Source organism: Methylobacterium nonmethylotrophicum, assembly GCF_004745635.1.
Lineage (GTDB): Bacteria > Pseudomonadota > Alphaproteobacteria > Rhizobiales > Beijerinckiaceae > Methylobacterium > Methylobacterium nonmethylotrophicum.
In genome coordinates this window covers 226,118-272,439 of the sequence record NZ_SRLB01000011.1, presented here as the reverse complement: position 1 = coordinate 272,439, position 46,322 = coordinate 226,118, and the positions used below count along the sequence as shown (strand labels likewise).

33 protein-coding genes and 2 pseudogenes (1 of these 35 cut by a window edge) are annotated in these 46,322 nt (G+C 69.8%); 15 read left to right on the top strand and 20 right to left on the bottom strand.

Features of this window, described 5'->3' with window-relative positions; translation table 11 throughout:
* Positions 1 to 197: 197 nt before the first annotated feature.
* From fusA to EU555_RS16945, 15 genes are all read right to left on the bottom strand, one after another.
* Positions 198 to 2,273 carry an elongation factor G gene (gene fusA / locus EU555_RS17010; protein ID WP_135416132.1) on the bottom strand — a complete coding sequence of 692 codons (2,076 nt, stop codon included), beginning with the start codon at positions 2,271 to 2,273 and terminating at the stop codon, positions 198 to 200.
* 53 nt (positions 2,274 to 2,326) lie between these two features.
* Positions 2,327 to 2,797, bottom strand: a complete 471-nt coding sequence (gene rpsG / locus EU555_RS17005) for a 30S ribosomal protein S7 (RefSeq protein WP_135416130.1) — start codon at positions 2,795 to 2,797, stop codon at positions 2,327 to 2,329.
* A gap of 120 nt (positions 2,798 to 2,917) precedes the next feature.
* Positions 2,918 to 3,289, bottom strand: a complete 372-nt coding sequence (gene rpsL, locus EU555_RS17000) for a 30S ribosomal protein S12 (protein WP_048429408.1) — start codon at positions 3,287 to 3,289, stop codon at positions 2,918 to 2,920.
* A 476-nt stretch (positions 3,290 to 3,765) separates the two neighbouring features.
* On the bottom strand, positions 3,766 to 7,971 hold the full coding sequence (gene rpoC / locus EU555_RS16995; protein WP_135416128.1) for a DNA-directed RNA polymerase subunit beta': 4,206 nt from the start codon (positions 7,969 to 7,971) through the stop codon (positions 3,766 to 3,768).
* Between the two features lie 133 nt (positions 7,972 to 8,104).
* Entirely contained in the window at positions 8,105 to 12,229 is a 4,125-nt protein-coding gene (rpoB, locus tag EU555_RS16990) for a DNA-directed RNA polymerase subunit beta (protein WP_135416126.1), read from the bottom strand.
* Between the two features lie 367 nt (positions 12,230 to 12,596).
* Positions 12,597 to 12,974: a 50S ribosomal protein L7/L12 gene (gene rplL / locus EU555_RS16985; RefSeq protein WP_135416124.1), complete on the bottom strand. Its 378-nt coding sequence runs from the start codon at positions 12,972 to 12,974 to the stop codon at positions 12,597 to 12,599.
* Positions 12,975 to 13,025: 51 nt separating this feature from the next.
* On the bottom strand, positions 13,026 to 13,559 hold the full coding sequence (rplJ, locus tag EU555_RS16980) for a 50S ribosomal protein L10 (protein ID WP_135416122.1): 534 nt from the start codon (positions 13,557 to 13,559) through the stop codon (positions 13,026 to 13,028).
* 511 nt (positions 13,560 to 14,070) lie between these two features.
* The gene (locus tag EU555_RS16975) at positions 14,071 to 16,155 is read right to left on the bottom strand and encodes a methyl-accepting chemotaxis protein (RefSeq protein WP_135416120.1); all 2,085 of its coding nucleotides are present in this window, start codon (positions 16,153 to 16,155) and stop codon (positions 14,071 to 14,073) included.
* A gap of 299 nt (positions 16,156 to 16,454) precedes the next feature.
* Positions 16,455 to 18,068: a B12-binding domain-containing radical SAM protein gene (locus tag EU555_RS16970; protein ID WP_135416118.1), complete on the bottom strand. Its 1,614-nt coding sequence runs from the start codon at positions 18,066 to 18,068 to the stop codon at positions 16,455 to 16,457.
* 110 nt (positions 18,069 to 18,178) lie between these two features.
* A complete protein-coding gene (locus tag EU555_RS16965; protein ID WP_135416115.1) occupies positions 18,179 to 18,544 on the bottom strand; it encodes a hypothetical protein in 366 nt (121 codons plus the stop codon).
* A gap of 8 nt (positions 18,545 to 18,552) precedes the next feature.
* Positions 18,553 to 18,954 carry a tetratricopeptide repeat protein gene (locus tag EU555_RS16960; protein WP_135416114.1) on the bottom strand — a complete coding sequence of 134 codons (402 nt, stop codon included), beginning with the start codon at positions 18,952 to 18,954 and terminating at the stop codon, positions 18,553 to 18,555.
* A gap of 12 nt (positions 18,955 to 18,966) precedes the next feature.
* Positions 18,967 to 19,104 (bottom strand): hypothetical protein, encoded by a 138-nt coding sequence (locus EU555_RS36215; RefSeq protein WP_167858572.1) that lies wholly within the window; start codon positions 19,102 to 19,104, stop codon positions 18,967 to 18,969.
* Positions 19,105 to 19,356: 252 nt separating this feature from the next.
* Positions 19,357 to 19,677 (bottom strand): thioredoxin, encoded by a 321-nt coding sequence (gene trxA, locus EU555_RS16955; RefSeq protein WP_135416112.1) that lies wholly within the window; start codon positions 19,675 to 19,677, stop codon positions 19,357 to 19,359.
* 140 nt (positions 19,678 to 19,817) lie between these two features.
* Positions 19,818 to 23,276: a double-strand break repair helicase AddA gene (addA, locus tag EU555_RS16950; protein ID WP_135416110.1), complete on the bottom strand. Its 3,459-nt coding sequence runs from the start codon at positions 23,274 to 23,276 to the stop codon at positions 19,818 to 19,820.
* Positions 23,277 to 23,423: 147 nt separating this feature from the next.
* Positions 23,424 to 24,707, bottom strand: a complete 1,284-nt coding sequence (locus EU555_RS16945; RefSeq protein ID WP_135416176.1) for an ArgE/DapE family deacylase — start codon at positions 24,705 to 24,707, stop codon at positions 23,424 to 23,426.
* Positions 24,708 to 25,162: 455 nt separating this feature from the next.
* Between EU555_RS16945 and EU555_RS37030 the strand changes: the two are divergent.
* Both EU555_RS37030 and EU555_RS16935 read left to right on the top strand, forming a co-directional pair.
* A pseudogene (locus tag EU555_RS37030) lies at positions 25,163 to 25,420 on the top strand (integrase core domain-containing protein); the annotation flags it as partial.
* Positions 25,421 to 25,807: 387 nt separating this feature from the next.
* The gene (locus EU555_RS16935) at positions 25,808 to 26,785 is read left to right on the top strand and encodes an ABC transporter substrate-binding protein (protein ID WP_167858571.1); all 978 of its coding nucleotides are present in this window, start codon (positions 25,808 to 25,810) and stop codon (positions 26,783 to 26,785) included.
* A 578-nt stretch (positions 26,786 to 27,363) separates the two neighbouring features.
* Here EU555_RS16935 and EU555_RS16930 read toward each other — a convergent pair.
* Complete coding sequence (locus tag EU555_RS16930) at positions 27,364 to 28,932, bottom strand: GMC oxidoreductase (protein WP_135416106.1); 1,569 nt, start codon at positions 28,930 to 28,932, stop codon at positions 27,364 to 27,366.
* Positions 28,933 to 29,162: 230 nt separating this feature from the next.
* Between EU555_RS16930 and EU555_RS16925 the strand changes: the two genes are divergently transcribed.
* The 4 genes from EU555_RS16925 to EU555_RS16910 are packed head-to-tail and all read left to right on the top strand — an operon-like array spanning position 29,163 to position 32,029.
* Entirely contained in the window at positions 29,163 to 29,633 is a 471-nt protein-coding gene (locus EU555_RS16925; RefSeq protein WP_135416104.1) for a DoxX family protein, read from the top strand.
* Positions 29,630 to 30,076 carry a cupin domain-containing protein gene (locus EU555_RS16920; RefSeq protein WP_135416102.1) on the top strand — a complete coding sequence of 149 codons (447 nt, stop codon included), beginning with the start codon at positions 29,630 to 29,632 and terminating at the stop codon, positions 30,074 to 30,076. The genes EU555_RS16925 and EU555_RS16920 overlap by 4 nt, the downstream gene beginning before the upstream one ends.
* Before the next feature lie 4 nt (positions 30,077 to 30,080).
* Positions 30,081 to 30,983: an SMP-30/gluconolactonase/LRE family protein gene (locus tag EU555_RS16915; protein ID WP_135416100.1), complete on the top strand. Its 903-nt coding sequence runs from the start codon at positions 30,081 to 30,083 to the stop codon at positions 30,981 to 30,983.
* Positions 30,980 to 32,029, top strand: a complete 1,050-nt coding sequence (locus tag EU555_RS16910; RefSeq protein WP_135416098.1) for a VOC family protein — start codon at positions 30,980 to 30,982, stop codon at positions 32,027 to 32,029. The genes EU555_RS16915 and EU555_RS16910 overlap by 4 nt, the downstream gene beginning before the upstream one ends.
* 212 nt (positions 32,030 to 32,241) lie before the next feature.
* Here EU555_RS16910 and EU555_RS16905 read toward each other — a convergent pair whose 3' ends face one another.
* Genes EU555_RS16905 through EU555_RS16890 form a run of 4 tightly spaced genes read right to left on the bottom strand, consistent with a single transcriptional unit; the run spans position 32,242 to position 37,112 of the window.
* Entirely contained in the window at positions 32,242 to 33,495 is a 1,254-nt protein-coding gene (locus EU555_RS16905) for a molybdopterin molybdotransferase MoeA (RefSeq protein ID WP_135416096.1), read from the bottom strand.
* Positions 33,479 to 34,042, bottom strand: coding sequence for a molybdopterin-guanine dinucleotide biosynthesis protein B (mobB, locus tag EU555_RS16900; protein WP_135416094.1), 564 nt, complete (start codon positions 34,040 to 34,042; stop codon positions 33,479 to 33,481). The genes EU555_RS16905 and mobB overlap by 17 nt, the downstream gene beginning before the upstream one ends.
* A gap of 2 nt (positions 34,043 to 34,044) precedes the next feature.
* Positions 34,045 to 36,018 carry a molybdopterin biosynthesis protein gene (locus tag EU555_RS16895; protein ID WP_245524337.1) on the bottom strand — a complete coding sequence of 658 codons (1,974 nt, stop codon included), beginning with the start codon at positions 36,016 to 36,018 and terminating at the stop codon, positions 34,045 to 34,047.
* Positions 36,015 to 37,112, bottom strand: coding sequence for a molybdopterin-binding protein (locus EU555_RS16890; RefSeq protein ID WP_245524336.1), 1,098 nt, complete (start codon positions 37,110 to 37,112; stop codon positions 36,015 to 36,017). The genes EU555_RS16895 and EU555_RS16890 overlap by 4 nt, the downstream gene beginning before the upstream one ends.
* A gap of 81 nt (positions 37,113 to 37,193) precedes the next feature.
* Here EU555_RS16890 and EU555_RS16885 point away from each other — a divergent pair, with 81 nt between their 5' ends.
* The 9 genes and pseudogenes from EU555_RS16885 to EU555_RS16845 all read left to right on the top strand — a co-directional run.
* Positions 37,194 to 37,553 carry a hypothetical protein gene (locus EU555_RS16885; protein ID WP_135416092.1) on the top strand — a complete coding sequence of 120 codons (360 nt, stop codon included), beginning with the start codon at positions 37,194 to 37,196 and terminating at the stop codon, positions 37,551 to 37,553.
* Positions 37,546 to 38,247 (top strand): annotated as a pseudogene (locus EU555_RS16880) (cache domain-containing protein). Before EU555_RS16885 ends, EU555_RS16880 begins: the two are co-directional and overlap by 8 nt.
* Before the next feature lie 437 nt (positions 38,248 to 38,684).
* Complete coding sequence (ccoN, locus tag EU555_RS16875) at positions 38,685 to 40,355, top strand: cytochrome-c oxidase, cbb3-type subunit I (protein WP_135416090.1); 1,671 nt, start codon at positions 38,685 to 38,687, stop codon at positions 40,353 to 40,355.
* Positions 40,356 to 40,427: 72 nt separating this feature from the next.
* Positions 40,428 to 41,174: a cytochrome-c oxidase, cbb3-type subunit II gene (gene ccoO, locus EU555_RS16870; protein WP_135416088.1), complete on the top strand. Its 747-nt coding sequence runs from the start codon at positions 40,428 to 40,430 to the stop codon at positions 41,172 to 41,174.
* 5 nt (positions 41,175 to 41,179) lie between these two features.
* Entirely contained in the window at positions 41,180 to 41,329 is a 150-nt protein-coding gene (locus tag EU555_RS16865) for a cbb3-type cytochrome c oxidase subunit 3 (protein WP_135416086.1), read from the top strand.
* A 3-nt stretch (positions 41,330 to 41,332) separates the two neighbouring features.
* Complete coding sequence (gene ccoP, locus EU555_RS16860; RefSeq protein ID WP_135416084.1) at positions 41,333 to 42,211, top strand: cytochrome-c oxidase, cbb3-type subunit III; 879 nt, start codon at positions 41,333 to 41,335, stop codon at positions 42,209 to 42,211.
* Between the two features lie 179 nt (positions 42,212 to 42,390).
* The gene (gene ccoG / locus EU555_RS16855) at positions 42,391 to 43,890 is read left to right on the top strand and encodes a cytochrome c oxidase accessory protein CcoG (protein WP_135416082.1); all 1,500 of its coding nucleotides are present in this window, start codon (positions 42,391 to 42,393) and stop codon (positions 43,888 to 43,890) included.
* A complete protein-coding gene (locus EU555_RS16850; RefSeq protein ID WP_135416080.1) occupies positions 43,887 to 44,408 on the top strand; it encodes a FixH family protein in 522 nt (173 codons plus the stop codon). Before ccoG ends, EU555_RS16850 begins: the two co-directional genes overlap by 4 nt.
* Positions 44,409 to 44,420: 12 nt before the next feature.
* Positions 44,421 to 46,322: the 5' portion of a heavy metal translocating P-type ATPase gene (locus EU555_RS16845; protein WP_135416078.1), read on the top strand. It continues 414 nt past the right edge of the window; 1,902 of the gene's 2,316 nt are visible here — the first part of the coding sequence; its start codon is at positions 44,421 to 44,423; its stop codon lies beyond the right edge, outside the window.

Here is a 46,322-nt window from a genome sequence, read left to right as displayed (position 1 = left end):
GTCTTGCCGTGGTCGACGTGACCGATCGTCCCGATGTTGCAGTGCGGCTTCGTCCGCGAAAACTTTTCCTTGGCCATTGCCAAAACTCCGTCGATCGAATGCGTGCGATTTGGTCTGAGGTGATGCCCGCCGTGGCGGGCACCGAAGCTGCGAGGTGGCCTTCCGATCGGGCCGACCTCGTCAGGCGTAGGTTCGCCTTAGGCGTACTTGGCGACCACCTTCTCGGCCTCGCCGCGCGGGACCTCTTCGTAGTGGTCGAACTGCATCGTGAAGTTCGCGCGCCCCTGGGTGAAGGAGCGCAGCTGGTTCACGTAGCCGAACATGTTGGCGAGCGGCACCATCGCGTTGATGACGTTGGCGTTGCCGCGCATGTCCTGGCCCTGGATCTGGCCGCGCCGGGAGTTCAGGTCGCCGATGACCGAACCGGTATAATCCTCCGGGGTCACGACCTCGACCTTCATCACCGGCTCGAGCAGGACCGAGCCGCCCTTCTGGAGCGCTTCCCGAAGCGCCGCCCGCGAGGCGATCTCGAAGGCCAGCGCCGAGGAGTCGACCTCGTGGTAGGCGCCGTCGACCAGCTCCACCTTGATGTCGACCACCGGGAAGCCCGCCAGGATGCCGGCGGTCAGCACGCTGTTGAGGCCCTTCTCGACGCCCGGGATGTATTCCTTGGGCACCGCACCGCCGACGATCTTCGACTCGAACGCGTAGCCGGCGCCAGGCTCGTTCGGCTCCACCACGAACTTCACCCGCGCGAACTGGCCGGTACCGCCGGTCTGCTTCTTGTGGGTGTAGTCGATCTCGGTCCGCTTGGTCAGCTTCTCCCGGTAGGCGACCTGCGGCTGGCCGATATTGGCCTCGACCTTGTAGGTGCGCTTCAGGATGTCGACCTTGATGTCGAGGTGGAGCTCGCCCATCCCCTTCAGGATGGTCTGGCCCGACTCCTGGTCCGTGGAGACCCGGAAGGACGGATCCTCGGCGGCGAGCTTCGAGAGCGCGATGCCGAGCTTCTCCTGGTCCGCCTTGGACTTCGGCTCGACGGCGATCTCGATGACCGGCTCCGGGAATTCCATCTTCTCGAGGATCACGGCCTTGTTCGGGTCGCACAGCGTGTCGCCGGTGCGGGTGTCCTTGAGACCCGCCAGCGCCACGATGTCACCGGCGAACGCCTCCTTGATGTCCTCGCGGTTGTTCGCGTGCATCAGGAGCATGCGGCCGACCCGCTCCTTCTTGTCGCGGGTCGAGTTGATGACGTTGGCGCCGGACTCCACCTTGCCCGAATACACGCGGCAGAAGGTGATCGTGCCGACATGGGGGTCGTCCATGATCTTGAAGGCGAGCATGGAGAAGGGGTCGGAGTCGGTCGGCTTGCGGACGACCTCTTCCTCGGTCTTGAAGTCGATGCCCTTGATCTCGCCGCGGTCGGCGGGAGACGGCAGGTAGTCGACGACCGCATCGAGCAGGGGCTGCACGCCCTTGTTCTTGAAGGCCGAGCCGCACAGCACGGGGTGGAAGGCGCGACGCTGCACCGCCGTGCGCACGAGCCTGCGCATGGTGTCCTCGTCGGGCTCGGCGCCCTCGAGGTAGGCGGTCATGGCGTCGTCGTCCATCTCGACGCAGGCCTCGACCAGCTTGGTGCGGTACTCCGCGGCCTGGTCGGCGAGGTCGGCCGGGATCTCCTCCTCGGAGAAGTTGGCGCCGAGCGCCTCGCCCGACCACACGATCGCCTTCATCTTGATCAGGTCGACGACGCCCTTGAACGAGCTCTCGGCGCCGATCGGCAGCTGCAGGCAGACCGGCTTGCCGGCGACGCGGTCGATGATGTCGGCCACGCACTTGAAGAAGTCGGCGCCGATCTTGTCCATCTTGTTGACGAACACGACGCGCGGCACGTCGTACTTGTCGGCCTGGCGCCACACCGTCTCGGTCTGCGGCTCGACGCCCTGGTTGCCGTCGAGCACGCACACGGCGCCGTCGAGCACGCGCAGGGAGCGCTCCACCTCGATGGTGAAGTCGACGTGGCCGGGGGTGTCGATGATGTTCAGGCGCTTGTCGCGCCAGAAGCAGGTCGTCGCAGCCGAGGTGATCGTGATGCCACGCTCCTGCTCCTGCTCCATCCAGTCCATGGTGGCGGCGCCCTCATGGACCTCGCCGATCTTGTGGGACTTGCCGGTGTAGTAGAGGATCCGCTCGGTCGTCGTGGTCTTGCCGGCGTCGATGTGGGCCATGATGCCGAAGTTGCGGTAGTCCTCGATCGCGTGCGTGCGGGGCATCGGGGGGCTCCTGAAGAGGGGGCCGCCGCGGCGAGGCGGCGGCGAAGCAGCGTTTACCAGCGATAGTGCGAGAACGCGCGGTTGGCCTCGGCCATCCGGTGGGTGTCCTCGCGCTTCTTCACGGCGTTGCCGCGGTTGTTGGCGGCGTCGAGCAGCTCGGCGGAGAGACGCTCGACCATCGTGCGGTCGTTGCGCGAGCGGGCGGCCTGGATCAGCCAGCGGATCGCCAGGGCCTGGCGGCGCTCGGTGCGGACCTCGACCGGGACCTGGTAGGTCGCGCCGCCGACGCGGCGGGAGCGGACCTCGATCGCCGGGGCGACGTTGTCGAGGGCGGCACGGAACACCTCGATCGGGTTCGCCTTCGCCCGGGCCTCGATGATGTCGAACGCACCGTACACGATGCTCTCGGCGACCGACTTCTTGCCCTCGTACATCACCGAGTTCATGAACTTGGTGAGGACGACGTCACCGAACTTTGGGTCCGGGATGATCTCACGCTTCTCGGCACTGTGGCGGCGGGACATCGCGCGCTCCGTTCTTAAGCTCTAAAAATCAACTGTTGTGCCCCGCGCAGGCCGCCTCGAGCATCTGAGCCGGCGACATCCTTGCGGGACAGGCGATCGTTTACCGGTCCGCGTCGGGCCTTACTTCGGCCGCTTGGCGCCGTACTTCGAGCGCCGCTGCTTGCGGTTCTTGACGCCCTGGGTGTCGAGCACGCCGCGCAGGATGTGGTAGCGCACGCCCGGAAGGTCCTTCACGCGGCCGCCGCGGATCATCACCACGGAATGCTCCTGAAGGTTGTGGCCCTCGCCCGGGATGTAGCCGATGACCTCGAAGCCGTTGGTCAGGCGGACCTTGGCGACCTTGCGGAGCGCCGAGTTCGGCTTCTTCGGGGTCGTGGTGTAGACGCGGGTGCAGACGCCGCGCTTCTGCGGGCAGGCGTCCAGGGCCGGCACCTTGTTGCGGGCCTTCTGCGCCTTCCGCGGATTGGCGATCAGCTGGTTGATCGTCGGCATGCCATTCCTCTCGCAACGCATCGCCGTCCTGGCGACCGTCGTTTCCCACAATCTCGTCTGAACGACCGTCACCCCCGTGATGAGGGCGCAACGCAAATCGCGCCCCAGGCTGAAAACCAGCCTTTGGCGCGCCATGCGAGCAGAGGACCACCGGAGGACGAGCCCCAGCGATCATGCCGGTCTGACACGTGTCAGTCGGTTTGAAGTTCGGTCGCGTTTAGGAGACTTGGATCGAGGCACGAGGGGCACGTCGATCAGCTGTCGCCTACGGCCAGCCGTTCAGTAGGTGGGCCTATTACGGGCTGAGGCCCCGGCCGTCAAGCGGAAACTTTCCCTTAAAGCTTGGCTGCTTACGCGAAAAAGGCCGGCGCCCCGAACGGGGGCGCCGGCCTCTCCAATGTGCTGCCGGGCGCAGGCCCGGTGTGCTCGGGAAGCCGGCGGGCGCGGGCGCCCGCCCTTGGCGAACTCCCCCTCGCCTACTCGGCGGCCGGGAGCTGCTCGGCGACAGCCGCGCCGCTCTCGGCCGACTTCTGGGCCATGATCAGGTTGTCGCGCCGGCGCGCGATCGACTTGATGTCGGCGATCATCGCGCCGGTGCCCGCCGGGATCAGCGAGCCCACGATGACGTTCTCCTTCAGGCCCTCAAGGTTGTCGACCTTGCCGTTGACCGCCGCCTCGGTGAGGACGCGGGTGGTCTCCTGGAACGAGGCCGCCGAGATGAACGAGCGGGTCTGCAGCGAGGCCTTCGTGATGCCGAGCAGGACGGGGACGCCCTGCACCGGCTTCTTGCCCTCGGCGATGAGCTGCTCGTTGATCTCCGCCAGCTCCGTCCGGTCGATCTGGTCGCCGGTCAGGATCTCGGAATCGCCGCCGTCGGTGATCTCCACCTTCTGCAGCATCTGGCGGACGATCACCTCGATGTGCTTGTCGTTGATCGACACGCCCTGCAGCCGGTAGACTTCCTGGATCTCGTTGACGAGGTAGGCGGCGAGCTCCTCCACGCCCTTGATCGCCAGGATGTCGTGCGGGGCCGGGTTGCCGTCGACGATGAAGTCGCCGATCTCGACCACGTCGCCGTCCTGCAGGTGGATGTGCTTGCCCTTCGGGATCAGGTACTCCACCGGCTCGGAGCCGTCATGCGGGGTCAGGCTCAGGCGGCGCTTGTTCTTGTAGTCGCGCCCGAACGAGATCGTGCCGGACTTCTCGGCGATGATCGCCGCGTCCTTCGGCCGGCGCGCCTCGAACAGCTCCGCCACGCGCGGCAGACCGCCGGTGATGTCGCGGGTCTTGGCGCTCTCGGTCGAGACGCGGGCGAGGATGTCGCCGGCCTTGACCCGGGTGCCCGGGTCGACGCCGATGATCGCCTCGACCGGCAGGAGCGAGCGCGCGTCCGAGCCGCGCGGCAGCTTCTGCACCCGGCCGTTCTGGTCGTGGATCGCGATCGCCGGACGCAGGTCCGCCGTCCGCGCCGAGCCGCGCCAGTCGATGACGACGCGCTTGGCGATGCCGGTCGACTCGTCGGTCGTCTCGGTGATCGACTGACCGTCGATCAGGTCCTCGTAGGCCACGATGCCGTCGATCTCGGTCAGGATCGGCCGGGTGTAGGGGTCCCACTCGGCGATGCGCTGGCCGCGCTTGATCGCGTCGCCCTCGTCGACGCGGACGCGGGCGCCGTATTGCAGGCGGTGGACCGCCCGCTCGGTGCCGTCCGGCCCGACGATCACCACCGCCACGTTGCGGCCGGTGGCGATCAGGTCGCCGTCCGAGTTGCGGGCGAGACCGCGGTTGCGGATCCTCACCGTGCCCTCGAAGCTCGACTCGATGAAGGACGAGTCGGCGATCTGGGCCGCGCCGCCGATGTGGAACGTGCGCATCGTGAGCTGGGTACCCGGCTCGCCGATCGACTGCGCGGCGATCACGCCGACGGCCTCGCCCATGTTGACGGGCGTGCCGCGGGCGAGGTCGCGCCCGTAGCAGGTGGCGCAGACGCCGTTCTTGGTCGCGCAGACCAGGACCGAGCGGATCTTCACCTCCTGGATGCCGGCCTTGGTGATCGGCTCGAGGTGCTTCTCCTCGATGGTCTGGCCCTTGGCGACGATGATCGAGCCGTCATTGGCGACCAGGTCCTCGGCCGTGGCACGGCCGAGGATGCGGGTCGCCAGCGACGCGACCACCTGGCCGGCATCGATGATCGCGCGCATCCGGATGCCGCTCTCGGTGCCGCAATCCGTCTCGCGGATCACCGCGTCCTGGGCCACGTCGACGAGGCGGCGGGTCAGGTAGCCGGAATTGGCGGTCTTGAGCGCGGTGTCGGCGAGGCCCTTGCGGGCGCCGTGCGTCGAGTTGAAGTACTCGAGCACGTCCAGGCCTTCCTTGAAGTTCGAGATGATCGGGGTCTCGATGATCTCGCCCGAGGGCTTGGCCATCAGGCCGCGCATCGCCGCGAGCTGCTTCATCTGGGCCGGCGAGCCGCGGGCGCCCGAGTGGCTCATCATGTAGATCGAGTTGACCTGCTTGTCGGCGCCGTGCTCGTCCTTCTGCACGGACGAGATGCGGTTCATCATCTCGCCAGCGAGCCGGTCCGAGCACTTGGCCCAGGCGTCCACGACCTTGTTGTACTTCTCGCCCTGGGTGATCAGGCCGTCCTGGTACTGCTGCTCGTAGTCCTTCACCAGCGAGCGGGTCTCGTCGACGATCGACCACTTGTTGTCCGGCACCACCATGTCGTCCTTGCCGAACGAAATGCCGGCCCGGAAGGCGTGGATGAAGCCGAGGCCCATGATGCGGTCGCAGAAGATCACCGACTCCTTCTGACCGCAATGGCGGTAGACGGTGTCGATCATCGCCGAGATCTCCTTCTTGGTCATCAGCTTGTTGACGACGTCGAAGGGGACCTTGGGGTGGCGCGGCAGCACGCTCGACAGGATCACGCGGCCGGGCGTGGTGTCGTAGATGCGCACGACCTCGTTGCCGTCGGGGCCGAGGCCCTTCCAGCGCCACTTGATCTTCGAGTGCAGCGTGACCGTGCGGGCCGCGAGCGCGTGCTCGAGCTCGCCGATATTGCCGAACACGCCGCGCATCGGGTTCTTCGGGTCGTTCGGCTTGTGCTCGCCGGGCGCGCCGTCGGCGACGATCGACAGGTAGTAGAGGCCGAGGACGATGTCCTGCGACGGCACGATGATCGGCGCGCCGTTCGCCGGGTGCAGGATGTTGTTCGTCGACATCATCAGGACGCGCGCTTCCAGCTGCGCCTCGAGCGACAGCGGGACGTGCACGGCCATCTGGTCGCCGTCGAAGTCGGCGTTGAACGCGGCGCAGACCAGCGGGTGCAGCTGGATCGCCTTGCCCTCGATCAGCTTCGGCTCGAAGGCCTGGATGCCGAGCCGGTGCAGCGTCGGCGCGCGGTTGAGCATCACCGGATGCTCGCGGATCACCTCGTCCAGGATGTCCCAGACCTCCGGCTTCTCCTTCTCGACGAGCTTCTTGGCCTGCTTGACCGTGGCCGAGAAGCCCTTGGCGTCGAGGCGCGCGTAGATGAACGGCTTGAACAGCTCGAGCGCCATCTTCTTGGGCAGCCCGCACTGGTGCAGCTTCAGCTCCGGGCCGACCACGATGACCGAGCGACCGGAATAGTCGACGCGCTTGCCGAGCAGGTTCTGGCGGAACCGGCCCTGCTTGCCCTTCAACATGTCGGCGAGCGACTTCAGCGGGCGCTTGTTGGCGCCCGTGATGACGCGGCCGCGCCGGCCGTTGTCGAACAGCGCGTCGACCGCCTCCTGCAGCATCCGCTTCTCGTTGCGGATGATGATGTCGGGCGCGCGCAGCTCGATCAGCCGCTTGAGGCGGTTGTTGCGGTTGATGACGCGGCGGTACAGGTCGTTGAGGTCGGACGTCGCGAAGCGGCCGCCGTCGAGGGGAACGAGCGGGCGCAGGTCCGGCGGGATCACCGGCACGACGGTCAGGATCATCCACTCGGGCCGGTTGCCCGAGAGCTGGAACGCCTCGATGATCTTGAGGCGCTTGAGCAGCTTCTTGGGCTTCAGCTCGGAGGTGGTGGTGGCGATCTCCTCGCGCAGGTCGGCCGCGATCTTGTCGAGGTCGAGCTCCTGCAGGATGCGCCGGATCGCCTCCGCGCCGATCATGGCGGTGAACGAGTCCTCGCCGTACTCCTCCTGAGCGCGCAGGTACTCCTCCTCCGACAGGAGCTGACGCTCCTTGAGGGGGGTGAGGCCCGGCTCGATCGTGACGTAGGACTCGAAGTACAGGATGCGCTCGAGATCCTTGAGCGCCATGTCGAGAAGCAGGCCGATGCGGCTCGGCAGCGACTTCAGGAACCAGATATGGGCGACGGGCGCGGCGAGCTCGATGTGGCCCATGCGGTCGCGCCGCACGCGGGCGAGGGTGACCTCGACGCCGCACTTCTCGCAGATCACGCCCTTGTACTTCATGCGCTTGTACTTGCCGCACAAGCACTCGTAATCCTTGATCGGCCCGAAGATCCGGGCGCAGAACAGGCCGTCACGCTCTGGCTTGAACGTGCGATAGTTGATGGTCTCGGGCTTCTTGATCTCGCCGTAGGACCAGGACAGGATCTTCTCAGGCGACGAGATCGAGATCTTGATCTGGTCGAAGCTCTGAGGCTGAGCCTGCTGGTTGAAAAGATTCATGACCTCTTGGTTCATGATCTGCTCCTTGGCTGACGGGGCGCCGCGAAGGGCGGGGTCGGCGGCCGCCGTCTGAGGGAAACGAGAATGGCGGCCGGGGCCCTCGGCATGAGGGCCCCGCCGCTGTCGCGAGGGATGTGGTCGGACGGGCCTACTCGGCCGCCTCCGGGGGAGCCTCGAGCTGGTCGTTGGCGGCGCGCTTGGAGGACAGGAGCTCGACGTTGAGGCCGAGCGACCGCATCTCCTTCACCAGCACGTTGAAGCTCTCCGGGATGCCCGCCTCGAAGGTGTCGTCGCCGCGCACGATGGCCTCGTAGACCTTGGTGCGGCCGGCGACGTCGTCGGACTTCACCGTCAGCATCTCCTGCAGCGTGTAGGCGGCGCCGTAGGCCTCGAGGGCCCACACCTCCATCTCGCCGAAGCGCTGGCCGCCGAACTGCGCCTTGCCGCCCAGCGGCTGCTGGGTGACGAGCGAGTACGGACCGATCGAGCGCGCGTGGATCTTGTCGTCCACCAGGTGGTGCAGCTTCAGCATGTAGATGTAGCCGACCGTGACCTTGCGGTCGAAGGGCTCGCCGGTGCGCCCGTCATAGAGCGTCGACTGGCCAGAGCGGTCGAGGCCCGCCATCTCGAGCATCGCCTCGATGTCGGCCTCCTTGGCGCCGTTGAACACCGGGGTGGCCATCGGCACGCCGCGCCGCAGGTTGTTGCCGACCTCGGCGAGCTCCTGGTCGGACAGGCCGGCCAGCTCGGTCTCGCTGTAGATCGCCTTCATCCGCTCGCGCAGGGGCTCGACGTCGTGGGTGCGCAGGTACGCGTCCACGGCCTGCGAGACCTGCCGGCCGAGGCCGGCGGCGGCCCAGCCCAGATGCGTCTCGAGGATCTGGCCGACATTCATCCGGCTCGGCACGCCGAGCGGGTTGAGCACGATGTCGGCATGCGTGCCGTCCTCCAGGAACGGCATGTCCTCGATCGGCACGATGCGCGAGACCACGCCCTTGTTGCCGTGGCGGCCCGCCATCTTGTCGCCGGGCTGGATCTTGCGCTTCACCGCCACGAAGACCTTGACCATCTTCATGACGCCCGGAGGCAGCTCGTCGCCGCGCTGCAGCTTCTCGACCTTGTCGAGGAAGCGCTGCTCGAGGCGCTTCTTCGACTCGTCGTACTGCTTCTGCATCGCCTCCATCTCGGTCATGAGACGGTCGTCGACGACGGCGAACTGCCACCACTGCGAGCGGGGATAATCCGCCAGGACCTCACGGGTGAGCGTGGTCTCCTTCTTGAAGCCCTTCGGGCCGGCGACGGGCGACTGCCCCACCAGCACGTCGGCGAGACGCGCGTAGGTGTTGCGGTCGAGGATCGCCTGCTCGTCGTCGCGGTCCTTGGCGAGGCGCTCGATCTCCTCGCGCTCAATGGCCTGGGCGCGCTCGTCCTTGTCGACGCCGTGGCGGTTGAACACCCGGACCTCGACGATCGTGCCGGTGACGCCCGGCGGCACCCTGAGCGAGGTGTCGCGCACGTCCGAGGCCTTCTCGCCGAAGATGGCGCGGAGCAGCTTCTCCTCCGGCGTCATCGGGCTCTCGCCCTTCGGGGTGATCTTGCCGACCAGGATGTCGCCCGCGTGGACCTCGGCGCCGATATAGACGATGCCGGCCTCGTCGAGATTCTTGAGCGCCTCCTCCGAGACGTTCGGGATGTCGCGGGTGATCTCCTCCGGCCCGAGCTTGGTGTCGCGGGCCATCACCTCGAACTCCTCGATGTGGATCGAGGTGAACACGTCATCCTTCACGATCCGCTCGGAGAGCAGGATCGAGTCCTCGAAGTTGTAGCCGTTCCACGGCATGAACGCGACGAGCACGTTGCGGCCGAGCGCCAGCTCGCCGAACTCGGTCGAGGGACCGTCGGCGATGATGTCGCCCTTCTTCACCACGTCGCCGACGCGCACGAGCGGCTTCTGGGTGATGCAGGTCGACTGGTTCGAGCGCTGGAACTTCTGCAGCCGGTAGATGTCGACGCCGGGCTTGGAGGCGTCGGCCTCGTCGGTGGCCCGGATGACGATGCGGGTGGCGTCGACCTGGTCGACGATGCCCGCGCGCCGGGCGCCGATCGCGGCACCCGAATCGCGCGCGACCACCGCCTCCATGCCGGTGCCGACGAAGGGCGCGTCGGCGCGGACGAGCGGCACCGCCTGGCGCTGCATGTTCGAGCCCATCAGCGCCCGGTTGGCGTCGTCGTTCTCGAGGAACGGGATCAGGGCCGCCGCGACCGACACGAGCTGCTTGGGGCTCACGTCCATCAAATCGACGCGCTCGGGACCCACCACGATGACCTCGCCCGCCCGCCGGCAGACCACCAGGTCCTCCGTGAGCTTGCGGTTCTCGTCCATCGCGGCGTTGGCCTGGGCGACGTAGTACTTCGCCTCCTCCATCGCCGACAGGTAGGCGACCTCGTCCGTGACCACGCCGTCGCGCACGCGCCGGAACGGGGTCTCGATGAAGCCGTACTTGTTCACCCGCGCGAAGGTGGCGAGCGAGTTGATCAGGCCGATATTGGGGCCTTCCGGCGTCTCGATCGGGCAGATCCGGCCGTAATGGGTCGGGTGCACGTCGCGCACCTCGAAGCCGGCGCGCTCGCGGGTCAGGCCGCCCGGGCCGAGCGCCGACAGGCGGCGCTTGTGCGTCACCTCGGAGAGCGGGTTGGTCTGGTCCATGAACTGCGACAGCTGCGACGAGCCGAAGAACTCGCGCACCGCCGCCGCCGCGGGCTTGGCGTTGATCAGGTCCTGCGGCATCACGGTGTCGATGTCGACCGACGACATCCGCTCCTTGATGGCGCGCTCCATGCGCAGGAGGCCCAGCCGGTACTGGTTCTCCATCAGCTCGCCGACCGAGCGCACCCGGCGGTTGCCGAGATGGTCGATGTCGTCGATCTCGCCCTTGCCGTCGCGCAGGTCGACCAGCGCCTTGACGACCGCCAGCATGTCCTCCTTGCGCAGGGTGCGCACGGTGTCGGCGGCGTCGAGGTCGAGGCGCATGTTCATCTTCACCCGGCCGACGGCCGAGAGGTCGTAGCGCTCCGCGTCGAAGAACAGCGAGTGGAACATCGCCTCGGCGGTCTCGAGGGTCGGCGGCTCGCCCGGGCGCATCACCCGGTAGATGTCGAACAGCGCGCCCTCGCGGGCCGAGTTCTTGTCGACCGCCAGGGTGTTGCGGATGTAGGGGCCGACATTGACGTGGTCGATGTCGAGGACCGGGATCTCCTCGATGCCGACGTCGGCGAGGCCCTTGAGCACCTTCTCGCTGATCTCGTCGCCGGCCTCGGCGTAGATCTCGCCGGTCTTGTAGTTGACCATGTCCTCGGCGATGTACTGGCCGACGAGGTCGTCGTCGGTCGCGCGCAGGGCCTTCACGCCCTTCTCGGCGATCTGGCGGGCGGCGCGGGCCGTCAGCTTCTTGCCGGCCTCGAGCACCACCTCGCCCGAATCGGCATCGATCAGGTCGGTCGAGGCCTTGAAGCCCTTCAGCCGCTCGGCGTCGTAGGGCACGCGCCAGTCCTGCCCGTCACGCACGTAGGTGACGCGGTTGTAGAAGGTCGACAGGATCTCCTCGCCGTCGAGGCCCAGCGCGAACAGCAGCGAGGTGACCGGGATCTTGCGCTTGCGGTCGATGCGCGCGTGCACGATGTCCTTGGCGTCGAACTCGACGTCGAGCCAGGAGCCGCGATACGGGATGATGCGCGCGGCGAACAGCAGCTTGCCCGAGGAGTGGGTCTTGCCCTTGTCGTGGTCGAAGAACACGCCCGGCGAGCGGTGCATCTGCGAGACGATGACGCGCTCGGTGCCGTTGACGATGAAGGTGCCGTTCTCCGTCATCAGGGGCATATCGCCCATGTAGACGTCCTGCTCCTTGATGTCCTTGACCGACTTGGCGCCGGTATCGGGATCGACGTCGAACACGATCAGCCGCAGCGTGACCTTCAGCGGGGCCGCGAAGGTGATGCCGCGCTGGCGGCACTCGTCGACGTCGTATTTCGGCTGCTCGAAGGTGTACTTGACGAACTCGAGCAGCGCGGTCGAGGAGAAGTCGGAGATCGGGAAGACGGACTTGAAGACGGATTGCAGGCCCTCGTCGGCGCGGCCGCCCTCGGGCTCGTCCACCATCAGGAACTGGTCGTAGGACGCCTTCTGGACCTCGATGAGGTTCGGCATCTCGGCGACTTCCCGGATCTTGCCGAAGAACTTGCGAATGCGCTTGCGACCGACCAGCGTGTTGGCCATGGGTTGACCTCGCTCCTCATCCACCGCTTATACGGCCCCGGTGGGACGCTCTAGGCGAACCGCCCGCATCAGACCTGCCGAGACCGTGCGGGCCGCCCGTGCGCCGGCCGCCCGCAAACCTTCGAATACGCCGATATGGGGATCCGTACCCCGGATCCCGAGGGGGTGCGCTGACGTGTTCCCACACAACTCCCGGTACTCCCGATCGCCGTCGTCGCTCGTGAGGGCCGCGTCGGCGCAGCGGGAATTGTGTGAGACGCACTGAAAGCGACCATAGCCCGCGAGCGCGAGGCCCGCGGGCTCGTGGCCCCGGACCGGCCGAGGCCGGATCCGGAGCGAGCGGCGGGCCGAAGGGCCCGCCACCGTCTTACTTGAGCTCGACCTTGGCGCCGGCCTTCTCGAGCTGGGCCTTGAGCTTGGCGGCGTCGTCCTTGGACACGCCCTCCTTGACCGGCTTCGGAGCGCCCTCGACCAGGTCCTTGGCCTCCTTGAGGCCGAGGCCGGTGATCGCGCGGACCTCCTTGATGACCTCGATCTTCTTGTCGCCGGCGGCGGCGAGCACGACCGTGAACTCGGTCTGCTCCTCGACCGGGGCGGCAGCGGCGCCGGCGGCCGGGCCGGCGGCGACGGCGACGGCGGCCGCCGCCGAGACGCCCCACTTCTCCTCGAGCATCTTCGCGAGCTCGGCCGCCTCGAGGACGGTCAGCGAGGACAGGTCGTCGACGAGCTTGGCAAGATCAGCCATTTTTCACTTCCTGATGTTGTCGGTTTGAACGGTTTGGTCTCGAACAGCCCGTCAGGCCGCTTCGTCGGTCTGGGCGTCGCCGGCCTTGGCATAGGCCCCGAACACGCGCGCGAGCTTGGCGGCCGGCGCGTTGACGACCTGCGCGACCTTGGTCGCGGGAGCCTGGATGAGGCCCACGAGCTTGGCGCGCAGTTCGTCGAGGGACGGCAGCGAGGCCAGGGCCTTCACGCCGTCCGGGTTCAGGGCGGTCGTCCCCATGGCTCCGCCGAGGATGACCAGCTTCTCGTTGGCCTTGGCGAAGTCCACCGCCACCTTGGCGGCCGCGACCGGGTCGCTCGAATAGGCGAGCAGGGTCGGGCCCTTCAGGAGGGGCTGGATGGAGGCGACGTCCGTGCCTTCGAGAGCGATGTTGGCGAGGCGGTTCTTCGCGACCTTCACGGTGGCGCCGGCCTGCTTCATCTGCGAGCGCAGCTTCTGCATGTCGGCGACCGTGAGGCCCTTGTAGTGGGCCACGACGACGACGGAGGTGTTGGCAAACACCCCGTTGAGCGTCGCGACGAGATCAGCTTTTGCTGCTCTGTCCACCTTGGCTCTCTCCGGTTGGCGGAACCCGGATGGGCCCCGCCGGTTGCAGTTGCCGCCCAGGATGAGCCGGGGCCTTCGATAAAGACCGCGACGTCCTGAACGACGCTTCACGGCCCTGCCCCCGACGCGCCGGCCTTGGCAGGCCTTCGCCTCGGGCGAGATGGTTCAAACCGACGCCCCGCCGGCCCGGGAGGGCCCTTGGGGCGGTGAAACTCGGTCTTCCCCGTCTGTGCAGGCTGGGGGTTTAAGCCGGCGGATGCCGGCGCCTGCAGTCTCGGACAGGACATGGCCGGACGGGGCGCGAGGGGTTGCCCCCTGAGCCCTTCCGGCCACTCAAGTCACCCGGTTGCCCGGGGACCTCTCTCGAGGACCGGCCGATGGGCCAGATCCTTTCGATCTCGGAAACGTGGAGCCGGGTCTATAGCGGCGTGCAAGCCGCCTGCCAAGTGGGCATGCGAGGATTTTCCGTCGCAGGCGCGGCGAGCAGGACCGATGTCCGGCCGCGTCCGGATCAGGCGGCCTGCACGGTATCCAGGAACCGGCGGACCTCGGCGGCGAGGTGATCCGATTGCTGCGAAAGGGCGGAGGCAGCTGACAGCACCTGGCTCGCAGCGGCGCCCGTCTCCTCGGCGGTTCCCGCCACGCTGGCCACGGTCTGCGTGACGGAGCCGGTCCCCGTCGCCGCCTGCGTGACGCCGCGGATGATCTCACGGGTCGCGGCGCCCTGCTCCTCGACGGCCGCCGCGACGCTGGTCGCCATCGCGCTGATCTCGTGGATGCGCGATCCGATGCCGCCGATGGCCCTCACCGCCTCGTGCGTCGAGGACTGGATCCGGGTGACCTGCGCGGCGATCTCGTCGGTCGCGCGCGCCGTCTGCCCGGCGAGCGCCTTGACCTCGGCGGCGACGACCGCGAAGCCGCGGCCGGCCTCGCCGGCCCGCGCAGCCTCGATGGTGGCGTTGAGCGCCAGCAGGTTCGTCTGTCCGGCGATCGTGCTGATCAGCGACACGACCTCGCCAATCTTGGCCGCGGCCCCGGAGAGGTCCTCGACGAGGCCCGAGGTCGCCGCGGCTTCCCCGACCGCCGTGCCGGCCAGCTGGGTCGAGCCTGCGGCCTGGCGGCCGATCTCGTGCACGGAGGCGCCGAGTTCCTCGGCGGCGGCCGCAACGGTGTTGACGTTGGTGGCGGCCTCCTCGGCGGCGACGGCAGCGGCCTGGGTCGCGGTCTGCGCGGCTGAGGCGGTCATCGTGCCGGCCGTCTCCTGCAGCTCGGCGGCCGAGCGCGACACGACCTGCACGATCCCGCTCACGGTCCGCTCGAACCGTTCGGCCATCTCGTGCAGGGCGACGCGACGCTGCGCCTCCAAGCCGTCCCGCGCCAGCGCCGCCTCGTGCTCCAGGGCCTGCGTGCGGGCCAGGTTGTCCCGGAATACCTGCACGGCTCCCGCGAGAGCCCCGATCTCGTCGCGCCGGCCGCGGCCCGGTATGGCGACGGCCGTGTCGCCCTGCGCGAGGCGCTGCGCGGCGTCGGTGATCGCCGAGAGTGGACGAATTACGCCCCGGCTCACGAAGGCGATGCCGCCGGCCGCCAGGATCAGGCTCGAGACCAGCAGCCCCGCGTAGAGCATGAGCTGCCGGGTCGCCGCCTGCGCCGAGCGCGCGGCCGCCTCGTCGAGCTCGACCACGAAGGCCGTGGCCGCGGCGGCGATCGGGTTGACGGCGGGCGTCGATCCCTTGCGCCACTCGACCACGGTCGGGCGGGGCTTGCCGGGGGTGGCCAGCACGTCGAGGACGTCGCGGACCGCCTGCGGGAACGCTCCCGTGTAGTAGGAGGCGTCGGCCGCCGCGATCGCGGCCCGAAGGTTCGGCGCATCGACCGTCCGGGCGCCGATCTCGCGGGCCGCCGCGAAGGCGAATTCCGAGACGCGTATCAGGGAGACGATGCTCTCCCGTTCGGCGGGGGTCATGGCCCGCTTCTGTCCGAGCAGGTCGTTGAGCTGGACGTTGGCGGTTCCGGCGACGCTCCGGGCCGACCACGCCATCACCCGGCCAAGGACCAGGTCGGACAGGGTCGGATCCTCCGTGCGGATCGTCGCCTCGATCGCCGCCATCAGGGCCTCGCCAGCCGAGACGAAGCGGTCGCGGCCGGCGACGATCCTGCCGATCAGCGCCTCGTCGCGCGCCGCGACCGGCTGCGCGATGGCCGCTTCGACCTCGTCGCGCAGGCGCTGCCATGCCGCCGCCGCCGAGGACAGCGCCTCGGCGGAGGACCGGATCGCCGGATGATCCGCCATGGCGGAGGCCTGGGCGATGGCCGGTGGCAGCACCGCGTCCAGCATCGTCTTGCGCTCCGCCGCCTCCCGCCGCATCGGCGCGGTCTGGTCCGGCTCGACGCGCATCGCACCGACGATCACCCCGCCCTCCAGGCGCATGTTCGGGAGCGCCTCCAGCAGGGCACGATCCAGGCTCGCGAGGCGCGAGACCATGTCGGTTGAGACCCAGCGGCGCCAGGACTCGTGCAGGCTGCGACCGCAGAGCGCGATCACCACGAGGGCGAAACCGGCCAGGATGACGGTAAGGAGGGATTTGATCTTCATGACGGCGTTCCCGAGTGCCGTAGCGGATCGGGCACTACGGCGCCACACTTCCTCTGCGTCGACGCGGCAATTGGTGACATGCCTCTTTTGAGAAAGTCTTAAGCAACGGAAGCGCGCGTGATCGTTCCGCCGGGACGGGACGCGGGCGGTCGAGCCCCTCCGCAGCCGCCGGTTCCCGGGCGTATCGCGAGGTGTCCGGGTGTCGCCGGAATTCGGCGGCGGGACGTCGGGCCGCCTCGGCTCCTGCCGCCTCGCGCTCCGAGCGGTTGCGGTGCAAACAGCCCCTTCGTGCCTCCCACTCACGCCGCCTGCCGGGCCCCTCCCCTTGCGGCGGCCTCCGCCTTCGCCTTGTCCTGCGCGGCGTAGAACGAGGCGTTGTGCTCGCCGCGCAGGGCCTCGCGGGTGAAGCGGATCAGGTGGTGGGCGACGAAGCCCATGTTGAACACCGCCTCGATCTGCCCGCGCTTCAGCGCGTAGGCGGCCGCCCGCCAGAACGGCCGGCGGTAGTCGGAGAACAGGCCGACCCGGGTCAGGATGTTGAAGCCGAGGATCAGGCCGCGGCGCAGGTTCGTCAGCGTCAGCTTGGCCGATGTCGGCGTGGCGATCCGGTGCGGGTAGGTGACGTCGCACTGGCGCTTGAAGCGCTCGAACAGGTGCTCGGGCGCGTAGGCATGGGCGATGGCCCGGCGCCAGGAGCCGACCACGTCGTCGTGCGGGCGCTTGAACAGCACGTTCGATTCGAGGCTGGCATCATGGACGAGCCGCCCCTCCCGCTCGAGCCGGTCCCAGAGCGGGGTTTTTGGGAGGGCCTGAAGCAGGTTGATGGTGAGGACGGGGATCGCCGACTTGTCGATGAAGTCGATCAGGTTCTGCTCGGAGCGGTCCGAGTCGGTGTCGAGGCCCAGGATGATGCCGGAGGTGACCTCGAGCCCGTAGGCATTCAGCGTCTCGATCGCCTCGTACATCGGCACGGCGGCGTTGTGGGTCTTGTCGATGCCTTTGAGCGCGTCGGCCTCCGGCGTCTCGATGCCGACGAAGACGGTCATGAAGTTCGCCTGGCGCATCAGCTCGAGAATCTCGGGCTGCTTGGCCATGTTAAGCGTCGCCTCGCAGGCGAACTGGAGGGGATAGTTTCTTCGCTTCTGCCACTCCACGAGGTGCGGCAGCATCTCCCGCGTCGCCTTGCGGTTGCCGATGAAGTTGTCGTCGACGAAGTAGACCACCGCCGGGTGGGCGGGCTGCGCCACGATGGCATCGAGCTCGGCGCAGAGCTGCTCGGGCGTCTTGAGCCGCGGCTGGCGCCCGTAGAGCTGCGGGATGTCGCAGAACTCGCAGCGATAGGGGCAGCCGGAGGAGAATTGCAGCGAGCCGATCAGGTAGCGCTTGAGCGGTACCCGCTCATAGGCCGGGGCCGGGAAGTCGGACAGGCCGAGGCGGTCCTTCGTCTCGAACCGCACCGGCGCGTCGGGCACCGCGACCGTCGCGTCAAGGTGCCGGATCAGCGCGTCGGTGGCGTCGCCGATCTCGCCGATATGGAGGTAGTCGAAATCCGGGTACTTCTCCGGCGCGCCGGAGACGGAGGGCCCGCCCAGAACCGCGACCTTGCCGGCGGCATGCGCCCGCCGGCCGATCTCGTGGATCTGCCCCTCCTGGATGTGCATCCCCGACACGAACACCGCATCGGCCCAGGCGAAATCCTCGGGGCTCGCCCGAGCGATGTTCTCGTCAACGAACCGCACCGGCCAGGATTCCGGCAGGTAGGCGGCGATCACGAGCAGCCCTTGAGGCGGCATGAAGGCCTTCACGCCGCCCATCAGCGGATAGGCGTGCGAGAAGGTGCCGAAGGACGGCGTGTAGGCGGGGAAGACGCAGAGGATGCGTCGCGAGGAGGAGACCGGGACGGTGCTGCGCATGGCACCGTATCTAGCACAGCGTTGCCGGAAGGCTGCCCCCGGGGCCGCGGCTTTCTCGCGCCGGCGTGCGCCGTCCGCCGGGTCAGGGCGTCTTGTCAGGGCGGCTCGGATCAGGACGCCTTGGATCCGGGTTCCTTGCCATCCTCCTTGCCGGCCTCCTCGACCACGACGGCGATCACCCGGTCGCGCTGCGCCTCCGTCACGCCCTCGATCCTGAGGCTCAGCCGCAGCTGCCGGGCGACCGAGTCGGGGGTGGGCGGCGCTCCGTCCTTCCGGCGATCGCGGTGGATGTCCCAGGCGAACTTCGCCGCGTTGAGCACCAGGGCCGCCAGGGCGATCGCCGTGGCGGCATCGTAGCGCGCGGGCGGCGCGCCGCCCTGGAGGCGGGCCTCGACCAGGGCCGGCAGGGCGGGGCCGAGATCGGGAGCGAGCCGGGCGGCGGCCCGGCGGGCGAGGTCGTCGGGGGAGGTGGTCATCGAGGCTCCTATTCGGCGGGAGGGGATGGCGGCGGCTTCCGGATCGCCGCCTCCTTCCTGAGCCACGCCTCGGCGGCCTCGGCGTCGCCCCGGGCCTGGGCCAACCTTCCAAGAGTGCGGTAGCTGATCGCCATGCCGGGCCGGTTGTCGAGTGCTTCCTCGATCTCCAGGCTCTTGCGATACCAGTCCTCCGCAGCGTCAAGGGCGCCGCGATCCTGCGCCACCATGCCGAGCTGGTGGTAGGTCATGGCCAGCCTGGGCCCGTCGCCCAACGCCTCCAGGATCTCCAGGCTCTTGTGGTACCAGCCCTCCGCCGCGTCGAGGGCGCCGCGATCCTGCGCCACCCTGCCGAGTTGGTGGTAGCTCCTGGCCAGCCCAGGCCTGTCGCCGAGCGCCTCCAGGATCTCCAGGCTCTTACGATATCAGACCTCCGCCGCGCCGAGGGGCGAGGAGAAGTCGATCGGTGCGGCCGGATCCTCCGGAAAATCCTGTCCGGAGCGGCGCAGGGACACGGCGACGCGGCCGCCGGCAAGTTCGGTGATCGTCAGGCGATTGACCATCGGTCCTCCGCGCCGCGCGGGCCCCGAGGATCGGATCCCGGTTTACGACGCGGGAGTAGCCCTCATCTGGGGAAGAGGCCAGCCGCGCGATGGCCTCGTCTCGCCGATCGGTCGCGCAAGCGGGCCTGCACCGTTGCAGACTTCTGACACGACGACGCCCGGCCGCGAGGCCGAGCCTCCGCCGGAAGGGCGCGCCACGAAAAAAGCCCGGCCTCTCGGCCGGGCTGCTGCGCATCGAACCCTCGGATCCGGTCAGGCGCTGGCCTGGATCCAGCGGAAGAGGTCGCCCTTCGGGGCGGCGCCGACCTTCTGGCCGGCGAGTTCGCCGCCCTTGAAGATCATCAGGGTCGGGATCGAGCGGATGCCGTACTGGGAGGCGATGCCCGGGTTCTCGTCCACGTTGACCTTGGCGATCTTCACCCGGCCGTTCAGCTCGCTGGAGATCTCTTCCAAGGCCGGGCCGATCGCCCGACAGGGGCCGCACCACTCGGCCCAGAAATCCACCACCACGGGCTCGGCCGATTGCAGCACGTCCTGCGCGAAGCTCGCGTCGGTCACCTTCACGGTTGCCATCGCAACGATTCCTTTCGTCATGAAGCCGGCCGACATCGCGGACCGGCCCGCGTGAGGGTGAAGTTAAGAACCCCGCGGGGGCCGATCAAGCGCAACGGCCAAGCCATCCCCGCTCCGTCCGTGTGCGGGCGCACACCGGATCACGCCAGCGTGCGGAGGGCGGCGGCGCACTCCTCCGCCGTGAGGCGGCGCATCACCGGCCCGGCGGTCCAGACCAGGAGCGGGTGCACGGCGCGGTCGGGATAGATCGTCGCCAGGAGGCGCGCATAGAGGGCGACCTGCGCCGCCTGGCCGCGCGGAGTCGGCGCGCCGTCGGCCGGCGGGCGGCCGGTCTTGAAGTCGACGAGCCAGACCGCCGCCTCCGTCACCGCGATCCGGTCGACCCGGCCATGCACCGGGCGCAGGGCGCCGGCGACCGTGATGCTGCCGGCGAGCGTCACCTCGGCCCGGGCGTCGGGTCCGAACAGCACCGCGAGGTCGGGATTCTCCAGGAGCCGCAGGGCCTCCGCGGCGATGGCTTCGCGCCGGGCCGGATCGAGGCCAGGCGCGCGGGCGGCGACGAAGGCCGCGGCCGCCGCCGGGCGCCGTTCGGGCGCCAGCGCCGGCAGGTGCTCGAGCAGGGCGTGGACCAGCACGCCGCGGCGGCGCGCGGCGGGATCGCTGGAGCGGGCCTCCGAGCGGCGCGGCTCGTCGGCGGCGCCGAGGCCGGAGGGGCGCAGAGGGGGCAGCGGCTCGGCCTCGATGGCCACCGGGCGGTGGAGCCAGTCCGGCAAAGCCTCGGGCGCCGGCGCCGGCACGGGGGTGGCGGGGGCCTCCGGCAGGGCCGCGCCCTCGCGCCAGCTCTCCGCCGGGCCGTAGGGCATCTCCGTCATCGCGACCCCGCCGAAGGCGTGCACCAGGCCGCGGCGGATCATCTCGCACCAGGCCTGGGCCGGGGTCTCCTTGTCGTTGCCGGCGTAAGGGGCGATCACCAGCCGGTCCTTGGCCCGGGTCATGGCGACGTAGAGCAGGCGGTTGTGCTCCTCGCCGGCCCTGGCGTGGAGCGCATCGCGGGCGGCCGCGATTGCGGGGCTGTCATGGGCCTTGGAGCTCGACCAGACCGGCACGGTGCTGCCGTCCTTGAGCCGCACCGGGATCAGGGCCGGGTCGCGGCCCAACGCCTCGCAGCCGTCGAGCACCAGCACCAGCGGCGCCTCGAGGCCCTTGGCGCCATGGACCGTCATCACCCGCACCTCGTCGCGGGCGGCATCGAGGTCGCGCTTCACCGTGTGGCCGCCGGCGTCGCGCCCGCCGCTCGGTTCGTAGCGGGCGAGGTACCCGGTGAGCGAGGGCGCGTCGGGCCCGGCCTCGGCCTGGGCGGCGGCGGTGAGGAAGACGTCGATGGCGTCCCCCGCCTCGCCGCCGAGGCGCTGCACCAGGAGCGCCCGGCCGCCGAGCGGCCCGAGCAGCTCGGCGTAGAAGCCGAACGGCCCGTGCGCCCGGGCGAGCGCCGCCCAGCCGTCGAGGGCCGCGACGCCCCGGAGGGCGGCGGGGTCGCCGGCCTCCGCGCGGCGCCGCAGGGCCGCCACCAGCGATTCGGCCGGGTCGCGCCCGGCCGCGATGCCGACGAGGTCGTCGTCGGTGAGGCCGACGAGGGGCGTCTTGAGGGCCGTCGCGAGGGTCAGGTCGTCCTGCGGCAGCAGGGCGGCGCGCCCCGCCGCCACGAGGTCGAGGACCGCGATGTGGGCGGCGATGTCGAGGCGGTCCTGGCCCGCCACCGGCACGCCCTCGGCCTTGAGCGCCCGGATCACCCCCTCGAAGGCGGCGGAGCGCTTGCGCACCAGGATCAGGACCTCGCCGGGGCGCCAGACCCGGCCGGATTCGTCGCCGGTCGTGGTCCAGAGCCGGACCGCCTTCGCGACCCGGCGGGCGGTGACCAGGGCCGGGGCGCCGGCCTCGATCGCGTCGACCGGGTGGGTCCAGGCGTCGGGCTCCTCCTCGGCGCTCGGCCGCGCCACCGGCCACAGCTCGACCTGGCCGGGCGCCCGCACCCGGGCGGTGGAGTGCACGGTGCCGATGGCGGCGTCGCCGAAGGACAGGCCGCGATAGTGATCCTCGAGCGCGAAGGTGGCGTCGACCGCCCGCAGCACCCCGATCGCCGAGCGGAACGACAAGGTGAGGCCGACATCGGCAAAGGGCAGGCCGGCGCCCTCCGCCTCCCGGCGCCAGGCCCGGCGCGTCGTCTCGAACTCCTCCGGCGCCGCTCCTTGAAAGCTGTAGATCGACTGCTTGGGGTCGCCGACGGCGAAGCGGGTGCGGGCCAGCCCGGTCCCGGCCTCCCGGGCCCCCTCCCCGGCGCAGAAATCCTCGGTGATGCGGCGCAGGATCTCCCATTGCTGCGGGTTGGTGTCCTGCGCCTCGTCGATCAGCACGTGGTCGACGCCGCGGTCGAGCCGGTAGAGCACCCAGGCCGAATCGACCCGGGTCAGCAGGTCGAGGGTCTTGTGGATCAGGTCGTCGAAGTCGAGGGCGCCAAGGCGCGCCTTCTGGGCCTCGACCCGGCGGTGGATCTCGGCGGCGAGGGTGAACAGGGCCTCGGTGCGGGCGAGCGCGCGGGCGGCTTTCAGCCGGTCGCGAAGGCCGGCGAGCCGGGCCTGCTCGGCGAGCAAGACCTCCTTCGCGGGGGCCGGCACCGCCTTGGTGCCGAGGGTCGAGGCAGCGTAGGCGTCGCCCTCGCCCTCCTCCTTGAAGAACACCGCCAGGTAGAGCGGCAGCCGCGCCGGCCCCGTCGCCGCAGCGGCGAGCGCCAGGGCGTCGGCGCGCTTCTCGTCGGTGGCCTTGCCGGTGCGCAGGGCCGCGACCAGGCCCGCGAGGTCGGCCGGGGCCCCGTCCAGCATCCGCGCGTCGATCGCGGCCGCGGTCTCGCCGGGCGCGAGCCCGAGGGCGGCCCGGAGCGCGTCGAGGCGGGACGCGATGCCGTCCGGGTGGCCGATCAGGCTTCGGTTCTGCACCGCCGCCACCATCGCCCGGCGCAGGGCCTCGCCCGCCGCCTCCGGGGCGACGAGGCCGAGTGCTCCGGCCAGCGCCGGGTGGCGGGCATCGACCGCGTCGGCCAGCACGTTGTCGATCGTCCGGTCGATCGCCTCGCGGGTCTGGGCCTCGTCCAGCACCACGAAGCGGGCCGGCACGTTGGCCTCGAACGGCACGAGGTGCAGCAGGCGCTCGCAGAGCGCGTGCAGGGTCTCGATCTTGAGCCCGCCCGGCGTCTCGACCGCCCGGGCGAACAGGCGGCGGGCGCGCCGCAGGGTGGCGCCGTCCGGGGCCTCGCCCTCGAGGGCGGTCAGCTCGGCGCTCAGCGCCGCCTCGTCGAGGGTGACCCAGCGTCCGAGGCGCTCGAACACCCGGATCGCCATGTTGGCGGCGGCCGCCTTGGTGAAGGTGAGGCAGAGGATCTTGGACGGGGCCGCGCCGTGGAGCAGCAGGCGCACCACCCGGTCGGTGAGCACCTTGGTCTTGCCCGCCCCGGCATTGGCCGACACCCAGGCCGAGGCCCGCGGATCCGCCGCCCGCTGCTGCGCCGCCTGCGTCAGGCCGTCGACGACGAACCCCTCGATGCCCATCCGCGCTCCCGCTCCGGCGACGACCCACTCTGCCGCGGTCGCACCGAAGACGGCGTTGCCTCAAGCGGGATCGGGCGGTGCTGCACAGGGATTTCGGGAAGCGTGGCGGCGGGGGCACAGGCCGATCGACGGCCTGCGCCTTGCGCGTCAGGCGCTCTCCGTGCCGCACCACTCGGCGACGAAGAGGGCCATGGCGGTGGTGATGCGCTGGAGCGAGGCGAGGCTGACCCGCTCGTCGAAGCCGTGGATGTTCTCGCTCTTCGGGCCGTAGCAGAGCGCCGGCACCCGGTCGTAGAGGGCGTGGACCCGGGTATCGAGGTAGCCGGCGGTCATGAAGCTTCTCAGCGCGGCCCCGGTCGCCGCCTGATGCGCCCGGTCGAGCACCGCTTCCGCCTCCGAGCCCTCGTCGAGCACGTAACCCTCGGCGAAGAAGCCGTGGAAGGTGACGCTCGGCGGGCTGTTCGACAGGAAGGCGTCGTCGCGGGCAAAGGCCGCCACCGCCGCCTCGATCTCGCGGGCGGCCTCCGCCGCGCTCGTCCCCGGATAGATCGCGATGCGGCAGTCGATCCGGCACCAGGCCGGCACCGAGGAGGCCCAGTCGCCGCCCTCGATCCGGCCGATATTGAGGTTGATCGGGTGCGCCTCGCCCTCGAAATGCGGGCGCCCGGCCTTGTCGGCGTTCCAGCGCTCCTCCAGCTGCCGCAGGGCGCCGATCACCCGGTAGGCGGCGTCGATGGCGTTCGCCCCCGTGCCCATCTCGCGCACGTGGACCGGCCGGCCCCGGACCTCGACCCGGAACCACAGCACGCCGGTATTGGCGCGCACCAGCATCTCCTCCTCGGGCTCCGGAATCAGCACAGCGTCGGCCCGGTAGCCGCGCAGGTGGGTCATCAGGGCGCCGTTGCCGGTCGATTCCTCTTCGACCACCGATTGCAGCGTCACGGTGGCGGCGGGCTGGAGCCCGATGCGGTGCAGGGCATCGAGGGCGAACAGGTTGGCGGCGTGCCCGGCCTTCATGTCGGCCCCGCCGCGGCCATAGAGCCAGTCGCCCTCCACCACCGGGTCGAAGGGCGGGTGGGTCCAGAGGTCGGCGGGCCCCGCCGGCACCACGTCGACATGGGCCTGGAGGATCAGCGAGCGCCCCCGCTCCTCCCGCGGCCGGTGGATGCCGACGACGATCGGCGCCTCGGAATGCTCGGGCGCGAACCTCGCCCCGCCCGGATGCGCCTCGATCTGCACGCGGTCCATGGCGAAACGGTCCATGGCGTAGCCGCGGTCGCGGAAGCTGCGAAACACGAAGTCCTGGATCGCCTGCTCCTCGCCGCGGGTCGAGGGGAAGCGGATCAGCGCCTGGGTGTGGGCGATCTGGTCGGCGAAACCGTCCGCGACGGCGGTGACGATGCGGTCGCGGAGGGCGGGGTCCAGGGGCATCGGGAGATCCTTGGGCATCGGGAGATCCTTCGGAGACTGGGCCGCCCTTCCATAGCGGGGAAGCGACGACAGGGCGACGCGCCCGGGCGTGCAAGTGGCGGTCCGGGATCGCGTGGTCAGCCCCCGGCGGAGTGGTCCTCCCTGAAGTATGGCTCTGAGCCGCCGTGACCCTGATCCGGCGGTTTGGGTGTGCCGGAGATCCGGCGGTTGAAGCAGCCGGAGGAGGAGAGCGGCAAGCTCAATCGGCTGGTCGCCCACTCACGCTGGATCGCTCGATGTTGCAGGACGTGCTCAAGGATCAGGGATGAGGCAAAGCCGTTCGCCGCGAGGTCGCCGGTCCCCTGCAGGTGGCCTGCGGATCAGCCAATGGCGGGCCTGTCAGGCCACCGGCTTCGGCCGCTCGTCCCAGCGCCACCGTGAGCGCTCCGACCCGCAGTTGGCGCTGCGCTTGCGGCTGGGCTTACCTGAACGGGGTCGAGCTCGACGTCTCTCGGCCCGGTAAACCGACCGCCAATGCGTCCATCGAGGCCTTCAACGGCCGCCTGCGGGCGGAATGCCTGAATGCTTCATGGTTCCGGTCCCTGGCCGATGCCCGCGACCGCATCGAGGAATGGAGGTGCCACGATAGCGAAGACCGGCCGCCTATGGCGCTCGGTGGCTTGACGCCCCGAGCCTTCGCCAGCCAAGCTGTCACAGCCCGAGACCTTGCATAGGCCTCGGACCGCAAACCGGGGCAGGACCACGTCGGCTCAGAGCCATACGTCAGGGCTGACCACTCCGCCGAGGGCCGACCAGTCGCTCAACACGCGACAGCAGACCCTCGAGACTGACCATTGCACAGCATCTTTGCCACTTGCGCAGGACGAACGTACGGGAACCAGTCCTGTATTCTTTCTTGATATAAATCGGCTCAGCAGCCGATTACTGTCCACCCTCTCGGGCTTTAACGAGAGCACGTGCGCAATTCAGGAGAAGAGCTGAGCTTCGGTGCGAGAGATGCCTTTCGAGGGCAACATCGCAGCAGACCTCACATTGCAACTTTTCAGTGGTGCCGAATGTGGGCAGGCTGTTCCTCCCTTAGTGCCGAATCGGGGGCATCAATGGACCGGCGAACGTTCTGCGTCGCAGGAGCATGGCTGGCGGTCTTCGGAGCCAGTCGGGCCTCGGCGGCCCCTCGCAGAGTGGTTCTCGTCGGCGGAGGTAGAAGCACCGATCGATCAAGCCTTCTGCTTATAAAATTCATCAGAGAGGGGCTTGCCGATCACGGTATCGTTGAAGGTCGCGACATCGAGATCGAAGAAATATGGGCAGATGGCGATTATAAGAATATGCCGAAAATATCGTCGAACGCCTTGTCTAGAAATCCTGAGGCCATACTTGTCAATACGATATCTGGAGCTAGTGCTGTTAAATCTCTCACGAATACTATTCCGATCGTTATGTTGTCATTGAATGATCCGATACGAGCTGGACTCGCGGAAAGTCTCGCCAATCCAGGTGGCAACATCACAGGCGTTGCTACGAGCGGGGAGGAATCTCTGCTAAAATTATTAGATATTGGATTTGAGGCATTTCCTAAAATTGGGACTATTGCGGCCATCAGCAATCCATTAAATCCTTCAAATATTACCCTCGAAAAGGCTTTTTCGAATCAATGCGAAAAGCGTGGAGCAACGGCCCGCATCCATCGTTGGGATCCTTCAAAATCTTTTCCAAATTTTTCGGATGAAATCTTCGCAAGCAGGCCAGATACTTTGATAATCATGCCAGACAGCGCATTGAACGCCAATGCAAAAGCATTTTGCCTTCTGGCCATCGAGAAAAAGGTCGGATTGCTTGCGAGTGTTCGTCAGTTTGCCGAAGAGGGCGCTCTCATAAGCTATGGATATGTACATCGCGACAATGTCAAACGAGCTATATATTTCCTTAAACGAGTCTTAGAGGGCGAAAAAGCCGCAAAACTGCCAATCGAGCAACCTTCAAGATTTGAACTTGTGATAAATATGCGCACGGCGCGTGCTCTCGACGTCGATCTGCCGCCTTATCTTTTGGGGCGCGCGGATGAAATCATGGAGTGACGCTCGTACCTGCTCCGGACCGGGCCGAAGCCAGTCGACTTCATGGTAGCAACGACGAGTAGGCAAAAGCCTCTGGCCGAGCACGAGGGTTACCCACTTACATGCACAGGGCCCACTTGCCGCTGCGAAGCGGCTCTTCGGATCGGTATATCGGAACATATTTGATCCAGCAATATAAGCTGCGCAAACATTGCTCGAATGTCCGAGCAGAATGGAGAACGATCAACGGATGTGGCTTACTAATTTACCGGATAGGCCGCGCTAAAATTGGAACGGAGGGGCCTTGACTTCGTCTTCGCTTGCGTCTGCACGAGGGATGCCAACCCCGCGACTGCATTAAGGGGCAAGGAAGTGGCCGCGTTCATCAATGGTCACGACGACCTTCATCGCACCATCAGGAACGGATAGGCGTGAAGCGTCCAACCCCGTCGCTGTCGCTGCGGCTGGCACTCAGTGCCCGTAAGCCCAGTGTGCCAGCACCGTAGGCCGCACCGGCGGTTCGCCGGACACCGTCACACACATCCTGATGTCGGCTTGGGGCCTCAAGCACCCCCTCGCACGGCCAAGCCGATCGGGCTTTACCCGAGCCGCCCGATGATGTGATCCGCCACGCGCAGCGAGTTCGCGATGATCGTCAGCGTCGGGTTCACCGCACCAATCGACGGGAAGAAGCTCGCGTCGGTGACGTAGAGGTTGTCGAGCTCGTGCGCCCTGCAGTCGAGGTCGAGGACCGAGGTCGCCGGGTCGGGGCCGAAGCGCAGCGTGCCGGCCTGATGGGCGGTGCCGCCGATCGGCACGTCCTTGCCGAGGTAGAGCGAGCGGTCGAAGAGCTGCGGGTGGATCTCGAGCTTCGCGCAGAGGTCGCGCAGCTTCGCCTTCAGGCGATGCAGGGCCTCCTCGTTGGTCTGCTTGAGGTCGAGCCGGACCTTGCCCCCGTCATAGAAGATGCGGTTGTCCGGGATCGGCAGGTCCTCGGTGGTGAGCCAGAAATCCAGCGAGTGTTTGGCGAGCCAGTCGAATGGCTTCTCCGGGAACCATTGCAGGAAGCCCGGCAGGCCCTCGCCGTGGATCTGCACCCCGTCCGACTTGCCGACCATCTGGATGTGGCCGAGGGGATAGTCCCAGTCGTCGGCGCCGAAGTAGAAGTCGTTGAGGCCGAGCGTCTTCTGGAACTTGGTCGGGTTCGGGGTGCGGGAGATGGCGAGCACCGTCGAATTGTTGTGCCGCATGTAGTTGCGGCCCACTTGCCCCGAGCGGTTGGCGAGCCCCTGCGGATGGGCGTCGCTGGCGGAGCGCAGCATCAGGAGCGCCGAGGACAGGGCGCCGCAGGCCACCACCACGATGTCGCCGGTGAACACCTCCGTGAGGTCGCCGCGCTTCACCGCGACGCCGGTGATCGTCCGCCCGGCCGGGTCGGTGAGCAGCCGGTCGACGTAAGAGTTGGTCATCAGGGTGAGGTTCGGGTGCGCCGCGAGCGCCGGGTCGACGCAGGCGATCTGCGCGTCGGCCTTGCCGTTGGTGATGCACGGATAGCCGTCGAAGGCGTCGCAGCGGATGCAGGCCGAGTGCGGCAGCGGCTTGCCGTCCCGCTCCTCGAGCCGCACACCGACCGGCAGGTGGAACGGGTGGTGGCCCTCGCGCTTGAGGCCGTCGAACAGCTCCTGGATCCGCTTCTCGTGGCTGATCGGCGGGTAGGCGTAGGGTTTCGTCGAGGGCGGCTCGGTCGGGTCCTCGCCGCGCAGGCCGTGGACATAGTAGAGTTCTTCCGCCGCCTGGTAATAGGGCTCGAACACGTCGTACTTCACCGGCCATTCCGGCGAGAGGCCGTCCGGATGGCGGATCTGATAAAAATCCTTCTCGCGCAGGCGGAGCAGGACCGAGCCGTAGACCTTGCTGTTGCCGCCGACGAAGTAATGCAGGCCGGGATGGAAGCTCGAGCCGTCGGCGCCGTACCAGGTCTCGGGCGCCTGGTAGCGGGCATCGACGAAGACCGCCTGGCTGTCCCAGTTCTCGCGCTCGCGCGGCAGGTAGTCGCCGCGCTCGAGGAGCAGGATGCGCTTGCCGGTCTGGGCGAGCCGCCACGCCATGGTGCCGCCGCCGGGCCCGGAGCCGATGATGACGACGTCGTAGTGCCGGTTCTCGCTCATCGGCTCCTCCTCGCGACAGAGGCGGGACTATGCATCATTCGCCGAAGTGGGCACCGGTTCGGCGGCAAAAATGATGCGAAACCAGAAACTAAGCAGAATTGCGTGACGCAATTCTGCTTAGGCAGGGCCTGACGGCCGTGCCGTGGGGCATATGGCGGGGCTGGCGCGAACGTCGATCCGCCCCAGTTAGCTTTTCGCAGGTGCACACAGGGCAGCGGGGTTTGCGACGGATGGCCTCCCTCAGCATCGCGGTCGCCTTCGGCGTCAGGCTCCTCCTGGTGCTGCTGTTCCTGCCGTTCAGCGCGCTGGACAAGATCCTGAACTTTCGCGGTGCGGTAGGCCAGGCCAGGCAGGCGGTGCACGCCACGGGTCCCGCCACGCTGCTGATCCTGATCGGCCTGTTCGTCGAGATCGTGATGTCGCTCGGCATCCTCACCGGCATCGCCGACCGCTTCGCCGCTTTCGTGCTCGCCGGCTATTGCGGCGTCACGGCGCTCCTGTGGAAGCAGTTCTGGAAGCCGGGGGATTTCTGGTCCGGCGGCAAGGGGCGCGAGCTTTTCTGGGATTTCTGGAAGAACCTCGCGCTCGCCGGCGGGTTTCTGCTCGTCACCTTCGGCACGGGGGCGGCGACGGTGGAGACGTTCTTCTCCGACCCCTTCGCCTCGTCGAGGCCCTACAGCGTCAGCGAGACCGCCCGATGAGCGATCAGACCCCCACCGTTCCCTACTGGCACCTCTGGGCCGACGCGGACGGGATCAGCCACCAGACCCGGTGCGCCTTCACCGAGTTCGAGGAGAAGTCGATGTCGCCGCCGGCCCCGCCGCAATGGCAGGGGCAGAAGACCCATGACGGCGCCACCGTCTTCGTCACCGTGCAGCCGGTCGGCTGGACCGGCGACTGGCACCCCAACCCGAAGCCGCAATGGATCATCCCGCTCTCGGGCCGCTGGTTCGTCGAATCGATGGACGGCACCCGGGTCGAGATGGGCCCGGGCGAGATCTCGTTCGGCGAGGACCAGAACGTCCGCGAGGTCGACGGCAGGAAGGGCCACCGCTCCGGCACGGTCGGGGACGCGCCGGCGGTGCTGATGATCGTGCAGTATGACAAGCCCCCGACGACGGGGGCGGCCTGCCGGTTCCGGTGACGCCATGGACGGGTTCGAGATCCACGACGCGCGCTTCACGCACTACATCCTCGGCAACGCGCCGCTCGAGGAACTCGGCTCCGGCTTCCGCTGGATCGAGGGGCCGGTCTGGATGGGCGATGCCGATTGCCTGCTGTTCCAGGACCTGCCGCGCAACCGGACCATGCGGTGGATCGAGGGGGCCGGCTTCTCGGTCTATCGCCAGCCCTCGAACTACGCCAACGGCCAGACCCGCGACCGCCAGGGCCGGCTGATCGCCTGCTCGCATCGCGGCCGCTGCCTGTATCGCACGGAGCACGACGGGACGGTCACGACCCTCGTCACCCACCACGCCGGCAAGCGGCTGAATTCGCCGAACGACGTGGTGGTGAAGTCCGACGGCACGATCTGGTTCAGCGATCCGGTCTACGGCATCGCGAACGACTACGAGGGCGGACGTCAGAAATCGGAGCAGCCCCCGGCCCTGTACCGCTTCGATCCGGCGACGAGCGAGATCACGGTGATGGCGGGCGATTTCGACGGGCCGAACGGCCTCGCCTTCTCGCCCGACGAGCGCCGGCTCTACGTCGCCGAGACCGGCGACCAGTCGAAGCCGAACCCGCGCCAGCACATCCGGGTGTTCGACGTCGCGCCCGACGGTGCGCTCTCCGGCGGCGAGATCTTCCACACGATCTCGCCGGGCTATTGCGACGGGATGCGAATCGACGAGGACGGCAATATCTGGTCGAGCGCAGGCGACGGGGTCCACTGCCTCAGCCCGGAGGGCAAGCTGATGGGCAAGATCCTGGTGCCGCACCGGGTCTCGAACATCACCTTCGGCGGATCGGCCAAGAACCGCCTGTTCATCGGCGGCTCGCACACGCTCTACGCGATCTTCCTCGACCGGCGCGGGGTGCAGATCCCGTGAGCGCCGCTCCCGTGAGTGCCAGTCCAGCAGGTGCCCTGCGCCTCGCCCGCGTCGTCCTGGTGGCGGCCGAGCCGGACCGGCTCGCGGGCTTCTACCGCGACGCCCTCGGCTTCGCGGACGCGGAGGCGCCACCGGACCCGGCTTCTGCCGGCCTGCCGGTGACGCGGACCGTGCCGCTGCGCCTCGGCGACCAGCGCCTCGACCTCGTGGCGGTCTCGCCCGCGGGGCGACCCTATCCGGGCGACGTGCCGGGCTTCATCCCGCTGTTTCAGCACTGCGCGATCATCGTGTCGGACATGGCGGCGGCCCATGCCCGCCTGTCGGCCCGTCCGGGCTGGCGCCCGATCTCGACCGACGGCCCGGTGCGACTGCCGGACTCCTCGGGCGGCGTGACGGCGTTCAAGTTCCGCGACCCCGAAGGGCATCCCCTCGAATTCCTGGCCTTCCCGCCGGACGCGACCCCCACGGCCTGGCGGCGGCCCGATGCCGGCACCCCGTGCCTCGGCCTCGACCACTCGGCGATCTCGGTGGCGGACACCGCCCGCAGCGTCGCGTTCTACGAATCGCTCGGGCTGCGGGTGGCGTCGCGTTCGCTCAATACCGGCCCCGAGCAGGCCCGCCTCGACGCCGTCGCCGATCCGACCGTCGAGGTGACCGGCCTCGGCTTCCCGGACGGACATCCGCCTCATGTCGAGCTGCTGTGCTATCGCGGCGATTACCCGCGCGCGGCCTCCGACCTCGCGGCCAACGACGTGGCGGCGACCCGGCTGGTCTTGGAGATGGCGGATGGCGCGGCGCTGCGGGCGGCCTGCGCGGCCCATGCCGGGCGGATCGTCTCTCGCCCGGTCCCGCGGCCGGACGGGGGTGCGGACGCGCTGCTGCGCGATCCCGACGGACATCTGGTTTGGCTGACGGCGGGGTATCGGGTGGGAGCGCGACAGGCTGCCGGAGGAATGACGATGCGCGGGTTTCCACCTCTCCCCGCGGGCGGGGAGAGGGCCGCATCACCGTCCAGGTGGTGCGGCAAGCCCGCAGGGCGGGGGTGAGGGGGTGTCTCCGGAAGAGGCTCCTCCGGCACCTCCCCCTCACCCTCGCTCCGGCTGCGCCTGCGCTTGCCGTGTTCCCTGAACGGCAACACGGCCCTCTCCCCGCCCGCGGGGAGAGGAGAGACCTCCGCCTCATCCTTTGTCCGGACAGGACTACTTGCACGGAGGACGGGAAGGACACTTACCGCGGCACGCCCCCGCGAACCCCACCCTCACCACAACAGCGGGTGCCGGTACACCTCCACCCACTCCCCCTCCTCAACCCCGGTCACCGCCTCCGGCAGCTCCGCGAGCCCGTCGCTGCCGGTGAGCGAGGACAGCACCCCGGCCCCGTCGCGAGGGAACTTCACCGCCTCGACCACCCCGTCCGCCCCCCGCCGCAGCGAGACGCGGACGTATTCCCGCCGGCCGGCCTTCTTGCGGTAGCGGAAGGCGGCGCGGGCGGGCTGGCTCGGGGGCGGGTCGAGCGTGGCGCCGCCGAGGCGGGCGAGGAGCGGGCGGACCACGAAGAGCAGCGTGACGTAGACTGCGACCGGGTTGCCCGGCAGGCCGACGAAGGCGGTGTCGCCGATGAGCCCCATCGCCACCGGCCGGCCCGGCTTGATGGCGAGGCGCCAGAACACCAGCCGCCCGGCCGCCTCGACCGCCGCCTTGACGTGGTCCTCCTCGCCGGTCGAGACGCCGCCCGAGGTGAGGATCAGGTCGTGGCCGGCCGCCGCCGCCCGCAGCCGCTCCGGCAGGAGGGCGGGGTCGTCGCGCAGGATGCCGAGGTCGCTCACCTCGGCGCCGAGGCGGCGCAGGAGCGCCACGAGGAGAACCCGGTTCGAATCGTGGATCGCGCCGGGCCGCAAGGCGGCGCCCGGCTCGGCCAGTTCGTCGCCGGTGGAGAAGACCGCGACCCGCAGGCGCCGGCGCACGGCAAGCCCGGCGTGGCCGGTCGCGGCGGCGAGCGCGAGATCCGGCGGGGTCAGGCGCCGGCCGGCCGGGATCACGACGCTGCCGCGGGCGACGTCCTCGCCGGCGAGCCGGCGGTTTGCGCCCGCCTTGAGGCCGGCCGGCAGCGCGACCGCGTCGCCCGCGCGCCGCACGTCCTCCTGCATGAACACCGTGTCGGCCCCCGGCGGCATCGGCGCGCCGGTGAAGATCCGCGCGGCCGTGCCGGCGAGGGCCGCACCCTCCGGCACCGCGCCGGCGGGCAGGCGGCCGCGCACCGGCAGCACCGTCTCGGCGCCCGGCGCGAGGTCGGCGAAGCGCACGGCGTAGCCGTCGACGGCGGAATTGTCGAAGGGCGGCAGGTCGAGGCCCGCCACGACGTCCGTGGCGGCGATGCGCCCGTCGGCCTGCATCAAGGACACGGTCTCGGTCCCGGCCAGGACCGGCACCCGCGCGGCGACGAGGGCGGCCGCCTCCTCGACCGTGAGCAGCGGGCCGCCGAAGGCGAAGCAATCGTCAGTCAGCTGCGCCATGATCTTCGAGCCTATGACCGTCGAGCCTGTGAGGATCCAGCCTTTCCAGCAAAGCCGCGAGGGGCTCCGACCGCGCCAGCACGATATCGGCGACCGTCTCCACCGCGTCGAGGGGCACGACCGGCCGGCCGGCCTCCGGGAAGGGATGGTCGCTCGCCACCGCGACGATGCGGGGATCGTCCGGGTGGAGCGGCGGGCGGCCGTTGGCGTGGCGGTACACCTCGAGCTTCGGATGCGCCTCGCGCTTGAAGCCCTCGACCACCACGAGGTCGCAAGGAGAGAGCCGGCGCAGGAGGTCGGGCAGGCGCGCCTCCTCCTCGACCTCGCGGATCTGCACGGTGCGGCGGCGCGACGAGACGATCACCTCGCTCGCCCCGGCCTCGCGGTGGCGCCACGAGTCCTTGCCGGGCTGGTCGACGTCGAAGGCGTGGTGGGCGTGCTTGAGCGTCGCGACGCGCAACGAGCGCGCCCGCAAGACCGGGATCAGCCGCACGAGGAGCGTCGTCTTGCCCGCACCCGACCAGCCGGCAAGGCCGATGACCCGCATGGTCAGCCCCCCGCCCGCGTGAAGCCGAGGCCGGCGAGGTCGGCGGCCAGGGCCGGGTCGTCCAGGAGGGAGAGGAACGCCGCGAGCGCCGGCTCGTCCCGGCGCTCTTCCCCGTAGGCGAAGTCGTAATGCTCCTCGGTCAGCGGCAGGAAGCCGAGGCCGTAAGCGTCCGCCACGGTCCGGATCGCCACGCCCCAATCGGCCCGCCCCTGCGCCACCGCCGCCGCGACGGCGTTGTGCGAGCGCGGCTGGTTCCAGTAGCCGGGGGGGCGGGCGCCGTTCAGAAGCCCCTCGATCAGCGTCCGGGTGCCGGCGCCGGTGTTGCGGTTGACCATGACGGCCGCCGCGTCGTCGAGGAGGCCGGCCAAAGCGGCCTGCGGGTCGCGGCCCTCGAAGCGGGCATCGCTTGTGCGAAAGACCACGCCCTGCAGCCGGCGCCAGCCCGGCGCGAGGGCGAGGCCGGGGGTGAGGTAGGGCGCGTTGTAGCGCCCGGTCGCGGGATCGAGGAGGTGCAGGGCGGCGAGGTCGCATTCGCCCCGGCGCAGGGCCGCGAGCCCTCCGGCCGAGCCGACCCAGAGGGTGCGGGCGGAGACGCCCCGCTCCGCGAGGTGCCCGACCAGCCGGTCGAGGCCGAGGCAGTGGCTGCCGACGATCGTCAGGTCCGGCGGCCGCGCCGCCCGGCCGATCCGGGACACGCGCACGGTCTCGCCGGCCTCGATCCCGCCCCGGTTCGCCGGCACCGCGAAGAAACCGTCCGCCTGCGAGAACGCCGTGACGGCGCCCGAGCCCTTGGCGAGCGGCAGGGCCACGAACCCGTCCGCCCCCCGGGAGAGGGCCGCCATCACGTACTCGGTGCGGCCGAGCTCGGAGCCGAGGCGCTGCGGCAGCCGCGCCGCGACGCTCTCCTCCTCCCGGGCTGGCAGGCCGGCGAGAGCCCGGATCAGCGGCACCACGAATTCGTGGAAGGTGAACATCGCCGAGGTCGGGAAGCCCGGCAGCACCACCACCGGCACGTCGCCGGCCTTTGCCAGGCAGAGCGGCTTGCCGGGCTTGAGCGCCACGCCGTGGACCAGGATGCCGGGTTCCCCGAGCCGCGACAGGATGCGGTGCGAGACGTCGCCGGCCCCCTTCGAGGTGCCGCCGGACAGGACCACGAGGTCGGCCGTCGCGAGGGCCGCGCGCAGGGCCCGTTCCAGCGCCGCCTCGTCGTCCGGCACGATGCCGGCCGGCAGGGCGACGCCGCCATTCTCGGTCACGCTCGCCGCCACGATGGCGCCGTTGGAATCGTAGAGCTTGCCGGGGCCGAGGGGCCGGCCCGGCGCCACCAGCTCGTCGCCGGTGGACAGGATGGCGACCCGGGGCCGGCGCACCACCGCGACCTCGGCGAGGCCGCAGGCCGCCAGCATGCCGATCTCGCGGGCGGTGACCAGGGCGGCGCGGCGCAGCACCGTCTCGCCCCGGGCCATGTCGGCCCCGGCATAGCCGACGAACCGGCCCGGACCGGCCGGTTGCGTGAGGGCGATGGCGGGGTCCGGGCCGTCCTCGAACTCGGTGGCCTCGACCATCACCACCGCGTCGGCGCCGCGGGGCAGCACGCCGCCGGTGGCGATCGGGGTGGCGCTGCCGGGGCCGACCGTGACGGCGGGCGCGACTCCGCAGGCCAGGATCTCGCGATTGAGGATGAGGCGGCGCGGCTCCGCCTCGCTCGCCCCCTCGGTGTCGGCGGCCCGGACCGCGAAACCGTCAACGAGGGCGCGGTCGAAGGGCGGCACGTCGATCGGCGAGGCGATGTCGGCCGCGAGCACCCGGCCGAGCGCGTCAGGCAGGGCCACCATCTCGGGCGGAAGAGCGGTGTGCGGCACGGCTTCGCGCCAGCGCGCCATCGCCTCGTCCCGGCTCACCACGGCCAGGAACTGCTCCTGGCGCGAGGCCGCGGCGAGGCGGGCGAGGAAGGCGTCGGGGGATGAAGCGGTCAAAGCGGCAGCACCTCGACGGGGGTCCCGGCGGGATACCCTTCCTGCGCCGGCGGCACCAGCAGGGCGGCATCGGCCAAGGCCAGGCGGTGGAGCGGGATCTCGGCCCCGCCGAGGGGTTCGACGCCGTCAGGCGTGCGGCGGAGGAAGACGACGTCTGTCATTCCGATCACCGACGCGACCTTGCGGGTGAGCGGGAGGATGACGGGCAGTGCCGGGGCGGCGCCGGCGAGCGCCGCCAGGAGCGGCCGGCCGAGGGCGAGCCAGGCGGCGAGCGCCGCGTCCGGCCGGCCCGGCAGCAGAAGCACCGGCCGCCCCGCCGCCTCGCCGAAGCCGGCGCTCTCGCCCGGCCGCAGGGCGAGGCCGTGGGCGACGAGCCGCCCGGCCCGCGCCAAGGCCTCGGCGGCGTGATCGCGCCGCCCGGGCCCGGTGCCGCCGATCACCAGGACGGCGTCGGCTCCGGGCCGCCGCAGGGCCTCGACGAGATCCCCGGTCTCGCCCGGTCGCGGAGCCGTCTCGGTGACTCCGCCCCGGGCGGCGATCCAGGCGCCGAGCACCGGCGAGAGGGTATCGGGCGCGGCCGCAAGGAGGCGCAGGCGCGGGCGGCGGACCGCCACCCGCGAGAGGCCCGCCGCCGCCAGGGCGAGGCCGCGGAGCGGGCTCAGCCGCTCGCCGGCCGCGACCAGGCGGGCGCCCGGCGGCAGTTCGGCGCCCGCGGCGCGGGTCCCCTCCCCGGGAGCGGCCTCGGCCTCGATCTCGCGCGGGTCGGCACCGATCGCCTCGGGCACCAGCAGCGCGTCGGTGCCGGCGGGGAGCGGCGCGCCGGCCTCGACCCAGGCGGGCGGGCGCGAGACCGGCACCGGCGCGTAGGGCGAGGCGCCGACGATGGACGCCGCATCGACCGCCCAGCCGTCCCGCAGGGCGGTCCGCCGCTCCGGCAGGCCGGCCGCGATCACGACGTCCCGGGCCGCCACGGCGCCCGGCGCCTCGGGCCACGCCACCGCCTCGGCCGCGACCGGGCGCGCCAGGCCGGCGAGCGCCGCCACGGCCTCGACGAGCGGCATCAGCGCGGTCGTGGACGCCCGGGGCGTCACCATTTGCCTCGCCGGGCGAGTGGCGGAGCCATGCGGCGCTCCTGACTCCTGAAGGGAGGTTGTTCCCAGGATGGAGGTGAGCCGATGCGGCATGTGCCGGCCGGGATCAAGGGCTCGCGGCCGGCCAGAGAATATGTCGCGGCCCGCGCCCGGGCGGGCTGCCGGGGGTTGTACGAGAGCTACCTGCGCCACGCGGCCTTCAAGGTCATCCAGGACCGGCTCGTTTCCGACATCCGCATCGGAGATCCGGAGGCGGTCCGAAACTCCGTCCTGACGAGCAACACCGCCTCGGCCGCCCGCCGCGTCGTCCAGCAAGGCAAGGAGGCGATGTCGTGGGCCTGGCGCTACAACGCCGGCATCTCCGGCCTCGACGCCTTCGCGTACGAGTGGTGGCTGCGGTGGAGCATCGAGACACCTCGGGCACGCGGGAGCACGTATCCCTGATCGAAGAGCTCGCCCGCACGGCCTGCACGGTGCTGTCACCGAGGTCCGCGCCCTCAAGACCCGCGACCTCGTCGAGACAGCGCACGGCATCCTCGCCCACTTCGAGGGCGAGGAGCGCGCCGGCCGGATGAGCCGCGAGGATGCCCAGGGAACCGCCCTCGCGACCGTCAAGGCGCTGCGTTACGCCGGTAAGGAATACTTCTGGATCAACGACATGAGCCCTTGATTGCTCAGGCATCCAGTCGAACCCGAGCTCGACGGCAAGGATCTTGGCGAGATGCGCGATCCGAACGGCAAGCGCCTGTTTCGGGAGATCGTCGAGGTCGTGAAAGCCAGGGGATCGGGGTTCGTGCCCTATCAATGGGCCAAGCCCGGCGCCGATCAGCCGGTCGACAAGATTTCCTGCGTCAAGGGTTTCGCACCATGGGGCTGGGTGATCGGCTCCGGTGTCCACGCTGAAGACATCGCCGCGCGGATGCGCCCCACGATGCTGGCCCTGCTCGCCACGGCGGCCGTGGTCAGGACCGTTGCTTTCTTGGTTGGGCGCGGCGTCAGCCGGCCGGCGCCCGCGCTGGCCGAGGTCATGAGCGCTCTTGCCTCCGGAGACCCTGATCCTCAACGCCGGGGGCTTCCTTTTCCCACGCGCTGGTCACGGGCACCAAGATCCTCGCACCCCTGGTCCAGGCGGCCATGATCCTGACGAGCGGGAGTCTCGGGGTTTTGCCGCCAGGAACGGGCTTGAGCCGACCCGGTCGTCCAGCCCTCATCCGGATGCTCCGCCCTCCGTGGCCGCGTCCCGGACCCTCCGTCCCCAAAGGCTTGGTCACCGCCGGGCCCCGCCACCGGTCACGCACGCCTCGCCATCGAACCCGCGGATGGGCACCGGCGGACGACGGCGCGCCCTGGCCTGGGCGGGCTTCCGGGATGCCGGGCGCCCGTCGGTTCGGGCGGCCAGCATCTGCGGGTCGGCATGGCGGCGGGTCGGCATGGCGGCGGGTCGGCATGGCGGCGGGTCGGCATGGCGGCGGGTCGGCATGGCGGCGGGTCGTTTGATCGAAATCAAGGCTCCTGGACGCCCGCGTCCCTAAGCGCAGGCATAGCCGTTTTTGCACGGGGCGAATCGAGCGAGCCATGGCCGCGACACCATCATCCAAGTACATGACCGAGGGAGAGGTCGGCCTCGGCCTCGCCCTCCTCGTGAGCGCCTTCCTCTGCGCCCTGGCCTCGGCCCGCGCGGTCGACGCGCCGTTCAGCGTCCACATGGCCGTGTTCGCACTCGCCGCGGTCGCCGGCATCGCCGCCATCCTCAAGCGCTACGAGGGACGACCCGCGGAGGGGTCTCCGCAGCAGATCGACGGCAAGCCGAACTACAACCTCGGACCGGTCAAGTTCACCGTGATCGCCGCGATGGCCTGGGGCATCGCGGGCTTCCTCGTCGGCTGCACCATCGCCTTCCAGCTCTGGGCGCCCTCGCTCAACCTCGGGCTCGAATACACGAGCTTCGGCCGCCTGCGCCCGCTGCACACCTCGGCGGTGATCTTCGCCTTCGGCGGCAATGTCCTGATCGGGACGTCGATGTACGTCGTCCAGCGCACCTGCCGGGCGCGGCTGGCCGGCGATCTCGCGCCCTGGTTCGTGGTGCTCGGCTACAACCTGTTCATCGTCATCGCCGGCACCGGCTACCTGATGGGGGTCACCCAGTCGAAGGAGTACGCCGAACCCGAATGGTATGCCGACCTGTGGCTCACCATCGTCTGGGTCGCATACCTCCTCGTGTTCCTGGCCACGCTCTGGAAGCGCAAGGAACCGCACATCTTCGTGGCGAACTGGTTCTACCTCGCCTTCATCGTAACAATCGCGATGCTGCACATCGTCAATAACCTGGCGATGCCGGTGAGCTTCCTCGGCTCGAAATCGTATCCAATGTTCGCAGGTGTCCAGGATGCCCTGATCCAGTGGTGGTACGGCCACAACGCAGTGGGCTTCTTCCTCACCGCCGGCTTCCTGGCGATCATGTACTACTTCGTCCCGAAGCGCGCCGAGCGGCCCATCTACTCGTACCGCCTGTCGATCATCCACTTCTGGGCGCTGATCTTCATGTATATCTGGGCGGGTCCGCACCACCTGCACTACACGGCGCTGCCGGACTGGGCCCAGACGCTCGGAATGACCTTCTCGGTCATGCTCTGGATGCCGTCCTGGGGCGGCATGATCAACGGCCTGATGACGCTGTCGGGCGCCTGGGACAAGCTGCGCACCGACCCGGTCCTGCGCTTCATGGTCGTCTCGCTCGCTTTCTACGGCATGGCGACCTTCGAGGGACCGCTCATGGCCATCAAGGCCGTCAACGGGCTGTCGCACTACACGGACTGGACCATCGGCCACGTGCATTCCGGGGCGCTGGGCTGGGTCGCCTACGTCTCGTTCGGGGCGATCTACTGCCTGGTGCCCTGGCTGTGGAACCGGCGTGAGCTGTATTCCCTCAAGCTCGTCGAGTGGCACTTCTGGATCTCGACGCTCGGCATCGTGCTATACATCACGTCGATGTGGGTCGCCGGCATCATGCAGGGCCTGATGTGGCGCGCCTACAACTCGCTCGGCTTCCTCGAATACTCCTTCGTGGAGACCGTCGAGGCGATGCAGCCCTACTACCTCGTGCGGGCGCTGGGAGGGGTGCTGTTCCTGATCGGGGCGCTGCTCATGGCCTACAACCTAGCCATGACCATCGCGGGCAAGACCGCCGGCGAGCGTGAGCCCGGGGCCGCCCCCACGGCCGAACCGGCCCTGGTACCGGCCGAGTGACCCTCGCGGGAGCCGCCTGTCCCGGCGGCTCCCGTGATCCCCCGTCCCATCCCGCATCACGGACGCTTGATCATGGCCACCGCCCAGCCCGGCCTCTGGAAGAGGCACGAGGTCCTCGAGAAAAACTCCATCATCCTGCTCATCGGCGCACTCCTCGTCGTCGCCATCGGCGGCCTCGTGGAGATTACGCCGCTGTTCTACCTGAAGAGCACGATTGAGAAGGTCGAAGGTGTTAGACCCTACACGCCGCTGGAGCTCGCCGGGCGCAACATCTACATCCGCGAGGGCTGCTACCTCTGCCACAGCCAGATGGTCCGGCCGATGCGCGATGAGATCGAGCGCTACGGCCATTTCTCGCTCGCCGCCGAGAGCATGTACGACCATCCTTTCCAGTGGGGCTCGAAGCGGACCGGGCCGGACCTCGCCCGCGTCGGCGGCAAGTATTCGGACGCTTGGCACCGCGAGCACCTGAAGGACCCGCGTGCCGTGGTCCCGGCCTCGATCATGCCGGCCTACGCCTTCCTCGACCGGCCGCTCGACGCCGACGCCATCGCGGACGACCTCAAGGCCAACCGCGCCATCGGCGTCCCCTATACCGACGAGATGATCGACGGGGCCAGGACGGACCTGAAGGCGCAACTCGATCCCGACGGTCCCGGCGCAGCCGACCTGCAGCGCCGCTATCCCGGTGCCAACGTCCGCGACTTCGGCGGCGACAAGAGCCAGGTCGCCGAGATCGACGCGCTGGTCGCCTACCTGCAGGTGCTCGGCACCATGGTCGACTTCAAGATCTACGAAGACCAGAAGAACCTCAGGTGAGCGCCATGACCTACGAAAGCGCTGCCGCCTTCGCGCAGACCAGCGGCCTCCTCTACTTCGTCGGCATCTTCGCCGGCGTGATCCTGTACGCCTTCTGGCCGCGCAACCGCTCCCGGTTCGACGCGGCCGCCCATCTTCCCTTGACCGAGGACTGAGCCGTGGCCGATACCGCGAACCCCGGCAAGCCGCCCGCCGGCCCGGAGACCACCGGGCACGAGTGGGACGGCATCGCCGAGTACAACAACCCGCTGCCGCGCTGGTGGCTCTACGGCCTCTACGCCACCATCGTCTGGGCCTTGGGCTACTGGATCGCCTATCCCGCCTGGCCGCTCGTGAGTGGTTACACCAGCGGGGTGCTCGGATACTCCCAACGCCAGACCGTCTTGGACGAGGTCGAAACGGTTCGCAAGGAGCGCGACGCCCGCGGCTTGGCGCAACTCGCCAGCGCCTCGGTGGCGGAGATCCGCGCCGACCCGGCCCTGCTGCGTCTCGCGCTGGCTACCGGCAAGGCGGCCTTCGGCGACAATTGCGCAGCCTGCCACGGCACGTCGGCCACCGGCCGGGTGGGCTACCCGAACCTGCAGGACGACGACTGGCTCTGGGGCGGCACCCTCGAGGCGATCGAGCAGACGATCCGCTTCGGCGCGCGCTCCGGCCACAGCGAGGCGCATGTCGGCGACATGCCGGCCTTCGGGCGCGACGGCGTGCTCAAGCGCGAGGAGGTCGAGGCGGTGGCGACCTACGTGCTCTCGCTCTCGGGCAAGCCGGGCGTCGCCGGCGCGAGTGTCGAGAAGGGTGCCGGGGTGTTCGCGGGCAATTGCGCCGCCTGTCACGGCGAGGCCACGAAGGGCAACCCGGAGATGGGGGCGCCCAACCTGACCGACCCGATCTGGCTCTACGGCTCCGCCCCGGAGCAGGTGGTGGCCACGGTCACCAACGGCCGCAAGGGCGTGATGCCCGCCTGGGATGGCCGGCTCGATGCCGCGACCATCAAGTCGCTGGCGGTCTACGTGCACGGCTTGGGCGGCGGCCAGTAGCCGGATGTCAGCCCGGTCGGTTCCGAGGGGGCCCGAACCGACCGGCGTCCCGCGAGCCACGTCCCGCGCGAACTCTGGACGTGGCTCAAATCCTGGCTTGAGCGAGATCAAGGCGGGTGGCCCGGGCGGACCGTAGGACGAACGGAGCCGGCCGCGTCGCCGGACGGAAACCCGCACCGATGCCCCTCGCCGAGCCGACACAGACAGCCGCGTCACCCAGGTCCCGCCCGACCAAGAAGTTCGGCAACCGCGCCAAGAGGACGGCCATCCCGGCGGTGAACGGGTCGCTCTACGCCGCCCGGACCAAGATTCAGCCGCAGGCTGTGCGAGGCACCTTCCGCAGGATCAAGTGGGCGCTGCTCGCGGTCACGCTCGGCGTGTACTACGCCGTCCCGTTCATCCGCTGGGACCGGGGCCCGGGCCAGCCTTCCCAGGCGGTCCTGCTCGACCTCGACCGCGGCCGCTTCCACTTCTTCGGCATCGAGCTCTGGCCGCAGGACGTGACCTACGTGATGGGTCTCCTGATCCTCGCGGCCCTGGTCCTGTTCCTGATGAACGCCGTCGCGGGCCGCGTCTGGTGCGGCTACCTCTGCCCGCAGACCGTGTGGACCGACCTGTTCCTCGCCGTCGAGCGCCTGATCGAGGGCGACCGGCGCGAGCGGCTGAAGCTCGACGCCGCGCCATGGTCGATGGAGAAGATCGCGCTGCGGACGATGAAGCACTCCATCTGGCTGCTGATCGCGTGGTGGACCGGCGGCGCCTGGGTGCTCTACTTCGCCGACGCGCCGACGCTGGTGGCCCAACTCGCCACGTTCCAGGCCCCGGCACCGGCCTACATCGCGATCCTGATGCTGACCGCGACCACCTATCTGCTCGCCGGCCACATGCGCGAGCAGGTCTGCACCTACATGTGCCCCTGGCCCCGCATCCAGGCGGCGCTGACCGACGAGCACGCCTACAACATCCTCTACCGGGACGCGCGGGGCGAGCCCCGCGTCTCGGCCAAGCAGGCAGCCGTACTGCGCGCCGCCGGCCAACCCGCCGGCGACTGCGTCGACTGCTTCGCCTGCGTCACCGCCTGCCCGGCCGGCATCGACATCCGCGACGGCCTGCAGATGGACTGCATCCAGTGCGGCCTGTGCGTCGATGCCTGCGACACCGTCATGGCCAAGCTCGGGCGCCCTGCGGGGCTGATCGGCTACGACACCGAGGCGAACCGGCGGAGCCGCGCCGCCGGCAAGGGCCGCGTCAGCCACGTCGTCCGCCCGCGCACCGTCCTGTACGCGGCCCTCGTCGCGGGCATCGGCGGGTTCATGCTCTACAGTCTCGCGACGCGCAGCTTCATGGGCCTGAGCGTCCTGCACGACCGCAACCCGCTGTTTGTGACGCTGTCCGACGGTTCCGTCCGCAACGGCTACACCGTCCGGCTCAGCAACAAGCGCCCCGGCGAGCGACACTACGCCCTGGCGGTCGAGGGCCTGCCCGGGGCGCGGGTCGAGGTCGTGGGCGGCTTCGCCGGCGACCTGCCCGTGCCGTCCGATGCGACGCAGGAATTCCGCGTCCTCGTCTTCGCTCCGGCCGGCGCCGAGCCGGCGGCCTCCGCTCCCCTGACCTTCCGCATCGCCGACGCCGCGACCGGCGAGACGGCCCGCGCGCAGGACACCTTCAAGGCCCCATGACCATGCCGATCATCGCCGCGCCGCGTCCTTCGCGCTCATCCGGCCAACTGACCGGTCGCAAGGTTCTCATGATCTTCGTCGCGTTCTTCGGCACCATCGCCAGCGCGGACGCCTTCTTGGTCACGTCCGCCTTCCGAACCTGGTCCGGCCTCGACGAGCCGTCCCCCTACCAGGCCAGCCAACGCTATAACGCCGAGCTGAGGCGTGCGGCCGAGCAGGACGCCCTTGGATGGAGCCTCGTTGCGACCGCCGTCCGCAACCCCGTAGCCGTCGCGTCGATCAACGTCACCGTGGCCGATGGGGCAGGAAGGCCGGTTCGTGGCCAAGCGCTGCAGGCTCGCCTCGAACGCCCGACCGACAAGCGCCAGGATCTGCGCGTCGGCCTGATCGAGGTCGGCGCCGGAACCTATGCGGCCCGCGCGGAGCCCGTGGCGCGCGGGCAGTGGGACCTCGTGGTCGAGGTCGTCGGAGCGAAGGGCGTCGCGTTCCGGCGCAGGCACCGGATCGTCCTGGACTGAGAGGAGCGCCCGATGTGCTGCACCGACATGGCGCTTGCCTACTTGGAGGCCCACGCCTCCTGGAGCGAGGCGAACACCCGGCCCTCCCTCGGTCGCGACTACGCTGCCTTCACCGCTGCCCAGCCGGACGGCTCCTTCCGCGCGGAGTTTGCGGTGGAGGGCGTGCGCTGCGCCGCCTGCATGAACGCCATCGAGCGCGGGCTCGCCCCCCTGCCGGGCGTGGCGTCCGCGCGCCTCAACTTCTCTGACCGGCGACTCGCCGTCAGTTGGAGGCGTGAGGCCGAGCCCGACGTGCCCGCAGTGCTCGCGGCGCTGGATTCGCTCGGCTACGCCGCGCAGCCCTTCGCGCCGGGCAGGCTCCCGGATGCCGAAGCCGCCGAGACGAAGCGCCTGATCCGGGCCCTGGCGGTGGCGGGCTTCGCCTCTATGAACGTGATGCTGCTCGCCATCTCTGTATGGGCCGGCAACGTCTCCGACATGACGCCCGAGAACCGCGACCTCTTCCACTGGATCCAGGCCGTCATCGCACTGCCGGCCGCCGCCTATGCGGGTCGCCCCTTCTACGAGGGCGCCTTCCGCGGGCTGAAGGCCGGCCGGATCACCATGGACTTCCCGATCACGCTCGGCGTCGTCCTCACGCTGGTGATGTCCGTGGTGGAATCGCTCCAGGGCGCCACGCACGCTTATTTCGATGGCGCGGTGATGCTGCTGTTCTTCCTGCTGATCGGCCGGGTCCTCGACCAGACCATGCGGCGGCGCACGCGCGCCTTCGCGGAGAACCTGGCGACGCTGCGCAGCGAGCGAGCGACGGTGGCCGAGCCGGACGGCGGCCTTCGCGACGTGCCGCTCGCCGAGCTCGTGCCGGGGGCGCGCATCCTGGTCCGGCCGGGCGAGCGGGTGCCGGCCGACGGGCTCGTCGAGCACGGCACGTCGGATCTCGACCAGAGCCTGGTGACCGGCGAGACCGCCGCCGTCACGGTCCGCGGCGGCGACCGCGTCTTCGCGGGCGCCCTCAACGGCAGCGGGGCCCTGACCGTCACGGTGACGGCGGCGGCCGGCGCGAGCTTGCTCGACGAGGTCGAGGGGTTGATGCGCCGCGCCCTGGAGGCGCGCTCGCGCGCCCTCGTCCTGGCCGACCGGGCGACGCGCCTCTACGTCCCGCTCGTCCACGCGGCCGCCGCCCTGACCCTGTTCGGTTGGCTCGCGGCGGGCGCCGGCTGGCACACGGCGCTGCTCGACGCCGTCGCGGTGCTGATCGTGACCTGCCCCTGCGCCCTCGGCCTCGCGATCCCGGCCGTGCAGGTCGTGGCGGCCGGCGCCCTCTTCCGCGAAGGCGTACTGCTCAACGACAGCACCGCGCTGGAGCGCTTCGCCCAAGTCGACACCGTGGTGTTCGATAAGACCGGTACCCTGACCCTGCCGGAGCCGGTCCTGACGGCCGGCACCTTCGATCCCGAAGCTTTGGAGACGGCGGCCAGGCTGGCGCTGTCGAGCCGGCACCCGATGGCCACGGCCCTTGCCCTGGCGGCCGGGGGCTCGGAACCCTTCCCCGGCGCCGAGGAGGCCGCCGGGCTCGGGGTGCGCGCGCAAGTCGATGGCGTGGAGTTGCGGCTCGGATCGGCCCGGTTCTGCGGGGCAGAGGCCGAGGCTGCCGCGGCGCTGGCGGCCGACCCGGAGGCCTCGGTGATCTGCTTCCGAGCTGGGGACGGGGCGCCGGTCGCCTTCCCGGTGCGTCAGGGCCTGCGCCCGGACGCCGCCGACGTCGTCGCAGGCCTCGCGACGCTCGGCCACCGCGTCCTGATCCTGTCGGGCGACCGCGCCGCCGCCGTCGAGGCGGTCGCGCGCAGGCTCGGGGTCGCCGAGTGGGAGGCGCAGCTCACGCCGCAGGACAAGATCGCCCGCATCGAGGCGCTG

What these genes read in the sequence shown, in the direction of transcription:
- fusA (WP_135416132.1), bottom strand. Translation starts at nt 2,273, where the DNA reads ATGCCCCGCACGCACGCGATCGAGGACTACCGCAACTTCGGCATCATG.
- rpsG (WP_135416130.1), bottom strand. Translation starts at nt 2,797, where the DNA reads ATGTCCCGCCGCCACAGTGCCGAGAAGCGTGAGATCATCCCGGACCCA.
- rpsL (WP_048429408.1), bottom strand. Translation starts at nt 3,289, where the DNA reads ATGCCGACGATCAACCAGCTGATCGCCAATCCGCGGAAGGCGCAGAAG.
- rpoC (WP_135416128.1), bottom strand. Translation starts at nt 7,971, where the DNA reads ATGAACCAAGAGGTCATGAATCTTTTCAACCAGCAGGCTCAGCCTCAG.
- rpoB (WP_135416126.1), bottom strand. Translation starts at nt 12,229, where the DNA reads ATGGCCAACACGCTGGTCGGTCGCAAGCGCATTCGCAAGTTCTTCGGC.
- rplL (WP_135416124.1), bottom strand. Translation starts at nt 12,974, where the DNA reads ATGGCTGATCTTGCCAAGCTCGTCGACGACCTGTCCTCGCTGACCGTC.
- EU555_RS16975 (WP_135416120.1), bottom strand. Translation starts at nt 16,155, where the DNA reads ATGAAGATCAAATCCCTCCTTACCGTCATCCTGGCCGGTTTCGCCCTC.
- EU555_RS16970 (WP_135416118.1), bottom strand. Translation starts at nt 18,068, where the DNA reads ATGCGCAGCACCGTCCCGGTCTCCTCCTCGCGACGCATCCTCTGCGTC.
- EU555_RS16965 (WP_135416115.1), bottom strand. Translation starts at nt 18,544, where the DNA reads ATGACCACCTCCCCCGACGACCTCGCCCGCCGGGCCGCCGCCCGGCTC.
- EU555_RS36215 (WP_167858572.1), bottom strand. Translation starts at nt 19,104, where the DNA reads ATGGTCAATCGCCTGACGATCACCGAACTTGCCGGCGGCCGCGTCGCC.
- trxA (WP_135416112.1), bottom strand. Translation starts at nt 19,677, where the DNA reads ATGGCAACCGTGAAGGTGACCGACGCGAGCTTCGCGCAGGACGTGCTG.
- addA (WP_135416110.1), bottom strand. Translation starts at nt 23,276, where the DNA reads ATGGGCATCGAGGGGTTCGTCGTCGACGGCCTGACGCAGGCGGCGCAG.
- EU555_RS16945 (WP_135416176.1), bottom strand. Translation starts at nt 24,707, where the DNA reads ATGCCCCTGGACCCCGCCCTCCGCGACCGCATCGTCACCGCCGTCGCG.
- EU555_RS16935 (WP_167858571.1), top strand. Translation starts at nt 25,808, where the DNA reads ATGGACCGGCGAACGTTCTGCGTCGCAGGAGCATGGCTGGCGGTCTTC.
- EU555_RS16930 (WP_135416106.1), bottom strand. Translation starts at nt 28,932, where the DNA reads ATGAGCGAGAACCGGCACTACGACGTCGTCATCATCGGCTCCGGGCCC.
- EU555_RS16925 (WP_135416104.1), top strand. Translation starts at nt 29,163, where the DNA reads ATGGCCTCCCTCAGCATCGCGGTCGCCTTCGGCGTCAGGCTCCTCCTG.
- EU555_RS16920 (WP_135416102.1), top strand. Translation starts at nt 29,630, where the DNA reads ATGAGCGATCAGACCCCCACCGTTCCCTACTGGCACCTCTGGGCCGAC.
- EU555_RS16915 (WP_135416100.1), top strand. Translation starts at nt 30,081, where the DNA reads ATGGACGGGTTCGAGATCCACGACGCGCGCTTCACGCACTACATCCTC.
- EU555_RS16905 (WP_135416096.1), bottom strand. Translation starts at nt 33,495, where the DNA reads ATGGCGCAGCTGACTGACGATTGCTTCGCCTTCGGCGGCCCGCTGCTC.
- mobB (WP_135416094.1), bottom strand. Translation starts at nt 34,042, where the DNA reads ATGCGGGTCATCGGCCTTGCCGGCTGGTCGGGTGCGGGCAAGACGACG.
- EU555_RS16890 (WP_245524336.1), bottom strand. Translation starts at nt 37,112, where the DNA reads ATGGTGACGCCCCGGGCGTCCACGACCGCGCTGATGCCGCTCGTCGAG.
- EU555_RS16885 (WP_135416092.1), top strand. Translation starts at nt 37,194, where the DNA reads ATGCGGCATGTGCCGGCCGGGATCAAGGGCTCGCGGCCGGCCAGAGAA.
- ccoN (WP_135416090.1), top strand. Translation starts at nt 38,685, where the DNA reads ATGGCCGCGACACCATCATCCAAGTACATGACCGAGGGAGAGGTCGGC.
- ccoO (WP_135416088.1), top strand. Translation starts at nt 40,428, where the DNA reads ATGGCCACCGCCCAGCCCGGCCTCTGGAAGAGGCACGAGGTCCTCGAG.
- EU555_RS16865 (WP_135416086.1), top strand. Translation starts at nt 41,180, where the DNA reads ATGACCTACGAAAGCGCTGCCGCCTTCGCGCAGACCAGCGGCCTCCTC.
- ccoG (WP_135416082.1), top strand. Translation starts at nt 42,391, where the DNA reads ATGCCCCTCGCCGAGCCGACACAGACAGCCGCGTCACCCAGGTCCCGC.
- EU555_RS16850 (WP_135416080.1), top strand. Translation starts at nt 43,887, where the DNA reads ATGACCATGCCGATCATCGCCGCGCCGCGTCCTTCGCGCTCATCCGGC.